This window comes from Treponema primitia, assembly GCF_046533075.1.
In the GTDB taxonomy this organism is placed as follows: domain Bacteria; phylum Spirochaetota; class Spirochaetia; order Treponematales; family Breznakiellaceae; genus Termitinema; species Termitinema primitia_B.
In genome coordinates this window covers 1-57671 of the sequence record NZ_JAJQRB010000024.1, presented here as the reverse complement: position 1 = coordinate 57671, position 57671 = coordinate 1, and the positions used below count along the sequence as shown (strand labels likewise).

The window sequence follows — 57671 nt, the reverse complement described above, 5'->3', positions numbered from 1 at the left end:
CTCACCGGCGCGGTAAAGACCATCATTGACCGGGCGGGGGGTACATCCACCAGAACCTATTTTGTCAGCGCCGAAATGACCAACATCGAAACCAATGCCCGGATATGGATGGATCAGAACAGCGAAATCAAGAAGGTGATCCAAACCCCGAAGTCAAAGTTATAAACCATGATCTACCACATGAAGAAACTGAAGCTTGGCGTACTGCTCACTGTTTTATGTCTCATGTTGTTTTCATGTGCCTCGGGGAATCCCTACGCAAAGGTTGATAACCGCGTTTCTAGAGGGAAGTACCGGGAAGGTTTAGAGCTTATCGAAAAGGACAAAAAGAAATTATACCGGGACAAGGATGCGATCCTCTATTACCTTGATACGGGAATGCTCAACCACTATGACTTGGAGTACCGCCGGTCCACAGAGCTGCTCCAGGCAGGGGAACGGGCTATTGAAGCCGCCTATACCAAAAGTATCACCATGGAAATAGGCACCTATCTTCTCAACGATACTACCCAGGAATATGCCGGGGAGGATTACGAGGATGTCTTTATCAACACCTTTAATGCCCTCAATTATTACCACGAGAATGAGCTTGAGGATGCAATGGTAGAAATCCGGCGGATGAATAATAAGCTGCAGTTTCTCTCTTCTAAGTACGGGATTATTGTGGACAACATGCAGAAAAAAGCCCTGGAAAATTCCGCTGAAATACCGCCCAACCAAGCGGCGGGGAAAACCACCTTTACTAATTCAGCCCTGGCCCGTTACCTGGGGATGCTTTTCTACCGGGGAAACGGAAACTACGACGATGCCAGGATTGACCGGGACCAAATAAAAGTTGCCTTTGCCAATGCCCCTTCGGTATATACCTATCCGCTGCCACATTCTCTTGATGGAGAACTCAATATTCCCGAAGGCAAGGCACGGTTCAATGTGATTGGCTTTAGCGGGTCGGCGCCGGTTAAGGAAGAGGAGACCCTCCGTATCTTTATTCCCAATGCCCGGTATATAAAGATCGCCCTGCCCGTCCTGGTCTTTCGCCCCTCGGCGGTGAACAGAATTACTGTTCGTTTTGATTCCGGAGAATCCTTTAGTCTGGAACTTCTGGAGGATATAGAGGCGATTGCCAAAGAAACCTTTAAGGGAAGAGCCAATCTGGCTTATCTGAAATCGGTTATCCGGGGGACAGTAAAGGGAGTTACATCCTCGGTTCTGGACGCCGGTTCCGAACGGACAGAGGGTGGAACCGCCCTTGTTCTGGGGATACTGAGCCTTGGCACCCAGATATTCGCGGAGGCCAGCGAAAAGGCGGATCTGCGAATATCCCGGTATTTCCCCGCCAAAGCTTATGTGGGGGGTATTACCCTTGATCCCGGGATTTATTCCTATACGATCACCTATTATTCCGACAACAGGGTGGTTGATTCGTTACGGCAGGAAAATGTGGAGATCCGCGCAGGGGGGCTTAATTTAGCGGAAGCGGTTTGTTTGAAATAAAACAAGCTTACGCCGGGGCCCTATCTTTACCGGTTAATACCAAAAAATAGTACTTTTTTTTATCGCACCTAAAGCAATTTTCGCCCCGGATCCCTCAATAGGGTATGGTGCGAAAATTTCATTTTTTTATACGGTTCCCCTTGGCAGCCCTATTACTGTTCTACCCAGTCCCCGGTATTCTTCCCATGGGCTTTGGCATACCGGGGCTTTTTTCTACGGATCTTCTCTGGTCCGGGTCCTGGGCTTATGACGGGAACATGATCAACCGGGGGGATATCCGCTTACGGGCTCATAAGCCGGCTCTAACCCTGCGGGCACAGGTGACGGACAAGCGGCCCAGTCCTCCCGGAGATGGGTTTGAGCAGGGCAATACCGCCTTTGCGGCGGGACTCTATCATGATACCACGGGGTCCCGGCTCCTTTGGGGGATCCTGGATGAGGGGGGACTTCCTGCACGGATCAAAAATGTCTGGAATCGGGGCATACCCTTTGCGGAGCAACACCAGGGCGCCATAAGCGACTTGCTTACCGAACCGTCCTCAACAAAAGAACCGGGGAGCTATCTCTGGTTAGGAAGTCCTGAGATTACAGTCCCCTGGATTGGCCCGGTACGGGGTTTTGGCTCGGTACTCTTGGACGCTGAAAACCAGGCTGCCTTTGACGGGGGCTTTGAGGCCCGGTTTACGAAAAAATCCGCCCTGATGTTTGAAGGATTTTATACCCGCAGCCATCTGCCGTCAAAATCACCCTCCGCCTGGTTTTCCGAAACCCCTCCCCTGCCTGAACGGGACTCGGATATTCTGGCGGGGACTATTTTCTTTAATAACCCCATCTTTGCCGCCGCCGCCGACATATCCTGGTCCCAAACCTTTGCCTACGGCGAAGACCTGTATGGAAACCTGGCGTTCCGTATCGGGGACCGGCCCTGGCGGCTTTCCCTGGCGGCGGATGCAGCGGGGAGCCGTTATGTGGGCAGGGATGGCGGCGCCACCGGGGCTGGGTTCAGGGCAGCCGCCCGGCTTGAGCGGCGGGGGAAAAGGAGCAGCCTGTTCAGGGTAAACGGTACGGTCCGGGCAGCCGGTATCGGGGACCGGTTTTATAAAGGCTCCGCCCTTTTCTATTACCACTTCCCCACGGCCCCCGTAAAATCCACACACCTGTTCTGGCCATCCCGGGCTTCCTTGACCTTAAACCGGGATGCTTCGGATCTGGAAAAAATAGCGGACAGTATCGATATCCTTGCGGGGTTTCGATTCTGGGAAATACCCCTTGTTTTCCAGGGCAGCCTCGACGGCATTTATACCGATCAATATACATTCGGCTCCGCCAAGATCAGCGGCGAGACTTCTTATACTTTAACGTTCCTTCAATTCGGAACAAAACTGGGGTATAAAATTAAAAAGAACGGAAAAACCCAGGCAGAAACAAGTGCATCGATCACCGCCCGTGGAAAATGGGGAAGGTTCAGCATAAAGGCAAGCAGCGCTGATTTTCCGGAGGACTGGGACTTGGGTGTTTCCTGGCGGGTACAGCTGTAATTATTTACAGTACCTCTGCCCGAGCAGCCCGCCGCTTTTCGACAAATGCCCGGAACCGTTCCAGGGAACTGTTGATAACCAATTCCGGGGGAAAAGCTACTGCTTTTAAAATGGTCCTGGCCTTAGTAAAGTTACCCACATCTGCCCAGTAGTGGGAGTCGCTGCCGACACTGAGGAAGCTTCCGTATTGTTTAGACAATTCCGCCACCGCACGGCAATTTTCTTCGCAGCCCGGCCTGATCCGGAAAGAGCTGTTGTTGATCTCCAGGGCCTTGCCGTATTTTGCCGCCGCCTTCACCACTTCCTCAATATCAATGGGAAACATAGTGTTCCCGGGGTGGGAAATTCCGTCCACCAGGGGGTTAGCCAGAGCGGCGATCAGGGTTTTAGTATTTGCTTCCCTGCCCTGGGAACCAAAACATATCTCATGGAAACCGGTCATGACAAAGTCAAGACGTTTACAGTACTTCGTAGCAAGGTCAATGCCGCCCTCAGCATTCATGATATTGGTTTCCACCCCTGTAAAGAAAAAAACCCCCTGGATCTTCTTGGGGATAATCCGCAGGTTAGCGAAGTGGTAAGACACCGGTCCCCCGGGCATGGCGGGGCCGTGATCGGTTAGGACAAAGCCCTTAAGCCGCCGTTTCCGTGCGCCCCGGGCAAGATCATCAATGGTGGAGTAGGCATGGCCGGAAGTCACCGAATGGGTATGGGTATCAATACATATATTCATAGATACTTTTATTATAGTATCCTTTCTATAAGTGTTACAATAAGGATAGGGAGTATGGCGGGAAATAGCAGCGGCACAATATTTAGGGTAACTACCTTTGGAGAATCCCATGGTCCCGGTTTGGGCTGCATTGTGGACGGTTGTCCGGCGGGACTTCCCCTGGATATTGAGGATATAGGCCGGGAACTCAATCGACGCCGCCCCGGCGGAGGGGGCCCTTCCACTACCCGTTCCGAAGCGGATGTCCCGGAAATCCTCTCCGGAATCTTTGAAGGGAAAACCCTGGGAACCCCTATCGCCATACTGGTGCGGAACACCAACCAGCGTTCAGGGGATTACGACAAGCTCAAAGACCTATACCGGCCCGGGCACGCCGACTGGACCTGGGAGGCCAAATACGGTTTTCGGGACCACCGGGGAGGCGGCCGCAGTTCCGCCCGGGAAACCCTGGGCCGTGTTGCAGCCGGAGCCATTGCCAAAGCCTTCCTGCGCGTACAGGGTGTTACCATCCGGGGCTGGACTTCCTCCGCCGCAGGAATTGACGCCCCCCTATTCGGGGAACCAAATTTTGATTTTGACGAAGTTGAAAAAAACCCCCTGCGTTTCCCCAGCCGGGAACTATCGGAACTGGTTCTACAAAAAGCTGAACGCCTCCGGAACGAAGGCGACAGCGCCGGTGGAACAGTCTCTTGCCGGGTCACGGGGCTTAAACCGGGCCTGGGGGAACCGGTCTTCGGAAAGCTGGATGCCCGCCTTGCCGCCGCCATGCTGTCCCTGGGAGCCGCCAAGGGCATTGAGTTCGGCTCCGGCTTCGACGCCGCCTATACGCAGGGCTCTGCCAACAATGACCGCCCCATACCGGGCCGCCGTACTGCGGGAAGTACCCATACCCTGCCGCCGGGGGTACCGGATCTGGAATACGCCGCCAATAACGCAGGGGGCGTACTTGGCGGCATATCCACGGGCATGCCCCTGGAATTCACCGTGGCCTTTAAACCGGTCCCATCAATTGCGAAAAAGCAGGAAACCGTGGATCGTCAGGGAAACATCCGGGAGCTGATCATAGAGGGCCGCCACGATGTATGCGTCTGCCCCCGGGCGGTACCGGTAGTAGAGGCAATGACAGCGCTGGTGCTGGCGGATCTTGTACTGCTTAGCAGGATGGATAGGGCCTAGGGTCTTATCATCCCCAGATTGATTTTTCTGCAATATCCTTTAGCTTGTTTATAAAAACAGTATCATTAACTAAGGTTCTGGTTCCTTTACCTTCGGGAATTGTCCCGGTTTTACAAGTCCTTAATTGACGTATACCCAAAACCACTCTATAGTTATAGGAGCAATGAGTGTACTTACTAAGCAGAAAATAGCGAGCTACTATGATCGGTATAAGGGTATAGACGTAACCTTTACAAAAGAAATCATCCAGGTTACCGGTCTGATTACCCAGCAAGTATTGATCAAGTGCGTGGGGGATTTCTGGCCCTGCGTGGTATATTCGTCCTCCTTTGGGGGGGCGAAGGTGGTGGCTAACATCAAATCGGGCATTACCGATAAGCTGCAGCAGGCAAACAACTCCATAAGTCTCCGGTTAAGCTTCAGGAGTCCCGACAAGGGCCAGCCGGTAACCTTCTTTGTGTCCGCCCGGGTAGCGGGTTATAACGCTTATGGGGGCTCTACGGATACCGCGCTGTTTAACCTCCAGTTTACCCAGAGGCCGCCGGACGATTTAATCGAAATTATGGGGCGGGTTCTGGACGCTAATATTAATTCCTCAAAACGGAAGGATGAGCGGGTCCTTCTAACCGCCGATTCCCTGCGAAAACTGAAGATCCTCTCTAAAGACACCGCTGCCTTTATCGAGGGGGTGCCCCGGCGCTGTATACTCCGGGATATTTCCTTTTCCGGGGCCAAGATCATCATGATGGGGGTGGCGAAGTTCCTGGTGGACCGGGATACCGCCCTTAGGCTGGATTTTGACGACCCCCGGGAGAGTTTCCTTGTCCGGGGGAAGTTTGTCCGGGCGGAAACGGTGGAGGGCCGGAAGGAACTGATAGCCCTGGCGATAATCTTCGACGAAGGGACGATCCCCATGGGCTATAAGGTACGGCTGAACGACTTTCTCAGCGTGGTGCGGGCGGATAACCGGCCGGATAATACTCTGGGCGAACAGACACCCCCGGCAGCCACGCCAACTCCGCCGGTGTCTGCTAAATAAGATGGAAACGACAAGAAATAATATCGTATTTTTATCGGTCCCCGAGTCCTTGAGGGGCCAGTTTGAGTCCATGGCCCATGGACATCACCACCATGATCACGAAGCTGAGCATGACGAACACGAAGAAGAAGAGGATTCGGGGTCCGGCTTTTCTATCGACCCGGCCATACCTATTCCGGTGGAATTGCCGCCCGGGGAAAGCAGCCTGGATTTGGAGCAGCTTTCCTGGGAGATGATCCTCTCCGGGATGATCCGGGTTGTTGCGCGGGAAACCGCGTTGCAAGGAGCGGACTCTGCCCAGGAAGGCGAAACGGTGAGCGCCGAGGATGCGGACTACTACCGTCATTTTGTCCTGGCGGTAAAACCGGATATCCTGGAAGAATTTACCGAGGCGGCGATCCTCAAGGCCCGGAATGGTGATTATGACATGGCCCTGGAAATTATCGGCGCCCTGAGGGGGCTTTTCCCCGCAGCGCCCTCGGTACTGCTCAATACAGCGCTTATCCTGGAAAACCGGGCAAGCGCTTTGGAACGATCCGGCCGGGAAGAAGAGGCGGAGGCGGAATTCGAGCCGGCCCATCAGGCATATAAGGATATCATTGCCCTGAACCCGCCCTTTCCGGATGGGCTTTTTAACGCGGGGTTTTTCTATATGAAACGCCAGAATTTCCTTAAGGCCCGGGACTGCTTGTCCGCCTACCTCGCCCTGGAAGAAGACCCGGAACCCGTACTGCTTCCCAGGGATAAGCGGGACAAGGCCCGGGAAATAGTCCGGGAAATTGAAAGCCGGAGCCTGGATGACGAAATATTCCGGACAGCCTACGATAATATTCGCCTGGGGGAAGAACAGAAGGGGCTGGAAAAGATCCGGGTCTTCCTGGAGCAGCATCCCCGGGTTTGGAATGGCTGGTTCATCCTGGGATGGGGGCTCCGTCGTCTTTCCCGCTGGAACGATGCCGCAGTAGCCTTTACCGAGGCGATTGAACTGGGCGGGGACAATAGCGATACCAGGAACGAGCTGGCCATCTGCCTTATGGAACAGGGTAAGTTCAAAGAGGCGCGGAAACAGCTGGAGACGGCCCTCCGGGAAGAACCGGAAAACGTAAAAATTATCTCAAACCTGGGGGTACTGGCCCTGCGGAATGGGGATGATGACGAAGCCGCGGCCTTCTTTCGTACGGTGCTGGAACTGGAACCGGAAGACCCGGTTGCCAAGAACTATTTACAAGGCGGGGTATAAGTTCCCGTTATCTAACGGAACCTGCAAAGCGGGAAGAGCGGGAAGAACTGGTATCCTGAACCCGGTATTGCGGAAGTGCGCCCCGGACATTGTTGATACGCTGGGCCGGCGAAGGATGGGTGCCGTTGTAACCACCGGCTCCTGCGGTTCTTTGCAGAAGCGTTAAAACTTCGACAAGGCTCGCGGGGGAATAGCCCGCCAAGGCCAGCAGGGTTAATGCGTAGCTATCCGCTTGGAATTCCGTATCCCGGGAATAGCCGTTTACAACCAGAGTGTTAACCATTTCCCTGACATAATTAGTAAAAAGAACTTCCCGCTCGCTCAGACCGGCTTCCCGAACGGCAATGTCGCTAGCCCTTTGAGCCACATCGGTAAGAGCCTGGGTCAGCCGCATATTTTTAATGATCTGATCACTGTGTTTAAGCTGGATGTGGGCAATTTCGTGAGCCAGAACCGCCGCCAGGGCATCTTCGGTGGTGACCGCTTCCAGCAAACCCCGGCACATAAAAATATGACCCCCGGTGGTGGCAAAAGCGTTCAGATCCGGGGAATCGAGGATGCTCACGTGATACCCGCCGTAAATTTCCGGCATAGGGGAATTGATCGTTATGGCGGTGCAGATTTGGTTCAGATATTGGGTTAGCGCGGGCTTCCCGGTGTATAGCCCGTACCGGGAAAGGATATTCGCCGCCACCGCCCTGCCAAGGAAATAGGCGTCCTGGGAAGATATATCTTCATCGCGCTGGGCAAGGGCATTCTCCATCTGGGAAAAAGCGCCGGAAACATCCGCCCCCAGGCTCTGGGAACCGGAGCCTGTACCCCAGCTTTGCGCCGCCGGGGCGAAGGATATGGCGAAGCCTAGGATTATTAAAAATACAAAAGATTTCATAAAATATTCCCTTGATTATTATACACTATACTTCACCTAAAGAAAAGTCCCCAATTATCTTAAACCGCTTCCCGTCCCGGACTACGTCAAGTTTACGATCCGGAAAATATTCAGGAAGTTTCTTTTGTATCAGTATAGCCGCCTCTTCCATGAGAAATTCAAACTGTTCCGGCGTTACCCTATCCAGGGTCGCGGCTTTGAGGGAGATGACGTAGCCCCTCCCCTTTTCGGAACCCAGACCGGGGGTAAAATCCGGGCCTACATTGTAAAGGCCGTCCATTTCCGGGTTGGCGGTTTGCCCCCGCCCGGGCCGGTTGGGGTGCAGGGAAAAACTATCACCCCACTCGTCCTCCAAAAACTCGTCCACGTCCAGGAACAGGGCTTCCAAGGTCTTGGTAAAAGCCGCCAGCTTTGGGTGGATATACATAGCTTAATTCGGCAAAGCCAGGGCAAGTACCTCGTCGAACCGTTCCACCGGGTGGAAGGTGATGCCCTTCTTTACGTGCTCGGGTATTTCGTCCAGATCCCGCAGGTTCTGCTTGGGGATAATGATATGCCGGGCCTTATTGCGTTGGGCGGCGATAGTCTTTTCCTTAAGCCCCCCAATGGGTAATACCTGGCCGGTAAGGCTTAGCTCCCCGGTCATCACCAGCCGGTCGGTGATGGTCTGGTTCCGTATCAGGGAAAGCAGGGCGGTAGCCATGGTAATCCCTGCGGAAGGCCCATCCTTTGGGGTGGCGCCTTCGGGAATATGGAGGTGGATGTGGTTTTTCTCGAACCACTCGTTGGGAATCCCATAACGTTCGGCCCCCATCTTGCGGGCCAGGTTCATGGCGATGGTGGCGGACTCCTTCATGGTGTCCCCCATTTTACCGGTGAGGGTAAGCCCCTCCTTGCCGGGCACGGAAATGGCCTCTATCACCAGGGTATCCCCTCCCATACTGGTCCAGGCAAGCCCCACGGACATACCCGGCCGGTCGGCCCGTTTCGTAACTTCCTCGGGGAAAATAGGCTTGCCCAAATGTACTTCGATAAGTTTTTTATCAAGGGTAAATTTAACGGGTCCCGGATTTTTATCCACTCCGTCAGCCCCCCCCTCTTCACGCTTTTCGACAATCTCCTTTGCCAGTTTCCGGTGTATCTTGTCCAGGTTTTTCTCGAAGTTCCGCACCCCTGCCTCCCGGGCATAGCCGTTGGCGATATAGAGCAGGGATTCCCGGTTGTAGGAAACCTGGTTTTTCTTAAGGCCGTTTTTCGTAAGGCTCTTGGGTACCAGGTACCGTTTGGCAATCTCCAGTTTTTCCGTATCAATGTACCCCGGCAGCTGGATGATCTCCATACGGTCCACCAGGGGCGGCGGAATAGTATCCAGGGTATTGGCGGTAACAATAAAAAATATCCGGGAAATATCAAAGGGAAGATCCAGATAATGATCCCGGAAACTGTTGTTCTGCTCCGGGTCCAGCACTTCCAAAAGCGCGCTGGCGGGGTCCCCCTGATAGCTGGCCCCCATCTTGTCGATCTCGTCGATCATGAACACCGGGTCCTTGGTCTTGACGATCTTAAGCCCCTGGATGATCTTCCCCGGCATGGCGCCTATATACGTACGGCGATGGCCCTTGATTTCCGCCTCGTCCCGCATACCCCCAACGGAGAAGCGGAAGAACTGCTTCCCCAGGGACCGGGCTATGGACCTGCCCACCGAGGTTTTCCCCACCCCCGGCGGTCCCACCAGGCATACAATGGAACCCGCGGGACCGCCCTTCCCCGAGTTAGCTCCGCGGAGTTTGCGAACCGCCAGGTATTCCACGATGCGGCTCTTTACATCCTTAAGGCCGTAATGGTCCTCCTCCAGGATATCCCTGGCCTTACTTAGTTCCAGATGTTCCTGTTCGGGATCCTTCCAGGGTAGATTTACGATCACGTCCAAATAGTTACGGGTTACGATAAATTCGCTGGAATTGGGATCCATGAGGCTGAATTTCTCCAGTTCCTGGTCCACGGTCTCCTTAATTTCGCCTTCAAACTTAAACTCGTCGGCCTTATCCTTAAAACGCTGGTATTCGGAACTCTTGGCGTCGGTGGTCATCCCCAATTCGGTCTTAATTGCCTTGAGTTCCTCCTTGAGGAAGTACTCCCGCTGGGATTTTTCGATTTTTTCGTTGATTTCCTTCTGAATTTTCTTCTGAATCCGCAGCAGTTCCTGCTCTTTTTTAATAAAAACCAGAACCTGCTCCATCCGCTTGCGGACATTGAGGATCTCCAGGATCTTTTGCTGCTCCGTTTTGTCGATATTGAGAATACTGGCGATAAAATCAGCGATCTTGCCGGGATGATCGATGTTGATCATATTAAGCCGCATTTCTTCGGAAAAGAGGGGGTTATTCTCGGAGATTTGCTTCATCTCACTGATCAAAGCCCGGGTCAGGGCCTTAACTTCGTTGGTATCGTCCTCTTCATCTTCCATATAAGTTACTGCGGCAACAATGGGGTTTGTCTCGTTCAGGGTTTTTCTGACCTTGAAACGTTTCAGGGTGGAGATGAAGATATTCACCCCGCCATCGGGAAGGTTGATCTTCTTAACGATCTTGGCGGCGGTCCCTACCTTGTAGAGATCCTTTATGGTAGGGGTATCGGTCTCGTTCATCAGCATCACCAGACCGATGAGGCCATCCCCGGCCACCGCGTCGTCAATTACCTTCACGTCCGCAGGATTGCCGATCATGATGGGGGTAAAGATCCCCGGAAAAATAGGACGCCCCATAAGCGCCACCAGGGAAAGTTTATTAGGGAGGAGTTGATCTATGGGCACCACACTTTGTTCAGACATATACCAAATATCGTAAAAAAAGCCGATAAAAGCAAGAAAATGAAGGGCCTTGAAGGAGGTATTAAGGGAAAAACGAAAGATCCGGGAGGCTTTTAGCTCAGGTACGGACCGCAGTTCCCCGCGCAGCAGCGGCCTGTGCGGACTTTTTCCTCATGTTCTGGATATATTCGCCGAGTTTCTTGTCGGATACGGCTATATGGGTCAAAACCCAGTCCCGCAGGTACATGGCAAATTTATTGGGAAGAAATTTCTTCCCGGAGTTGAATTCCGCGACCGTAAGGAGGACTTCCTTAACAAAGGATTCATGCTGTTTTTTATGGGTGGCATACTCCGGGTAATTGATTCGCTTCTGAATGGCCTCTTCGGTAGCAAAATGGAGCTGCACATACTGAACCGTTTCACGGATGGTTTTGAGGAACCGGGCGTTGGCAACATCACCCCCCTTGAGACAGCTCAAAAAAAGCTCATTGGTCAGCCTGATAAGCCCCTGGTGCTGCTCATCAACTAACTTGATACCAATAGAAAGGGAAGGACTCCATTTAACGATTTCTCTGTTTTCCATAAAACCGGATCTCCTTGTCGCGAAAAAACATCCACTGTTAGTTTAACCTTTTTTTTTCTGAATAAGCAAGTATTTTAGTTATTATCGGCAGTTTTTCCCCCTTTCAGGAATTTTACTTTTAGTATTAAATAAGATCATGGATAATACCGAATCGGCATGGTCCCAGGTGGACCTTATCAGGGAAGCATTTCATTATCAGAGCCGCTTTGAAAGTTCTACCATGGTTTTCAAGATCGACTATCCCGTTACGGAAGACCCGGGCTTCCCCTATTTGATGAAGGATCTGGCCCTATTGGCCCAGACAGGGTTCCGGGTGGTAATTGTTCCCGGAGCCAAGGAATGGATCGACTCGGTGCTCCTGGAATACGGAATCGTATCAAAATATTCAGGCAGTACACGGATTACCACGGCTGCGGCGATTCCCTTCGTGGAGATGGCGGCCTTCCATGTGGCCACCCAGGTTATGACCGGCCTTGCGGCGGGGAGTGCCGTGGCGCCCGGCGATAAGATCAGCCGGGTTGACGCGGTAATTGGCAACTTTGTTCGTGCCAGGGGGCTTGGGGTAGAAGGCGGCATTGATATGGAACAAACCGGCAGGGTGGACCGTATCCTCACCGACCCCATAAGCCGGGTCCTGAACCTGGGGATGGTCCCCATACTCCCCTGTATAGGCTGGAGCCCCGCAGGAAAGCCCTACAACGTGTCCAGCGACGAAATTGCTCTGGCTGCCTCCACCGCCCTGGGGGCGATAAAGCTCTTCATTGTCACCCTGGATCAGGGGATCCGGGCGCCGGTCTATGCCTTCCCGGAAAACATCCAGCTTGGGGAAAATGGCCGCATCGTCCGGCTCACCCCCCAGGAAGCGGAGACCGTTCTTGAGATGAACCTCTCCTTCGGCGCCGGGAATAAGCCCCTGGATGAACTACGGCTGGCCCTTCAGGCTTCAAAGGCCGGGGTTGAACGGGTCCATATCATCGACGTCCGGGAAGAGGGGGCCGTGCTCCGGGAACTTTTCTCTAACCTCGGAGCGGGGACTATGATCTACGCCGACGATTACGAATCTATTCGGCCCTTAAAGAACCGGGATATTCCGGACATACTCCGGCTCATGGAACCCCTGATGCAGAAGGGGGTTCTGGTGCGGCGGCGTCCCGAGGATATTCAGGAAAAGAAAGACGACTATGCGGTTTTTGAGATTGACGATTCGGTCCACGCCTGCGGCGCCCTCCACGACTGGGGCGAATTGCAGGGCGAAATTGCCGCCCTTACCACGGACCCCGCCTACGCCGACATGGGCTTGGGACGGCGCATTGTCCGCTATCTCATCGACAGGGCTAAAAAGCAGGGCCTTCGCCGGGTCTTTATCCTCACCACCCGTACCCAGGATTGGTTTGAACTCCTGGGCTTCAAGGAATGTCCTATTGACAGTCTTCCCGAAAAGAAACGGCGAAACTATGACAAAAACAGGAATAGCAAAGTCTTTGCACTTGAACTTAGCCGGTGATAACCCGCCATGCGGCCCCGCTTTTCAACCCTATTTCTGGTACCGATCTACGTTGTCCTTGGTAATAAGAACAAAGTCAACCATGGTCCTTTTCGGTATACTCTGGCCCTGGATAAGCTGTTTTAACAGATCAAGCGCCTTGGTAACCTGTCCAACACCGTCCTGGTAGATAGTGGCCTGAAGTTCGCCGTTCTTGACCATACTGAGAGGTCCGGGATTTCCGTCAACACCAACAGCCACAATATCCTTGCGTCCGGCGGCGTTCATAACATTCTGGGCAGCGGATGACATATCGTCATTGTCGCAAATGAGCGCATTGAGCTGGGCGCCGTACTTTGTCCGCCAATCTTCGGCAAACCGCGCCGCTTTTTCCCCTTGCCATTCACCGCTCTGTTCATCAAGCAGCTTCCAGTTAGAATCCTTGTCCAGGATATTATGCATACCGGTACCGCGGTCAAGCTGGGCGGAATTACCGATGGGGCCCTGAATGTGCCCGTATCCGCCGCCGTTGGGGAACCTGGACTGCACAAATTTGGCCATCATTTCACCGGCCTGTACATCGTCTGAACCCACATAGGCGGTAGCCAGGGCATCAGTATTGGTGGTGGTGGAATTGACCACTATAACAGGAACATTCCGCTCCTTGGCTTTATCAAGAACAGGAGCGCTTCCGGCCGCTTCTGCGGGCAGGAAAATAATAAAGTTACACCCTTGAGTCAGGGCTGTATCCATCAGGGAAACCTGGGTTACAGGGTCGGTTAACCCGTCATAGAAGTGCCAATCACTGATGATCCCTTCTTTTTTATAAGCGTCCAAAATGCTCTTGGCAGCGGTATTAATAGGATAATGGAAAGTGTCGGTGGAATTCTTAGCGATATACCCAACAACTATCTTCCCACTTGATTCCTGCGGTGTTTGCTTGCGGCAGCCGGTTGCAAAACCCAGTACCATAACCAATGTGGTTATTACCATCAAAGCTTTTCTCATTTCAATAATCCTCCAAAAAATATTTCTTAATCCACATACGTAGAATAAGTATCACTTTACCACTAAAAGAACCGGGGTATTTTAATGCTTTCTATTTAGTATCATATCCAGCAAAACCGCCCCGATGATCAAAAGTCCCTTCATAATAGTCTGCCAATAGGTACTGATACCGATCAGATTCATGCCGTTATAAATGAGTCCGATGATGATGATGCCAATCACCGTACCCGGTATGGTGGCGACCCCGCCGGCAAATGAGGTTCCCCCGATAACACAGGCGGCGATAGCATCGGTTTCATACCCAACGCCGATATTCGGCTGGGCTGCGTTGATACGGCTGGTCATAATAATGCCGGCGATCCCGCAGCAGAAGCCGGAAATGACATAGGTCTTTATCTGAGTCCATGGTACATTCACTCCGGACGCGGTGGCGGCGTTAATATTGCCCCCAACTGCGTAAATATACCGGCCCAGTTTTGTGTTGTGCAGGATGATATACGCCACGATGATTACCCCCAACAAAATGAGGACCGGGTATGGAATAAGGCCTAAAAAACGTTCCGTACCGATTTTTTTAAACTGGTCGTTCACCAAAGAGTGGGAATACCCTCCGCTTACAAGGTATGCCATACCGCGGATCACCAACTGAGTCGCCAGGGTAACCACAAAAGGGAACATCTTAAACTTGGCTACCAGAAAGCCGTTCATGAACCCGAAAAAAGTTGTCGCCGCCAGAGACGAAAGAACGGCAAGGAAGATGTTCCCGGTGCTCAATAATACCATACCCACAATAGAGCTGGTCAGCGCAAGCAGGGAGCCAATCGACAGATCGATTCCCCCGGCGGTCATCACAAAAACCATGCCCAGGGCAAGAATTCCATTGATAGAGACTTGCAGCAAAATACTCAACACGTTACCGCTGGTCCTGAAAGCGGGGGAAACTATGGACAACCCCACAATCATAATCAACATAACCATACCAATGCCGTATCTCCTGGTAAAGAGATTAAACTCTGTTTGATCCATCCCCAAAATTTTTTTACCCGCAGGCGCTGCCATTTTATTCTCCTATTGCCCGAATTCTTTTGCTAAAATTACTTCCTGAGTAACCGCTCCGCTCAGGATATCTTTCCGCGCTACTTCACCATTGGTACTGCCTTCATGGAATATGATGATACGATCGCTCATCCCCATAACCTCCGGCAATTCCGAGGAAATCATGATAATCGCCATGCCCTCCGCCGCGAATTGGCTCATCAGGGCATGGATTTCAGATTTTGCCCCCACATCAACCCCACGGGTCGGTTCGTCCAGGATCAGCACCTTGGGCTTGGCCATAATCCATTTGGCAAGAACCACCTTTTGCTGATTCCCCCCGCTGAGGGAGTAGGCTTCGGATTCCATGCTTGCCGCTTTAACGGTAAGGGATTTTGCGGCTTCCCGGGTTTCGTTGGTTTCACGTTTTTTGTTTATAAAAATCTTCCTCTGTTTGTTCTCTAAGTTGGGCAGCGAGATATTTTCCCGCAAGGAACGGCTCAGGCAGAGGCCGAAGAGCTTACGATCCTCGTTGACCATACAGATACCGCTTCTGATGGCGTCCGTAGGTTTCCTGATGATTATCTCTTTCCCATCCAGATATAGCTTACCCTTCGTCACGGGGTCGAGACCGAAGATTCCCCGCATGGTCTCGCTTCGTCCGGAACCGACCAGGCCGGAAAAACCCAATATCTCCCCCGCATGGACCGTAAAACTGATATCCCGGAATCCCTTCCCGGAAAGCCCTTCAACCTTAAATACCGCATCGCCAATGGGGCACTCTACCTTTGGGAAAACGTTTTTCAAGGTCCTGCCGACCATTTTTGAAATCAGCTCATCCTTTGTAACATCCTTCACAAAACTGGTATCAACATACTTCCCATCTCTAAAAACAGTAACCCTGTCACAGATTTCAAAAATCTCTTCCATACGGTGGGATATATATATAACTGAAACACCCTGGGCTTTTAAATTACGAATCGTTTGAAACAGCCGGTCGGTTTCCTCGCTGTCAAGCGAAGAAGTAGGTTCATCCATGATGATAAGCCGGGTATTACAGGAAACCGCCTTGATTATCTCGATCATCTGCATCTGCGCCAAGGTAAGATCTTCCATCAACATCCTGGGGTTTATGTTAAAGTTAAAACTTTCAAGAATCGATACGGCTTTTTTGTCCGTTTCCTTTTTGTTAAGGAACCCCGTCTTCCAGTACGTGTCTTCCCGGTTAAGAAAAATACTCTCCGCCACCGACAGATAGGGCTCCGGATTCAGTTCCTGATGGATCATCGAAATCCCGCAACTGATAGCTTCCGCAGGTCCCCGTGCGCTATAGGGCTTCCCCTCAAAGGTCATGACGCCCATATCGGCCTTATACAAGCCGATAATAATTTTCATCAGAGTCGATTTTCCTGCGCCGTTTTCCCCCAGAAGGGCGTGTACCTCTCCCTTATCAACCTTCAACCGGACATCTTCAAGGGCCTGTGTACCGCCGAAGGCTTTTGAAATGCTCTGACACTCAAATATGCAGTTACTTTGCTGGACTTCCATACGGCCTGTACCTCTCCGGTTCAGTAATTGATGTTTAAATTACATTCTACTGTGTATATACCAACGCTGTCAAGGATTTTTGCCTTATGTCCGGCGGCAAGCAGATCGTCCGCCGGATCCTTACCCTCACCACCCGTACCCGGTCAGATAAAATCCGTTGGATTAGCGCCGCCCAAGTTCAGTAAGACTTTGTATTGTCTTTTGGCTTCCGGTGTATGCATCTTTAAACAAGCGATAGTATTGCTGATATATGCCATGGTTTTCCGGGTTTGGAGTATAAATCCTGTCTTTATACCGGACAAAGGCAGCGCAGGCTTCTTCAATGGAACTAAAAACACCGGAACCAAGGCCGGCCATAGCCGCAGCGCCTATACAGGCCTGTTCTTCCGATACCGTTGTTTTTAACGGAATGTTATAGATATCCGCCTGCATTTGCAGCCAAACCGGGCTCCGCGCCCCTCCGCCTGAGGCGATCAACTCCCCTGCCTGTAAGCCCAGGTCACCGCAAACTTCGATACATTGCATCAGCGCATAGGTAACCCCCTCCATAACCGCCCGGGCCATGTGAGTTCCCGAGGTATTCAGGTTAAGTCCCATGAACATACCGCTTATATTGGGGTTTACATGGGGGGTTCTTTCGCCGTTTAGGTAGGGTAAAAAAAGGAGGCCGCCGCTGCCGGGATGTAGTTTTTCTATTTCCCCATCCAAGGCACGATAATCCCCCGGAGGGAGGATGTTCCTGAACCATTTGAAGGCCAGGCCGGCGCTCATGGTTGCCCCCATGGTTATCCAGGCTCCGCTCCGGTAGGCACAGAAGGTGTTGGTAGATAAGCCGGGATTCCGGATCGGCCGGTCACTTTGGAAGCAAACCTGGCCGCTGGTTCCGATGTTCACCGTAGCCTGGCCGGGCCGTATCGCTCCGTTTCCAACGGCCTGCATGACCTGATCCGCGCCGCCGTTAACAACCACCGTCCCTTCCCAAAGGCCCGTGGCTTCCGCAGCCTTTTTGCTTACCCTTCCGGCGACATGATCCGAAGCGGAACATTCGGGGAAAAATTCCGGGGGAATATCCAGGGCGTTCAGCACTTCCTTAGACCAGCAGTTATGCTGTATGTCATAGGCGAGGGTGCCCGATGCGTCTGAGTAATCGGTACTCAGTTCCCCGCAGAGCATCATTTTCAAAAAATCCTTCGGCAAAAAAGCATACCGTACCCGGCCGTACAGTTCGGGCTCATTGTCCCGTACCCATACCAGGGAAGTTAAAAGAAAGCCCGTATATACCGGATTCAGCTGGGAATCCCTGAGATGTTTTTCTGTAAAGATCCGGTTAATTTTCTGTACCTCTACGCCGGACCGGGCATCGCAATGCAGTATGGCAGGGCGGATTACATTCCTATCCTTATCAAGAAGCACGGCGCCGTGCATCTGCCCGGAAAAACTTATCCCCCGTATTTCAGAAGCGGGGGCGTTCAAACGGGAAAGGGCGTCCCGGATACATTCACAACAGGCGGACCACCAAACTTCTGTTTTCTGTTCCGCATATCCGTTAACCGGTGAATCAAATTGATACGCCTTGGAACTTTCCGCTTGTATAACACCCTTCGTGTCAATGATGATCACCTTCAGGCTTGAGGTGCCTAAATCAATACCCATTAAAAATGCCATGGATCTGCTCCTTAACGCCGGTTAATTTTCTGTATAGCCCCGGCCAATGCCCGCAGCCGTACCACCCGTCCTCCGCCAAAGGCCCGGTAACGCTCGCCGTCATCGGAGAAGGCGGAGGCCTGTTCGCCGGGGAATGGGGGGTACCGGGACTGGGTCCAAACCAGGGAAGGGTCGGAGAGACTTACTTCCGGGTGGGTGGGGTTAAAGTAGATAAGGGATTCGTGGACCCCCCGTTCCGCCAGGGGCGCCTCGTCGGTGCTTTGGAGGTAGCGGACTACCCCTTCGCGGAGATCCACCGATTGGATCACCGCAGAATGGACCATGCCTCCGTTGGAGCCCCGGAAAAGGAGGACATCCGCCGGCTGTATGTTCCGGATTTCATCATTGACGGAAATTATTTCCCGGCTCCGGGAATTGAAGAACCATGTTCCCACATAGTAGGAAACATCACTACCTCTGGCGCCTATGGCCCGGCGCAGGGTCCGGCCCAGGTCTACGCCGCCTTTTTTGGCCACCAGGGAAAGGGTATGCCAGACAAAGCCGGAACAGTCCATGCCTGTCCAGCCTATACAGTAGAGGTAATTGTATACATCGGTTTCGCTGATGCCCCCGCCGGACACAAGTACGTAGGGGCGATGGGGCAAGCCCCGATAGGCTCCGGCCTTCATCCGGGCTATGTCGAAGAGGTCCCGGGAATTGGTCCAGGTCCGGGTGGGGATATCGAGGATCATCACCTTTTCTCTGCCATCCCCCAGGGTTTCCATATAGCTCTGAAAATCATCGCTGTCCAGGGTTTCGGTAATGTTTTGCCAGAGATATGCGGGGTCCGCCTTACCGCCTCCCAGGAACTCCCATGACTGTTCCGACAGCTGATCCCGCTCGTTGTTCTGGGCAAAGGGCATACGGAGGTTCATCACCTTACCATCCAGGATGTAGGTCTTGAAACATTGGCGGTAGGCTTCCTCGATTACCCCCTCAACGCCGCTTCCCCAAATCCGGGCGGGATCGGAAAAAGCCGCCAGGTTCCGTTCGGTTTCCTCATCGGGATGTAAAGCGGGGATAATCAGGAGATATAGGGCATATAAAAAAACTATCCTTCTTCCCATTTCAGCCTTATCTTAACTATAATACTAAATATATCGACCGATTTATGTATGAATACAAGGGGGCTCTGGTTACCATGGGACAAAGCGCAACAAAAACTTTCGGGATTCTTACCGCCGGCGGGGATTGCCCGGGCTTAAACGCCGCTATCCGGGGGGTGTGCCGCGCCGCCCATGACCGGTATAACATGACCGCCGTGGGTATCGCCAACGGCTTCCGGGGACTTATCGACGAAGACTGGAGGATACTCCGACCGGTGGACTTTATGGGGATACTCACCAGGGGAGGGACCATCCTGGGGACCAGCCGGGAAAAGCCCTTCAAAGCCCGGTCCAGGGAATACAACAACGATATCGGGGAAGATAAGGTGGCGACGATTAAGGAAAACTACCGGTCGCTCAAGCTGGACTGCCTGGTGGTCCTTGGGGGAAACGGTACCAATACCACGGGGTACCTCCTCGCCCGGGAAGGGCTGAACGTTCTGGGGCTCCCCAAGACCATCGACAACGATATCATAGGGACCGACCGGACCTTCGGTTTCCACTCCGCCCTGTCCATCGCCACGGAAGCCATAGACCGGCTCCATTCCACCGCCCAGAGCCACAGCCGGGTGATGATCATCGAGCTGATGGGACATAAGGCGGGCTGGCTGTCCCTCTACGCGGGGGTGGCCGGCGGGGGTGACATCATCCTGATCCCGGAAATTCCCTACGATATTAAAGTTATTGCCCGGCATCTGGAAAAGCGGACAGCGAGCGGCAGGAGTTTTTCCATTGTGGTGGTAGCCGAAGGCGCCCTGTCGGTGGAGGAAGCGCGGATGGAAAAGAAGGAACGGAAGAAGTACCGGGAACAAACCGTTTCCCCCTCCATAGCCTACAGGCTGGCCCGGGAAATTGAGGCCGAAACGGGGCTGGAAACCCGGGCCACGGTCCTGGGCTATACCCAGCGGGGCGGCATACCCAGCGCATCGGACCGGGTTCTGGCTACCAGCCTGGGTACCGAGGCGGCGAATCTTCTGGCCCGGGGGGAATACGGCAAAATGGTCGCCCTGCAGGGAGATGCCATCGGCGCAGTGGATCTCAGCATCCCCGCGGGAAAGGTTAAGACCGTACCGGCGGATCATTATATGGTAGATACGGCTATGGCCGTGGGAACCTGTATGGGGGTATAAAATGCGGTTTGAACTTACCGAAGCATTGATCGATGATATTGTCTTCACCATGGAAAATCAGGAATGGATTTCTTACCTGGATACCCGGGAGGGAATGGTGGTTTCCGAAGAAGACACTGATCCGGAGGATGATGACGGCGACCGGTACATAGACCTTCCCGACTGGGATTCTTCTGATGGTTTCAACCTGATGGAACAGTTTGCCGCCGGGTTTAAAAACAAGGTGATCCGAACTAAACTCAGTGCCGCCCTGAACCGGGGAAGGGGGGTATTCCGGGCCTTTAAGGATACCCTCTCTGAACATCCGGAGGCGGAAAAGCTCTGGTATGCCTACAAAGACCGGGAGATGAAACGGGCGGTGATCCGCTGGTACAATATCCTGCGGGAAGAGTGGGGCTTGGAAAGTATTGGCGAAGAACCGGAGGAAACCGAAGATCTGGTTCAGGAAGATTTTCGGTTCCGGGAGCCTGTGCCGGAGGATGCGGAAAGAGCGGCGGAACTGCACAAACTTTGCCTTGATGAATGTCCTCCCCCCTCAGGCGCAATCCCCCGTTGGTCCTTCCCGGGGCAACTTGCCCTGGTTGCCGAAACCGGCGGCGGGGATTTCGCCGCCTATGTCGGCGGGGCGGTTACGGGAAAAAGCCTGGAAATTACCGCCCTGGAAGTCCTCCCCGAATACCGCGGCCTGGGTATTGGGGAAGCCCTGCTCGGTCGGCTCGTGGATATGGCGGAGACCAGCGGGGTATCGGAAATTCTCATCGATGTTCCCCAGGGCGCCGAAGGTTTTTCCCGGGTACTGCTCCGTGAATCCTTTACGCCCGTCCGGACCAAATACTGCAAAAAAATATTGCATATTGAGTAAATTTTATTTATATGTCATGCTGAGATAGATTTTAATAATAGGATGCATGAATGTCCGCAATAAATGATGAAAGAGTTAAAAACCGTCTTGATGAAATTTTAAAAAATATTCAGACCGAGGCGGACCCCCAATTACTCAATCAATACCGTTCTCTTATCCGGAAGAAGGTTTCCTTTTTCCAGCGTTCCTACTTGGCTGCCTATCTTCTGATGCTTCAGGATCAGACGGGCGGCGGCCGCTCCCGTGACACGCAACGAAGTTCCCCGCGCAGATCCGGCGGCGGCGAGTCGTCCCCCCGGGCCAAGCCGAACAATACCCGCAGTAATGAGCCAAGCGAGGTGACAGAGCAAAATCGCCAGCCCTTACCGTTGGCCCTGCCGGAGGATGAGTCCACCCGGCTGTTTATCAGCGTAGGCCGGAATCGCCGGGTTTTCCCCCGGGAGATCCTGGGGCTCATCGGTACAAAAACATCGGTCTCCAAGGATGATATCGGAATCATCAATATCCTGAACAACTATTCCTTTGTTCAGGTCCGCAGTTCTGCGGCGGAGGAGATAATTGAAGCCCTGAACGGCGTTAATTTCCGTGGCAGGACACTTGCGGTAAACTACGCCAGAAGCCGGAAAGAAGAAGACGGAGACAGCTCAGCAGACCCGACTGGGCCATTGGAAAGACTGCCCGGGGACGACGGCAGCGATACCGATTCCTACTCCGACTTCGATAATAGTTCCGCTGCGGATTCCGAGACTGGCGCTGATTCCGAAGAAGTCTGATCCGGGCAGCTTACTGCAACAGGTAGAAGATCATGGTGATAAAAAGAATATTCATCGCCATCCCTATTACAACGAATAAACCTCCGGCTATCTCCAGGATATAGGCGCTTTGGGTGTAGCGTTTGGCCAGAATCTCCGGTTCCCCCGGTATGGCGCCAAAGGCTGCACAGGGGTCCCGGGGTCTAACCGGAACCCCATCAGGAAGTGCGCCAAAAACATACCAGCCTTCACCTTTCCGGGGCCTCTGCTCCGGAATGAGCAGAGGAGGAGAACCCTCTCCGGCGGGAAGCTCCTCATACCAGACCGCTCCATAACTTTCGCCATTGGGAAGAATTCCCGTTGGAAAATATTTAAGGGGTAGTCTGGCTAAATCCCGGTAGGCCCGGAAAATACGAGCCCGCCACCAAAGCCGCCGGTACAGCACCGTGAGCAATACCCCTGGCGGCAACAGAGGCAGCAGGGGCGCAAAAAGGGCGATAACCGCGGTGATTACGGTTAAGCGGAAGGCCGGCCGGGGGAGAAAGGCTGCGGCAATGGAAATCTGGGAAAATGCATTAAGGATGAATCCGTAGGGGGTAATACGGTTCCAGTACTCATTCCGGTGCCGCCCCGCCCGGATTGCCCGGGTAGCAAGGGTATAATCCGGACCATCATAAAAAATAACCAGTAACGGATGCTCCTTGGTAGAAACAAAGGTCCACCGGTCTTCCAGGCGGGTAAGGAGCCCTCCCACAAAAACCTTTGCCCCCTCGGTGAGGGTGGAAATCCGGTCCCAGCGTATCCGTTCCGGAGACTCTTCCCCGGGATCAAATGGCCCCAGGGATTCACCCCCCTCGGGCATGGGAAGCATGTAGGTATGAGCCCCATCCAGGGCAATGGGAATAGTCAGAGTATCACTGCGTATCCAAAGGGTTTGGCTGTCCGGCGGGGAAGCCCGGCCTTTACGGGTCTCGGCGGTGGAGCCGGTGAGGGATTCAAAACCACCGGTAAACCGGTAAAGGCCCCCCTCCGGGGGGGTATTCTGGCAGGCGGCGTAATCCAGCACAGGCTGCAGGCACAGTTCGTCAAACCGGCTTCGGAAAATACGCCAGGAGCGGCGTATTAAAAAGGCCCCTGCCACCGGAACCAAACCGCACCAGAGAAAGACCATGGCAATGATTACTAGCAAATCGGTGATACGCAGGGTATTATACCTCCATGATCGATTCTATTGTGGTGGGCTCCATTGCAACCAACTGTTGGATCTACTCCCGAAACGCCGAATGCACGGTTATTGATCCCGGAGCGGACCCCAATGTCATCATTTCCCGGCTTAAGCGGCACAATCTGCAACCCCGGTATATTCTACTTACCCACGGCCATTTTGACCATATCGCCGCCCTACCCGACCTTGTAGCGGCCTTTAAGGACGCCCCCCCGGTCATTGCCATCCACCGGGAGGATAGCAAGTATCTAGGTCCCGATGCCTACGAAGTCCACCGGGAAAGTTTTTCCGCGGCTGCCGGGAACGCCGCCTATGTGGACGCCCTCTGGAAAGACATGCCGGCAGCGACAGAACTCCTTTCCGAAGGCAGCGTCATCGGCCCCTTTATAACCCTGCACCTCCCGGGCCATACCCAAGGTTCCGTAGGCTTCTACGACGAAAAAGCAAAGGTCCTTTTTAGCGGCGACACCCTGTTCCGGGGCAACTGCGGCCGCACGGATCTCCCCGGCGGCAGCTGGCCCGAGCTCCAACAAAGCCTCCGCCGCCTATCAACCATGGACAAAGCCATTACCGTCTACCCCGGCCACGGCCCAACCACAACCATTGGCGATGAAGCCGGAAACACGTACTAATCGCCTATACGGGCAGGGGGAGGGGAGTGCCGGGTCGAGCACGCTTGTAGAGTCTGCTTCCGCAGCCCCGCTACGCGGGTCTACTACAGCAGGGAATTCCAAATGTGCTCGTCCCGGCACTCCCCTCCCCCTGCCCGCCGGTGTTTATTATATGTTTCCTGCATCATCTAACATCGCCAAACGAAGTGGGGGGTGAAGCTCCTCCATTCCGTTCGGTATACCACGCTTTCCCGCTAACCAAAAGCACAGCAGTATTTGTGTGTTTCCCCACGCAATTTAGCAAACGGAATAAAACCCCAACGTTTCGTACAGCGCAATTGGGTAAACGAAGTGAAACCCCTCACGAACCGGCGCCGGTGGGGCGGGGAATCCACAGCGTGGGATATTTGGAATTCCCTGCTGTAGTAGACCCGCGCAGCGGGGCTGCGGAAGCAGACTCTACAAGCATCCCACGCTGGGGATTCCCCGCCCCACCGGCGTTTTTTCGAATAACTTGGTTTCTCTTCGTTCCTTAGCTCCGCATCAAAGACTCCGCGATATTATAACAATAATCCCCCACCTTTTCTATACGCCGTACCACATCGATAAACAGTAATTCTGTTTTAACATCCTCCCCGGCTTCTATCCGTTTACGGCCAAGCTTCCGGAGCTTATCCCGGGATTTATCAACGGCGTTTTCCAGCTGTTCCGCAAAGACCGCCTGTTCCTCAGTAATGCTGCGGCCCACATGGCCCTTAACAAAGCTGAGAAAATCTTCCACTTGGGCCACATAGGGGGCCAGGGCTTCCATTTCTTTATTTTTAAAACGCAGGTTCTTTTTTACGCTCCGGTCCAGGAGGAGGCTGACACTGTAACAATCGTCGGTCATATCCTCCAGATCGGAGATAATGCGCAGCAATTGGTAAACCTTTTCTTCCGACTGGTGGCTTAGCTGCTGGCGGGTACACTCCAGAAGGAACCGGGTCAACTCTACCCGCATCTCATCGGCATACTCTTCCTTGTCCTTCATCTCCGTAACCAGAGCATCCACGGCCGCCGTCTTATCACCCTCTTCCCGGAAACCGGACAGGACTTTGCTTACCCCGGCGAACATGGAGGAGGCAAGGCCCGTCATGTCCCGTATCTCCTTTTCCGCCCGTATGATGTTCAGATCCGGAGTACTGCGGACCGAGTGCTGGTACTCCAGCCGGTAGGGCTTCGGCATCCCCTGCTTTCCGTCCTTGTCTTTAATGAGGAAAGAAACCAGGGCAGCAAACTGATGTACAAAGGGAAGAAAAACCAGGGTACCTAAAATATTGAAGACCGTATGGAACATAGCCAGATGGGTGGCTATGCCTGCCCCCTCGGGAGAACCCGGAACCAGAAAGTTCACCAATAAAACAAGGGGCCTAAAGAAGATAAGGGCAATAATACTTCCCACCACATTGAAAAGCACATGAACCAGGGCGGTTTGTTTTGCCGCAGTCTTGGTCCCAATGGCAGCCATGATGGCGTCAATGGTGGTACCGATATTGGCGCCGAGAATCATGGCTGCGGAGATCTCAAAATTGATAACCTCTCTAAAGGCCAGGGTAATAACCAGGGTGATGGTAGCTGCGGAGGAGTGCATCAGCAGGGTAACCGCCGTACCAATAGCCATCCCAATGATCACCGAAAGGAAACCCAGGTCGGAGATTTTCCGGATAAACTCCATAGATTCGGGGTTCACCGCGGGCAGTGCATTGGTGAGGAACTGGAGCCCAAGAAAAAGAAATCCGAAGCCCAGGAAAGCTCCCCCCAGATCCTGGTACTTCCACTTGGCGGCCCCCATAAAAAAACCGATGCCAATCGCCGGCAGGGCAAGGGCGGAAATATCGATCTGAAAACCGATAAGGGACACAATCCAGGCGGTGGTGGTGGTACCGATATTGGCCCCCATGATCACCCCAATGGCCTGGGTAAGGGTAAGGAGACCGGCGTTCACGAAGGATACCAGCATAACTGAAACCGCCGAAGAGGACTGGACCAGGGCAGTTACCGCCATGCCGGTCAATACCCCGACAAACCGGTTTTTTGTCATAAAGTTCAGGACCCGCTGCATCCGGTCGCCGGCGGCTTGCTGAACCCCGTCGCTCATCACCTTCATCCCATAGAGGAAAAGACAGAGTCCGCCGATTATCCTGAATACAATCCTGATATAATCCATAACAGCGAGTATACAAAGCTTCGTTTTTTTTTGAAACCCCGGCCCAGGACCGGCATTTCCGGCCCCTATACGAAAAGGCCGTTTTCCGGTACATTACGGGTAATGAAAAAGATAGCCCTGACTGGTATTAAGCCTACAGGAATATTACACATAGGGAACTATTTCGGCGCCATCAAGCCGGCTCTGGAATTAGCCGACGACTACGATGCCCGGTACTTTATCGCCGATTACCACGCTTTAAATACCGTAAAAAACCCGGCGGAATTGTCCGCCCTTATCCGGCAGGTTGCCGCGGGCTGGCTTGCAGCCGGGCTGGACCCGGAAAAGGTTATCTTTTACCGCCAGAGTTCCGTCCCGGAAACCTTCGAACTTACCACCGCGCTCATGGCCTTTACCAGCAAGGGCCTTATGAACCGGGCTCACGCTTATAAAGCTGCGGTCCAGGACAATACCGAAAAAAACGACGACCCCGATGCGGGGATCAACATGGGGCTTTTTACCTACCCGGTGCTCATGGCGGCGGATATCATCCTTTTTGATTCCGATGTGGTTCCCGTGGGGAAAGATCAGGTCCAGCACGTAGAAATGGCCCAGGATATCGCCCAGGCGATAAACTTTAACTATAAAGCTGAGATCCTCAAAGTACCCCAGGCAGCGGTGCAGGAGTCGGTAGCGGTAGTACCCGGACTGGACGGCCGGAAGATGAGCAAAAGCTACGGCAATACCATTCCCCTATTTGCTCCGGAAAAGGAGCTCCGCAAACTTATCATGCGGATCGTTACTAATTCCCAGGCGGTGGAGGAACCTAAGGATCCGGAAGTCAGCCAGATATACCTGTTGTACAAGCTCTTCGCCTCGGCGGAGGAGCAGCAAAGTCTGGGAGCCCGCTATCGGGCGGGAGGCATGGGCTGGGGGGAGGCCAAGGAAGAGCTGTTCAGGGTGGTGAACCGGGAACTTACGCCAATTAGGAACCGGTTCAACGAAATTATGTCGAACCCCAAGGGCCTGGACGAAACCCTGGCGCAGGGCGCGGAAAAAGCCCGGGCTATTGCCTCAAACACCGTCACCCGACTCCGAAAAGCCATCGGTATTGATCTGTAAGCTATGTTGAAAAAATACGCCTTCATCCTGGTTCCGGTCATAGCAACGCTCCTTTGTTCCCTCATCTTCTTTACTTCCCTGGATAACAGGGTCTTCGACCTTTTCCTGGGTACAGTCCCCAGCCTGACCGAAGACGATTCAATCCTCATCATTACCGTGGATGACGACGCCATCGCCAATGTGGGGATTTTCCCCTGGACTCGGGATATTCTGGCGGATGCCATAGTGTTTCTCCGGGAAATGGGAGCCGACACAGTTGCATTCGACTTAAGCTACCTGGACCGGAGTCCCATGCGGATCGATCCGGAGTATGTGCAAAACACTCTGCCGGGTATTCTGGACAATGAATTCCTGAGCATCAACACTTCTGTGGCACAGGTCCTGGACGCCTTTTCCACAGGATCTCTGCGATCATCGGATCTGGAGGAATATAAGGAACAGCTTTTTGAGCATAACCAATCGGCCCGGAATACTATCGGCGAGGCCGTATCTTACGTAAGCCGGGATGTGGATGAATACTTCGCCCGGAGCCTTGCTTTTTTTGGGAAAGCCTATCTGACCCTGACCCTGACCCCCGATTCATCTCCCGTTGGCGGCACAGAAAATCTGCTCTACCTGAAAGACCGGATTGCCTTAAAAAACATCCGTGCCGCCGGGGATACCCTGACCCCTAATGAGGCGGGGATCATCCCCCCAATTGCGCCTCTTTTAAACAGCGCAGGGGGTGCAGGTTTTGTAAACGCCCTGCCCGACAAGGACGGTTACCGGAGGCGGATACATTTAGTACAGAAACATGGAGATACCTATTACGGCCATCTCGCCCTGGTTGCACTGAGGGGAATGATAGGCAATCCGGAAATCATAGTTACCAATACTGCGATAACCCTTAAAGACGCCGATATTCGGGGAACAATTCGGGATATCAGGATACCCCGATCCAGGGACGGTACGGTCCTGGTCAAGTGGCCTAAAAAACCCTTCGCAGACTACAAAATCCTGTCTTCCTGGCAGCTCATCCGGTATAAGCAGCTGGAAGAAGAGTTTGTTCAGAACCTCCGGGTGATGGAATCATCGGGGTTCTTTTACTATTTAGGGGACACCATCAACCCACTGGATGCCTATACCAAGGCCCTGCATATTCGGGAAGAATCCACCCCTGGGCAGGGCAGCTTTGAGATTTACCAGCAAGTCCGGCATGAATATATTGAAGCTGCGGAAACCTTTCTTAAGGGCCCCGCAGAAACACTCATCCTGGAGGATGTGGCAGGGAACGGAGACTTAGAAAATTTCGTCAGCGCCCTCTTTGTTGCAAGCCGGGAACAGTTTGATACCCTCTTGGATATACGAAGAACGGTAAGTAAAAAGGTTCAGCGGGGCCTTTCGATTATCGGGGTTAACGCCACCTCCATGACCGATAACGGGATAATTGCTTTTGAGGAACGTTTCCCCAATGTGGGGATCTATGCGGCGGTGGCTAACATGATCCTCGCCGGAGAATTCTTGGACGATATCCCCTACATTGTATCCCTGCTCATCGCCTTAACCTTGTCCCTGGGCTTAGGGATACTGATCCACCGGCTGGATGTAGGTAAATCCATTGCGGCGGGCATCCTCGCCATGGCCCTAAGCGCCGTTTTCTTTCTCCTGTTCTTTATTATCACTAAACGCTACTTAGGGGTGGCGGTTCCCTTCATCTCCGTAACCCTTACCTTTCTTAGTCTTTCGGCAATCAACTTCTTCTCCACCGTACGGGAAAAATCCTTCCTCCGTTCCGCCTTTTCCCGGTATCTTGCTCCGCAGGTGATTGAGGAGATCCTCCTGGACCCGTCTAAACTAAACCTGGGCGGGGAAGAACGGAAAATGACAGCCCTCTTTACGGATATCCAGGGCTTTTCCACCATTTCCGAATACCTCAGTCCGGTGGATCTGGTAAGCCTCCTCAATATCTACCTTACCAATATGAGCAATATCATCCTGGAAAACCGGGGAACGGTAGATAAATATGAGGGAGACGCCATCATCGCCTTCTTCGGCGCGCCGGTTCATATGGAAGAACACGCTGCCCTGGCCTGCCGTACGGCTATTCAGATAAAAAAAGCCGAAACCCGGTTGAACCAACAAATCCTGGACGAGGGTACAAGCCCCCTCCTGCCTTTTACCAGGCTTGTATTGGATAAAACCCTGAATTCCCCGCCCCTATTTACCCGCATTGGGATCAATACCGGGGATATGATTGTGGGAAATATGGGAACCCCCGACAAGATGAATTACACCATCATGGGCCACTCGGTAAACCTTGCGGCCCGGCTGGAGGGGGTAAACAAACAGTTCAATACGGGCGGCATTCTAATAAGCGAATATACCAAAAAGGAAATAGGGGATAAATTTGTTACCCGGCGCCTAGATCGGGTCCGGGTAGTGGGGATCAATAGCGCCGTACAGCTTTACGAACTCCTGGAAGAACAAGAGCAAGCTCCGACAAAGTTGATGGATTTTGTACAAAACTGGGAAAAAGCCCTGTTATTATACGAAAACCGGCAATTTTTCGAGGCAAAAAATTTATTCAAGACATTAACGGAGGAAGCGCCTGATGATCCGGTGGCGCAACTCTATCTGGATTGGTCTGAGCAGTACTTTAACAGCCCCCCTGGCCCGGATTGGGACAGGGTGTACACGCTAACCCAGAAGTAGCGCTATTCAGCCCAATCCAGGTCGCCGGCCGCATCGCTGGCCCGGGTAGACGAGGTGGAGATATTGGAAGTCCCCGAAGCCGCTACGGACACATTAGAATTAACCACGTTGCCCCCCACAGAAATTTTTGCCGTACCGCCGCCAAGGAAGCTTTCCAGAGTACCCTGCCGTGCGGCAGCGCGAATGATCTCTTCTTTATCCCCACTTTTAACAACCAGTACGGAATTAATCCCGATTTTTACCGTTGTAGAGGGACTCAGGGTGTCCCCAACCGAAACCGCTACCCATTGCCCGGAAGCCCCAAGCTTATCCACCTTTCCGGTGATATTCTGGACCGCATAGTTATCTGCGCCAAATACAAAACCCGCAAAAAGTGCGCCCAAGAGCACACTAAAGACCAGTACCTTTTTCATAAAAACCTCCTACCCTCCAAATGTCAGAGCGGTATATTGATTATAGTACCACAAATTAACTTAAAATCCAATGTTTTTCAAAAATTTAGCATGATTTATTTTTTTGCGTTGATACCTATTACCATCAGTTTTCAGGAAAATCAAGCGTAAACCTATTTTTCTGCCACTCCGGCAGAAAAATAGGTTTGCCGGTGTGAGGATTTTAGGCGATTGCGCCTTGACGTCTTAATAACTTAAAAGTATATTTGGGGTATGTTTGAGCTTATCTTTTACAAGGATAAGAACAGCAAAGAGCGAAAATGATGGGTGAACAAGATAAAATTAGTCCTATCGGCAGCAACTGGGAGGATGTCAGGGAAGAGCTTTTTCCCCCTGAAGAAATCGTGGAAAGCAATTTACGGGTAGCCATCACCGGCGAACTGATAAAAGCGCGGCAAGAGAAGGGCTTAACACAGAAACAGCTTGAGGAACTCAGCGGGGTAAGCCAACCGGTTATTGCCCGCATGGAAAGGGGAAACAATCCCCAACTGGATACGGTTCTTAAAGTTTTAGCTCCCTTGGGTAAAACCTTAAGCGTTGTTCCTTTACCGTAGTGAAATAAATGATGAGACAGCAGCCTATAACATTGTGGCAGATATATTTGAAGACCGGGCCGGAGACTCAGATGACATGTTGCATGAACGTAAGATTCACAATCCGGCAAGAGGTTAGCAGCAGATGATAACAGGCGTGATTAAAAACAAGGTTGATAAAATCTGGACCGATATTTGGGCCGGGGGCATAACCAACCCCATAACCGTCATCGAGCAGCTTACCTATCTCATGTTCATCCGTTCCCTGGACGAGAAGGAGCTGGAGAACGAGCAGTTTGAAAACACCGCCAAGCTAAAGATGGACAAAATCTTCCCCCAGACCAAAGAAGGCCAGTCCATGCGTTGGAGCAAGTTCAAGGAACAGGACCCCCGTGAAATCTTCGACATCATCTCCCAACGGGTCTTCCCCTTTATTAAAAAATTACAGGGTAAAGAGGAAACCGCCTTCTCCCGCTATATGGAAGATGCCATGTTTCTTATCCCCACCCCCCAGGTGCTGCAAAAAATCGTCACCGGCCTTGATGATCTTTATCAGAATGACCTCGCTGGTCTGGACATGCAGGGCGATCTCTATGAGTATATGCTGGGCAAACTTTCAACCGCCGGTCAGAATGGTCAGTTCCGTACCCCCAAGCATATCCGCGAAATGATGGTCCAATTAACCGCGCCCACCCCCGATGATTTAATATGCGATCCCGCCTGCGGAACCGCCGGTTTTTTGGTATCCGCTGCGGAATATATCCGTGGCCAGTATGAATCGAAGATGACCCCCGAGCAATGGGACTTGTTCGCCGGTGACATGTTTACCGGTTTTGATACCGATCATACCATGCTCCGCCTATCAGCCATGAACCTTATGCTCCACTCCATCACCCACCCGCAAGTGGAATATAAGGACTCAGTCTCAAAGCAAAATAAGATCGCCGGTATATACGATATCGTACTCGCTAATCCGCCATTTAAGGGAACCGTGGATGAGGAAAGTATCAATGATAATCTAAAGGCGGTGACCAACACCAAGAAAACAGAGCTTCTGTTTATCGCCCTGTTCCTTAGGCTGCTGAAAAAAGGCGGACGCTGCGCCTGCATCGTACCCGATGGCGTTTTGTTTGGCTCCTCCAACGCCCACGCCGCGCTCCGCAAGGAACTTGTGGAAAACCATCAGCTTTGGGGGGTAATCTCCATGCCCTCCGGCGTGTTCAAACCCTATGCCGGGGTTTCGACCGCCGTACTAGTGTTTACCAAAACAGGCGCAGGCGGCACCGATAAAGTTTGGTTCTACGATATGCAGGCCGATGGTTTCTCCCTGGACGATAAGCGCAGCAGCATAAACGATAACGACATACCGGACATAGTCAACCGTTTCCGCGCACTTGATAAAGAAAGCAAGCGGAAACGCACTGACAAGTCCTTCCTGGTGCCTAAGCAGGAAATTGTGGTTAACGGATACGATCTGAGCATCAACAAATACAAAAAGACGATTACAAAAGCGGTTGAATACCCGCCTACAAGCGAAATTATGGCAGGTTTGTTTGACTTGGAAAAAAACATAACCAAGGGACTAAAAGAGTTGGAGGCGATGCTGAAATGACTCATTGCGCAGAAAAAGAAATGGATTTTTGTATTTTTCTAATCCACAAACTTGCAGAATTCTGGGGTAAATCCACACCGGAGACCTACAAAATAATTTCGGACTCAAATATTCTGGATGGGTATATTATCCCCTGTTTCGATGCGTTACACACCCTCGGCGCTGAATATTTGGTCGAAGATGTGACTGAATTCGTCCGTGAAAAGGGTATAGCACTATGAAAGTGTATCACGGGTCATCAGCCGTGGTAAAAAATCCTGACGTACAGTTTTCTAGGGAAAATCTTGATTTTGGAAAAGGTTTCTATGTAACTTCATACCAGGAACAAGCAGAAAATTGGGCGAAACGAAAGGCACTGCGGAAAGGAACATCGCCTATTGTAAGTGCGTATACCTTAAAAGAAGATTTTGACGGGTTTCAGGTTCTGCGATTTACGCAGGATAATAAGGCTTGGATTGACTTTGTCTGTGCATGTAGAAGCGGTAAAGATATATACCGGAACTATGATATTATCATTGGAAGTGTGGCAAATGACAAAGTGTATACCGCAGTCGATATGTATTATCGGGGAATATGGGATATTGATCGAACGCTTGCTGAAATAAAATATTATAAAATGAATGATCAATACTGCCTCATTACGCAGCAATTCATTGATGCAAAATTGTTGTTTATTGATTCTTATGAGGTTCCCCTATGAACGATACCCATCCCCAGCAGGCCGATTTGGAGAGCCTTCGTAAAGAGTTCCTTGAAAAAGACATTATTGCAATTATTGCCAACAAAGTAGGGATTGATGTCAGGAAAGCGATGGATATTTATTTTCACAGTAGCCTTTCTGTCCAGATTGACAATGGTGTATATGGCATTCAGTATCTTGATGCGCAGCATCTCGCGGATGATCTGATGGAAAACGAGAGCGAATTGTTTGCGAAATCGGTAGGCTGAAATGAGTAAATGGAGGATGGCACAAATCCCTGACATTGCTTTCTTTCAGGAAGGCCCGGGTGTTCGAAATACACAGTACACCAATACTGGTGTTAAATTGCTTAATGTTGCGAATCTACAAGATGGTGTGGTCGATTTATCTACATCCGAACGGTACATATCTTCAGAAGAAGCCTATGGGAAATATAAACACTTTTTGGTAGATGCGGGAGATTTAATTATTGCAAGTTCGGGCATTAAGGTAGAGTATTTTGAAAAAAAGATGGGTTTCGTCAACCAGTCTCAGTTACCTCTCTGTATGAATACCAGTACAATTCGTTTCAAAACACTCGATCCCGCAATCTTGAATATGAAATATTTTATGTATTACTTAAAGACGGACCTTTTCAAACGGCAATTGGAATCGCAAATTACAGGTTCAGCGCAGTTGAATTTTGGACCAAGCCACTTAAAAAAAATGTGCATTCCTCTTCCACCGATTTCCATTCAACTCGAAATCGCCGCCGTGCTCGACAAAGTAACTTCTCTTATTGCCCAGCGTAAACAACAGCTTGCACAGCTAGATCTACTGGTCAAATCCCGGTTTGTCGCCAAGGGTCAAAGCAGATGGATGGTGGCGGTATGAAAGACGATGTAGGGTTTAACGAAGTATTCTTTGATTGTACAAAATATGGTAAAAAAATACCTAAGGAAAATTATCTAGTAACTGGTAAATATCCTATAGTTGATCAAGGACAAACCATAATTGCCGGTTATACGGATGATCCGGAGGGAATATTTAACGACATACCTGCAATAGTATTCGGAGATCATACCCGAGTGATCAAGTACGTTGACAAACCATTTTTCTTAGGTGCAGATGGTGTGAAATTGTTGAAAAGTAATCGAAGTGATGTATGGTATAAATACTTATTCTATGCCCTTACCGCTGCACATATTCCAAACACTGGCTATAATAGGCATTTTAAATGGCTTAAAGAATTAATAATTCCAATCCCTTCTCTTGAAAAACAGCAGGAAATAACAACAATTCTTGATAAAGTCACAGAGCTGATAGCTATGAGAACGCAACAGCTTAGTGAATTGAATTTGATGGTCAAGTCCCGGTTTATTGAGATGTTTGGCAACCCGGCAAGTAACCCGATGGGGTGGGATAAACGACCGCTTGCTGAGTATATTACATATGCAAATAATGGGATAGCAAGGCGCGGAAATGACAAAAATGGTAGTATTGTTTTGCGCTTGGTTGAGTTACAAAGTGGTTTTATAGATTACAGTCAACCTAATAGAATTATCTTAACAGTTGCTGAGCAATCGCGTTACTTATTGAAACATAATGATTTCCTATTTGCTAGGGTAAATGGGAATCCATCATATGTTGGGAGAAGCTCTGTTTTTCACGATATCGGCGTACCCGTCTATCACAATGACCATATTATCAGAGTTCATTTATCAGAAGCTGATTTGAATGGTGTTTTTGTTAGCAACCTTTTGAACAGTGATTATGGTATACAAGAGATGAAAAGCAAAATAAAAACATCCGCTGGACAATATACAATCAGCCAAGATGGCATATCTGCTATTCTTGTTATTAGCCCCCCTCTCCCCCTCCAAAACGAATTCGCCGCCTTCGTCCAGCAAGTCGACAAATCGAAATTTGAAATACAAAAGGGGTTAAAACAGATGGAAATTCAGTATAATGCCCTCATGCAGCAATATTTCGGTTAACAATCATTTTCCTTCAATGGCGGTATGCCAAGTATAATCACGTAAAGGAGAATGAAAATGAAAGAAGCTCTTATCATCGAAATCGAACAAGGTATGATCGCGGCATTGGACAATGCCCAAATGGAACACTTGCATAAAGTCCTAATCCATTGTTTGTACAACGTCACCGTAACAAAAAACACCGATAATCCGGTGCAAGAGGACCAGCCGAATGAGGTTATGCTTGAATCATTTCTCGCTTCCAAGCGTGTGGAAGGATGTTCCGAGAAATCCCTAAAGTATTACCGTTCTACCATACAAAATATGCTGAATTCTGCCAATAAAACAGTCAAACACATGACTACCGATGATTTACGGCAGTATCTTGCGGACTACCAGAGCAAAAACCGTGCCGGAAAAGTAACCCTTGATAATATCCGGCGTATTCTGTCCAGTTTCTTTTCTTGGCTGGAGGATGAAAACCATATTCTCAAAAGCCCGGTACGGCGTATCCATAAGATCAAGGCGGGACAGACCGTCAAAGAAACGTACTCAGATGAAGCATTGGAATCAATGCGCGATAACTGTGCTTCAATTCGAGATTTAGCGATTATTGACCTGTTGGCTTCTACCGGGATGCGTGTTGGCGAAATGGTGAAACTAAACCGGGATGATATTGATTTTGCAAACCGTGAGTGCGTTGTCCTTGGTAAAGGCGAAAAAGAGCGGCCGGTGTATTTTGATGCAAGAGCGAAAATACATTTACAAAACTATCTTAACAGCCGACCTGATGATAATTCAGCCCTATTCGTTTCATTGATAAAACCATATAACCGGCTCGAAATTAGCGGTGTGGAGATAAGGCTTCGAAAGCTGGGAAAGCAATTAAATATCCCAAAAGTACACCCACACAAATTCCGGCGTACCTTGGCCACAAGGGCAATTGATAAAGGAATGCCAATTGAACAGGTTCAGCAGCTTTTAGGACATCAGAAAATTGATACCACCCTGCAATATGCGATGGTAAGCCAAAATAATGTAAAGCTGTCGCACCGAAAGTATATCGGTTGATCTCAAATCCCGGTTTGTCGAGATGTTTGGGGAAGGGATAGGTTCGAATACTCACAAAACACCGCTTTCTTCTTTGGGGGATATTGTTTCAGGAGTCACAAAAGGGCGTAAAATTAACGAACTCGATATTCTAGAAATCCCTTATATGAGAGTAGCAAACGTGAAAGACGGGTATATGGATTTATCCGAGATTAAGACTATTCCTGCAACAAACAATGAAATCCAATTATATCACTTGGAATATGGAGATGTATTATTAACAGAAGGTGGCGATCCGGATAAATTAGGCAGGGGGGCAATATGGTTCGGGGAAATTAATCTTTGCATACATCAGAACCACATTTTTCGTGTAAGATTAAATAAAGATCAAATCAATTATCAGTATTTTTCATTGTATTTACAAGAGGCTTTTACAAAGCAATATTTTTTAAAAGCCGCTAAACAGACGACAGGCATTGCCAGTATAAACATGACTCAATTGAAGGCTTTGCCGGTATTTGTCCCCCCTCTCCCCCTTCAAAACGCCTTCGCCGCCTTCGTCCAGCAAGTCGACAAATCGAAATTTTCTGATCGGAAATGGATGGAAATCCTCGTTTCTTATACAACTGCTGGCCAATTTTACCGCAAATGTATAAAAGCTATACATTTGACTGGGTAAAAATGACTCATTTTTTGGAATATTTGGGCGATTTTCAGTAGTTGGTTCTTTAACCAAGGCAAAAAATATGGTATACCTTAATGGTATTTGGGCTACCGATTGATAAAGGATGGATGGCTATGTCGAACTTTGAGTTCCTTCGGCAACAAAACGAATACGCCCTGTTTGCGCCTGCTGCAATAGAGGCCGAGAAGGTTTATGCTACATCCTCAGCCATGTGCGCCGTTGGCTGCCGGAAAGCCCTCGAATTGGCGGTAAAGTGGGTATATTCCGCCGACAACACTATTGAAATGCCCTATAAGGATAATATCCAGTCCCTCATCCATGAGTCGTCCTTTCGCTTTGCTATGGATAGTAAAACATGGGGCAAACTTTCTTACATTATTAAGCTGGGTAACCTCGCAGTACATACCGAACGAGCAGTGGATTCAGGCGATGCGCTAAACTCGCTGAAGGGTCTTTTTGAGTTTATCGGTTGGATTGATTATTCCTACGGTCCAAAGTATGCAGAACGCCGTTTTGATGAGGCCCTCATTCCCAAGGGCAAAGTGGTTATTGTCACTAAGAAAATCAAGGAAACCCAGAGTCTTCTGGACGAGAAAGATTCTGAAATTAAGCGTCTGCAAAAGATCATTGAGGACATGGCCCCCCAATACACCGCCGGGAAGGAACAGCGCCAGCAGGATCGAACTTTCAAGGCCGATGATATTTCCGAGTTCAAGACCCGTAAAATTTACATTGATGTGGATTTAAAGCTAATGGGCTGGCGTTTTTCCGGCGCCGATGCCGATGTCATTGAAGAATACGAGGTTAACGGTATGGCGGGCGTATTGGGGCAAAAAGGCTATGCCGACTATGTCCTGCTGGGTAAAGACGGGCTTCCTCTTGCGGTAATCGAAGCCAAACGATCCAGTAAGGATGCTAATACAGGACGCAAACAAGCCTCATTATATGCCGACTGCCTGGAGCGGCAGTTTAAGCGCCGCCCAATGATTTTCACTACCAACGGTTTTGAGACCTACTTCTGGGACGATCAATCATCTCCCCAGCGGAAGGTGAGCGGCATTTTTAGCAAGGACAACCTGCAAAAGCTGATGAACCGCCGGATTGATCGTAAAAACCTTGATGAGATTCCTATTAACAACTGTATAGCAGGGCGGCCGTATCAAATAGCCGCCATTCGAGCCGTAGGCGATAGTATCAAAGCAGGCTTCAGAAAACAATTGTTGGTTATGGCCACCGGATCGGGAAAGACGAGAACTGCGGCGGGGCTGGTAGATGTCTTGAGCCGTGGGGGTCACGTTACAAACACCCTGTTTCTGGCTGACCGCAGGGCCTTGGTCAAACAGGCAAAAGATGCATTTAAAAACTACTTGCCCGATATGTCCCTATGCAACCTGCTTTCCAATAAGGATGACAGAACAGCGCGGGTTGTTTTCTCCACCTATCCAACCATACTCAATGCAATCGACACCGCGAAGAACGCCGATGGCTTGAAACTTTTCACCCCCGCCCATTTTGACCTTATCATCGTGGATGAAAGCCACCGAAGCATTTTTAAGAAATACCGCGCCATCTTCGAATATTTTGATGCTCTCACCCTTGGTTTGACAGCCACCCCAAAAACCGATGTGGACAGGAACACCTATGAATTCTTCGAAATGGAACATGGTGTGCCAACCTATGCCTACGACTATGAGACGGCCGTGTATACCGACCATGTTTTGGTACCCTACTATAATATCGAAGTGAAAACGAAGTTTTTGGAAGAAGGCATTGTATATGATGAACTTTCCGATGAAGACAAAAAACAATATGAAGATGATTTCACGGAAGATGATACCTTGCCCGATTTCATTCCCGCGCCTGCGCTCAATAAATTCGTGTTCAATCAACAAACCGTGGACACCGTGTTGCAAGACTTGATGGAGCGGGGCATCAAGATTGAGGGAGGGGATTGCGTTGGCAAATCTATCATCTTCGCCCAAAGCAAGCTCCATGCCGAATACGTTCTGGAGCGTTTCAATAAATTGTATCCGAATCTTAAAGGCTCCTTCGCCCAGCGGGTAATTTGTGATGATAGCTATTCGCAGGAAATTATCGAAAATTTCAAAGTTCCCGAAAAAGAGCCGTGTATTGTGGTATCAGTTGATATGATGGACACTGGCATTGATGTGCCGGAATGCGTTAACCTGGTCTTTTTCAAAAAAGTACGTTCAAAAACAAAGTTCTGGCAGATGATCGGTCGCGGTACCCGAATTTGCATCGGCTTGGAATGTCTGGACAATAAAGATGGCGCTTACACCGACAAGCGATGCTTCTTCATTTTTGACTATTGCGGCAACTTTGAATATTTCCGTGAACATACCGAAGGCTTTGAAAGCAAGGATACAAAATCACTTTCAGAATCCATATTCAGCAAAAAGATTCGCCTTGCCGTGTGTTTGCAGGATAGCATTTATGCAGGAGATGACTATCAGTCTTTTAGAAACAACCTGACCACTGGCTGCCAATCCCAGGTAGCCGCGCTCAACCCGGAACTGGTGTCCGTTAAACTCAAACGGCAATATGTGGAGAAATACAAACTCCCCTCGGCGTATGTGTTTATAAGTGAAGGCGATAAAGGCAACATCATAAAACACCTTGCACCCCTGGTACTTTCGGATGACGCGAACGCAGCAGGTCCGTCCGACGAAGCCGCCAAGCGGTTCGATAATTTCATGTACGGCATGATGCTGGCGGATATAGAGCACATGCCCAGCTTCACCTACGCCCGAAAACAACTTTCCGATATTGCATTCCTGCTGGAGAAAAAAGCGAGCATACCGCAGGTAAAAGCAAACCTTGTTCTCATCAAAACTATCAACACCAATGATTTTTGGGATAGCAACAATATTCTGGTCCTTGATGAAGTGCGCCAAACATTGCGCGGCTTAATGAAATTTCTCGTGGAAACGAGTGGCCCTAAAACGATCATCACCAACTTAACTGATCCGGTGATTTCCTGGGATGTAGGTGAGCCCATGCCCCCAGCATACGATTTTGAGGATTACCGGAAGAAGGTCAATCGCTACATCGAGGAACACGCCACCGCGATGTCCATACACAAGCTAACCCATAATATTCCCCTCGGCCCAAAAGATTATCAGGAATTAGAGAGAGTTCTAACCGTCGAACTCGGCAGCCGCGAGGACTACCAGCGTGAATATGGCGACACCCCCTTCGGCCTGCTCATCAGAAAAATAGCAAAACTCAATCACGAGGCTGCCATGCACGCCTTCTCTCAATTCATCAATGATCAATCACTCAATCATAACCAGATTGAGTTTATCCAAAAGGTCATTAACCATGTTGAGCAAAACGGCTATATGGAAGATTTGAAGGATTTAACCAAGCCGCCTTTTGACAAACCGATAACCTTCGTGAAACTTTTTGACCCAAAGCGACAGTCACAGTTGATGGATATTATACGGACAATTAAGGAAAATGCCGTAACAATTGCAGCATAGGGTATTAATGTATGCGGAGGCATTAACTCAATGGATTGGCTATTTGACCGATGGGAAAAATGGATGGATGACCAGGTCGTAAAATCAGGGCTGAGCTTATCACGGGTTTTACAGGATGCGCTTAACGAGAGGCTTGCTTAGATTCCGCTTGAATAGGTGGTATTTCCCAGAGCGGTATGCCACCCTGCGGGGCCTCCTGGTGGAGGCATTAGCAGCGTCTTTTCCGCCTGGAAAAGACGCTGTCCCTTGCGGGCTAAAGCCGGAGTAGGAACCGTGGTTTAAACCCGCTAAAGCAAAAAAAGGGCTGTCCTTATGGACAGCCTAAACGCTCCCCCGCGCGGGTTTGAACCACGGACCCAGTGGTTAACAGCCACTTGCTCTGCCAACTGAGCTACAGGGGAATGATAGAACCAATATACCAGGATCGTCAAAAATATGTCAAGAGGAATTCACCGCAGGAGTCGGAAGATATCTATTTTCGCCCTCCCCTATATTCAAAATCATACTATTCATATCGTATTAGTATGATATTGAATATACCCCTGTATAAGTTAGTTTGCCTTCTTCCGTGTAATATTTGACAGAGCCACCGCCAGGATTATAATAACCCCCCGGACTATGGTTTGTTGGCTGACGCTGAGGCCGCCGAGGATCAGTCCGTTATTGATCATTCCCATAAGCAGGGAGCCAATCAGGGTTCCAACCACAAAACCCGTGCCCCCGGCCATGCTGGTACCCCCTAGGATGACCGCGGCAATGGTGTTCATTTCGTCGCTGTCGCCGAAGGTGTAACGGCCCGCCTGCATTCTTCCCGCATAGAGGATACCCGCAAAGGCCGCAAAGGTACCGCTCATCATAAAGGTAATTATCTTAACCCGGTCGGTATTAATGCCGGTAAATCGGGCGGCAATTTCATTCCCGCCGGTGGCGAGGGTCTTTTTCCCAAAACTTGTTTTATTGAGCAGGATCACCCCGCATACCACAAAAACCAGGGTCCATAACAGCAAGACGGGAATCCTCCCCGCAATATTTCCTACGCCGAATATAAAATTAAAGGTAGTATTGGAAATAGAAATGGCCGCCGTATTGGTAAGCCACATGGCGCTGCCCCTAACTATCCCCATCATTCCAAGGGTTACCAGGAATGCAGGTATCCTGACCTTGGTTACCAGAAGACCGTTAATCGCACCGATGATAAATCCTGCCAAAAGTGAGAGAAAGAGGGCTAAAAAAATACTATGGGTGGAACGCAGCGTAAGGGCAGCAATCAGTGATGACAGGGCTACGATTGACCCTATGGAAAGGTCTATCTGGGCTGCGCCGATTACAAAGGTCATGGCCACCGCCATAATGGTAATCATCGCCGTTTGCCTGGTGATATTCAAAATATTATTTGCAGACAGAAAGCTCCTGTTTCCAAGCCAGACTGAAAGAAACAAAAATACCACGATAAAGGCGATATAAACAATGTACTTACTCCAGTCAATCTTTTTCAAAATACTAACCTTGGATTGCATGCTGAATAATCTCCTCGTTTTTCATTTCACTCCTGGTAAGTTCCCTGCTTTTCTTTCCGTTGACTAACACAATAATTCTGTCACACATCGCCAGAAGCTCGGATATTTCCGAAGACACAACGATCACACTGTTCCCCTGGTTGGCGTAGTTTTCAATTATTTTAATAATCTCACCCTTGGCGCCTATATCAATACCCGCCGTAGGTTCATCCAGCAAAAACAGTTTTGGATCGTTCTTCAGCCACTTGGCAATAACTACCTTCTGCTGATTCCCACCGGAAAGACTGCTGATCGTGGTTTCTATATTTTCTGCCTTAATATTAAGTTGTTTGATACTTTCTTCGGAAATTTTTCTGAGCTTGCGCTCGTCTATCAACAGCTTCGTTTTAACCCTTTGAAAGAGGCCTATCAGTAAATTGTCCTTCAGGGAATGGGACAGCACCAGTCCTTCCCGCCGCCGGTCTTCCGGAACCAGGGCAATTCCCGATGCAATAGCCTTTTTTGTGTTTTTTAAGTCCACAGACTTCCCTTGGATCTTAACAGTACCGTTTTGAATTTTTCTGATACCGAACAGAGCTTCAAGAATCTCTGTCCTGCCGCTTCCCATCAACCCGGCTAAACCTACAATTTCTCCCCGGTGAACCTGAAACGAAACATCCTTGACTAAATTGTCAACACACAATCCTTCTATTTCAATCATAGCGCTTTGGTCATGGTACTTTTCTCTTTCGTGGTATTCAAAAGCGTTTTTTTCCGCATCCCCGAGCATGTAATTGATAATACCGGAGATTGTTAGTTTTTTTGCATCCTCCGTAATAATACGCTTCCCATCCCGGAGGACGGTAACCTCATCGGCAATCGTCAGGATTTCATTCATCCGGTGGGAAATATACACGATAGAAACCCCTTCGGATTTTAAGGTTCTGACGATCTTAAACAGCTGCGTTACTTCCATATCCGATAGGGATGCGGTAGGTTCATCCATCACAAGGACTTTAACATCTTCCGACAGTGCCTTGGCAATCTCAATCATCTGACAATAACCAACACTCAGGTTGGATACTTTTTCGGTAACGGGAACATCAATACCAAGCTTGGCAAGCAGCTTTTCTGCATGATCCTGCATAGCTTTATCGTCATTAAAACCCCATTTTTTTTCTTCATGGTTAAGGAAAATATTTTCAACCACCGTTAAGGTTTGAATAACACTGAGTTCCTGGAATATCATGCGTATCCCCGCAGCATTGGCATCGGAATAGTTGTGAAAATCTACGCCCTTGCCGGCAACGGTGATCTCCCCCGAATCTTTGGTGTATATACCGGTCAGAATTTTCATCAGAGTTGATTTTCCGGCCCCGTTCCCGCCGACTATGGCATGTACATGGCCCTTCTGAAGGTCAAAGTCAATATTTGCCAGTACCTTATTGCCGTAAAAGGATTTAGTAATATTCCGCATTTGTAAAACAGACTCGCCCATTTTAAATCCTAATCAAAAGACATACCCGCCTCTCTTTACGAGAGGACGGGTATATATAGGGTATGAATTTTATTCAACCTTTCCGACTTTCTCCCATAATCCGGAGGCAGCGGATTTAAATGCAGCTTCACCGATTAATTCGATGTTGTAACCGTCCTCAAAGGATGGGGAAACCTGCTTGCCTTCCGTAATTGCCTTGATGAATTTATACATCTCCACGATCTTTGTTTCCGTATAACCGATGCCAAGGGCCGGAATAGGCCAGAGCGCTTCACCAAATGGATGAGCCGGTCCGGTATATACCGTTCTGAATCCCCGCCGGTCACCGGGATCGCTGGCAAAGCATACCTGCAATTCGTCCCGTCTTTCATAGTTGAAGTAGATGGAACCCTTCGTTCCGTGAATCTCAAAGGTGATATAGTTATTTCTGCCCCAGGCGTTTCTGGTCGCTTCTATAGAACCGAAGGCGCCGTTTTTACACTTCAGGGCCAGGAAACATTGATCATCCACATCGACTTTTTTCTTTGGGGCATCCGAACCGCCCTTTACGTTTCCCAGGCTGTCGGCAACCCCGGTCTGTATGGGGCGCTCGTTAATATAGGTGGCCATACGGGCATTTACTTCCGTAAAGTCGCCCAGAAGGAAACGCAGCATATCTACCACATGGGTCGCTATGTCGCCAAAAGCGCCGCTGCCGCAAATTTCCTTCTGGAATCTCCATGAAAGGGGCGAATTGGGATCAGCCGACCAATCCTGCAGATAGGTACCCCGGAAATCCAGGATATCACCGATTGCACCCTCGTCAATGTATTTTTTCGCAAGCTGCACCGCCGGAGTCATCCGGTAGTTAAAGGCCAGCATATTTACTGTTCCGGCCTTTTTTACCGCGTGGTACATTTTATGGGCCTCTTCTATGGTCCTGGAAATCGGCTTTTCACAGAGAATGTGTTTGCCCGCTTCCGCTGCGGCAATCGCAATTTCCGCATGGGCGTTATTCGGAGTACAAATATCGATAATATCAATATTCGGGTCCTCAATAACTGACCGCCAATTGTCGGTTCCCCTTTCAAATCCGAACTGTGCGGCAGCCGCATCGGCCCGTTCCTGAGTCAAATCGGCGATTACCTTCTTAGTGACCAGCGCCGGCGCGGGCCAGAAAAAAATGGGCATACCGGAATAGGCGATGGAATGCGCTTTTGCCATAAAACCGGCGCCAATTAATCCAACATTATAGGTTTTCATGTTATGCTTCCTCCTAAACCTTATTATTTGTATGCGTTCTTTATATCCGCCGGAGCGTCCTTGTGATAGATGTCCTTATAGGCTTCCAACACATTCGAGTGGGTAACCTTGAGCGCCGGGAGAGCGACATAGGCCGGCGCTACTTTGCCGATCAGTGCATAGCCTATCAGCGTGGCCTCCGCAACACCCTGATCGTAGGGCCGCTGGGCGCCGAGCCCCTTAATGATACCGCCTTCGGCGATAATCTTAGCTACGTTATCGCCGAGGTCAATGGTGGAGACAATAACGTTGTTCCGGCCCGCAGCCCTGATGGCGGATACTACCCCTTCAGCGGGAATATCCCAAGTAGCGTAGATACCGTTCAGATCCGGATGTTTAACCAGCAGGGCATCGCCGAGCTCGGCGCCCTTGTTTTCATCGTCAAATCCAATTTCCTCTACAATCTGAATATTAGGGTATTTTTCCTTGATGGTCCGACGGAATGCATTATCACGTTGATTGGTAACAAAAAAATTGGCGTCATGGAATACCATGGCGATTTTTCCTTTGCCTCCCAGGGCATCACCCATAACTTCCGCCGCCGCAACGCCATTACCGTAATTATCCGCAGAAACAACAGAGGTATAATCAACACCGGCGGTCATATTGTCCGGGCAGTTGTCCATGAACACGATCTTTATACCCTGCCGGGAGGCTTGCTTAAATGCCGCTTCGGAAGAAACCACGTCCACCGGGATGGACACGATGGCATCCGGCTTTAGGGTCAAGGCATTTTCAATATCGGAAATTTGTTTTTCCGGCCTGAACCCCGCATCGGTGGTGGAAATAACGTTAATCCCCATCTTTGCAAACTGATCCTTCAAGCCCTGCAGCTGCGCTGTGGACCAGTCGTTCCCCGCATAGTGGAAACTGATGGCAACCTTATAATTACCGGCTTTGATCTTCGCCAGTTCATCCGCAGAAAGAGAAAGATCCGATGCCGCGCTTGCTTGCTCACCGTGAGGGCCGGTACTCATAATCGAACCAGCCGCGGGTCCTGCCGTTGCTGCCGCCGAAGGAGTATTTTTCTGGGCTTGACTTGAATCATTACCCCCCCCTGCCATAACCAAAGATGTTACAATTGCCAAACATATTGACACCAACAAAAACCTTTTCATGCTAGAACTCCTTTTCTTTAATATTTTCTGTTATGGAAAACTTCCACCGTATCAGCTGAAATTTAGTTTTGATTTAAGATATTCCCGGGTAATCCGCGCACCTTCTGCGGGATCACCGTTCCATCCATCACACTCAATGGCATATAAAACATCAGTGGGTTTTTTTCGTAAAATATCCAGGATAGATGGAAAATCAATTCCGCCCTTCCCCAGGGGGCAAAACATACCGTCCCCGGTAACATCCTTGAGGTGGATATACTTGATCCGGTCGGCATATTTTCGAACCACCGCCACGGGATCTCCGCCGCCTAATACCACATGGCCCGTATCGGGACAGAGGGGAATACCGGTATGGGGCATTACCTTGTCTAACTGTTCAGGGGACTGTACCAAGGACCCCATGTGGGGATGATAGCTGGCGGTCATCCCCAGCTCTTCGGCGATAACACATACTTTGTCCAGGGCTGCGGCAAGTTTTTTGTAATCCCCTTCTTTAATGCCATCGAATCTTGTGGCGCCTCCGCCCAGGGCAATCTGGGTAGCGCCAAATTTTTTAGCGAATGCGGCGGCCTTCTTAATCCTGAAAAGTTCTTCCGGAAGGATATCATCGTAGATAAAATTGGCCGCGCTGTAGACGGCCAAAAGGGAAACCTTGTTACCGGATAATAGTTTTTGAAATACATCTTCCCGGCCTTCGTAGGCCAGTAGATTACCGTCAAATATTTCTATCTGCTCGTACCCCGCGGATGCAATACCGGCAATTGCATCCGCATCTGCGCCGGTAGAAAGGTAATACGCACCATTTGCATTATTTGCCGCTCCGCAGTGGGCCACCACGGCCCCCCATGCGTTTGTCATATACGCAACTTTCATAAACCCTCCTACTGAAAAAGGAATTTACTAAACAGAATAAAAACTAGGCTCTCTTTTTTTTAAGGGGAACGTATAACATCGCTCCCATTGCGGTTGTGATAGGAGCCACAAGAACGAGCCCGAAGCTGCCAACAACTGTATGCAATATTTCCGCCGCCACATAGCTTATGTTAAGCAGATTGCCGTTTGGTATTCCCTGCCCCATAAATAACATCACCATGGCAAGGTAACTGCCGCTATAGGCAAACAAGAGGGTAGTCGTCATGGTACCAATAACGGATCGGCCAATAGTATTTCCGGAAACAAGCAGATCCTTCCGCGATATATCCGGTTTATTCCGGACTATTTCACTCATAGCCGCCGAGATGTCCATGGCAAGATCCATTACTGCCCCGGATGCGGAAAGCACCACCCCGGCAATAAATAGACGGGTAAGGTCAAGATGAGTATTTCCGGCATACAGCAGGGTCTCCGAAAAGGGCCGCACCGCACCATTGACTTTAAATGGGCCGGAAAAAATAAGCGTAATAATTGCGGTTACCCCAAGGCCAAGGGACGCGCCAAGCAAGGCTACTATACCTTTCCTGTTTACCCCGGCAACCAAAAATAGGATAACTGCGGATAGAATAACAACAGCCACAAAGCTGAGCAAGATCGGATCATAGCCCTTGAGCATCATGGGTATCATCAACTTCCACATGGCGAAGGTTGAGAAAATAAAGGACAACATGGCCTGAAAACCAAAAAAACCGCCATAAAGAAGCAAAAAGAGGGCAAAAACTCCCATGAGTACCGCTTCTATGCGCAGCCGGTAAAAATCCGACGTATTAACGTTGGTAATGGTTTCGTCCCCATTGGTGGAAATAGTCACAAACGCATGGTCCCCAGGTTCAAATTCCCGATCGAGTTCCATCTTGCCCATGTAAACATTCCCCGTATGGAAAACGGTACCCTTCAAACGGCCTTTGAGTATCTGAATGTCCAAACTCTGGGACCCGGATCGAATAAGACCATGCAGTTCCGCACGGCTATTATCCACGCTGAGTACCAGCCCTTCGGTGTACTCAGCATTTTTTGGTAAACGATCTTCAAATCCCGTAGGGATTTGGTACATCACAACACAAAGAAGCAGGACAAACATCGAAAAGACGATGTCCTGCTTCTTCGCGTTATGGAAAAAAAAAGATAACTTATCCAGTTTCATATAATGACTTTTTCTCCCATAACGACATTCAATCTACTGAAGCTGTCCAATCTGAACAACTTTCTTGAAGATGTCCGTGTTGTCATAGTAGCCGTTAAACAGCTCATATCCAACACCAATCACAGAAACAGGAGTGGGCAATCCGGTATGGGAGAAGGTCGTCCAACCGACACCGGCTTTGTTGTTCAAAATATGGGTAAGGGTAACCGTAATAGGTTCATAGGAACCATAAGAAAGATAATACTCATCGGTCGAAGTGGGACGATTCGTATTATAGCTCATGGCTAAGGCCTTGGTAAGATCGGCAATTTCATAATCCCTGAGCGCCAGGCCCAATTTTTCAAACGCCGCCTGATCCCCGGTCTTGGCAGTAGCCTCCAAAGCCGTAAATTCACTCTGGCTGTAGCGCTTAAGTCCAAAATAGGATTCTACCAAGGGCAGGAAAGCTTCGATGTTGGCAGTGGGGTTAGCCGCTTTGAATTCAGCAAATTTTGTGTTGAAATCAATGTAGGAACCCTTCTGACCACTAAGTCTCTTCAGGAATGCATCATACTTGGTTCCCGCAAAACCCATGGTCATACCACCGGTCTCATGGTCCCCGGTTACAACAATGAGGGTCTCGGTGGGATGCTTCTGATAGAACTCATAGGCAACCTTAACACCCTTATCCAGGGTAAGTACTTCATTCACCGTTGCAACGGCGTCGTTAGCATGGGCGGACCAGTCAACTTTGCCGCATTCGGCCATCAGGAAAAATCCCTTGTCATTATCAAGAACTTCGATAGCCTTAGCCACAAAGTCTTCGTACCGGATCTCGCCGGGCTTCTGATCAATTGCATAGGGCAGAGCATTATCGCCATCCAATACAAAGTTGCTGGTTATGACCTTGTCATCACCGGCTTTAATCTTGTCGAAATCCGCACGGGTGTTGTAGACCTTATATCCGCCTTCTTCCAGGACTTCCTTAATGGGTTTAGTCGCCTTCTTATCCTGTGCAGCAAGGAATCCGCCGCCGCCGAAGAAGTTAAATCCACTGGCAGGAATCTGCGAGGTGATATCATAGAAGGAATTCCGGTTGGGGACAGATGCATAGAAAGATGCGGGTGTCGCATGATCCAGGGAAACCGAACTAACGATCCCGACTTTCAATCCCTTAGCCTTGGCCAATTTTGCCATGGAAACGTACTTTTCAGTTCCCGTGGGGTCCATACCGACCACGCCGTCCCGTGTTTTCTTACCGGTGGCAATCGCCGTTCCGGAAGAAGAAGAGTCGGTAATCAGGGAGTTAGAGGAATAGGTGCTGCTGAAGCCCTGCCCGGGGAAGGTGCTCATCAACATACGCTGAACAGTGGGCGCAAAGTCCGCAACCCCGTTTCCAGAGGGGAATTTGCCCGCGGCACGATTAGTCGCGTTTCCCAAATCCACCGAAGCATTAATACTGGCCAGATACAGTTCCGCAGCGTTCCGTTGGGGGATTGATGTTCCGTCCCCAATAAACACGAAAATGTACTTAGCCGGCCCGGCGGCGACCGCCGCTGCACCACCGGTGCTGGCGCCGGCGGGAGCCTTTTCACCGCCTCCACTAGCGAACGTCAATGTAGAGATCGCCAATAAGACAGCCACAAACGATACAAGTTTTTTCATAAAAGCTTGCCTCCTAAATATATTTTAATAGGGATTATACCCTATTAATCACGATAATAATGTCAGCTTTTTTATAATTTTATTTATCACAAGGGGTCCCTGCTATACCTTTCTAATTATACCTATACATATTTACGTAAAAAACCAAAATATTTACGTAAATAAAAGAAATAAATTTACCTTTCACTAGATGTATTATACCATTAATACTTTTCCCCTGTCAATGATTTTATTATTATTCGCAAATTATTTTTTACGTAAAATTATGCGCCATGGCGTTTTTCAGTTCCTCAGGAGCCGGAGCATGAAAAATATCCTCCCAGGCTTTCAGCAATTTATTTTTCTGAACCACATAGGGGGAAATACCGATGTACTTATAGCCCCCCTGTTCCAGGAGAGCCTTCAGGGTTGCCAGGGCAACCGCCGTCCCCTGGGCGTAGGGCTGCTGGATAACCAGGCCCTGTACAATATCTCCCTGGGCAAAATGCAGGGCAATTTCCCGGTCCAGGTCAAAGGTGATGATCGCGATATCCTCCCTGCCCAGTTCCTTCAGAGCCCTTATGGCCTGAAGCGCCGGCCGGTCCCATGAAATATACAGCCCCTTGATATTCGGATGTTCGGCAATCATTTTTTTGCATACATCATAGGTCCGCTCAATCTGATAGAAATCCTCAACCGCAGCTATCTCTATGGAAGGATAATCCTCCCGGATAACCTGCTCTGCGACGCTATCCCGCAGATGGGTACCCCGAAAGTCCGCCCCATGGTTGATAAAACCAACCTGTATGCCCGTGCGGTTTTTGAAGTATTCACCCAGAAGGACCCCCGCATTATACCCATATTCCCGCTCGTTAACGGAAATACAGGACGCGTATTCATCTGCCGTCATACCCGCAGGAATACTGCTGATAAAAATGAGCTTGGTCTCCTTTGCCAGTTCCTTGAATTTTGCCGCAGTTTTTATATCGTCCGCAGGGATCGCTATAATCGCATCGGGTTTCTGCATCCTGAGCCCTTCCAACTGGGTTATCTGCAAATCGGGATTGAAATGAGCATCGGTTACTGCGAGGATACGTATCCCGTATTTTTCCAGGGTATCCCGAATACCGTTTTCGTGTAACCGTGTCCATGCACTGTTGTCATAATGAAAAGAGATGCACACCTTAAAATGGCCCTTCCGAAGTGCATCCTGCTCTTTTTCCGACAAAGTTAGTGCGTCCATGGAAATCGCTTCTCCCCCGAAGGGTCCTTTCCCAATCAACCGGGTCGATTTTCGCAGCAGGAAGTTCGCTTGTATTTTCCGGGAATTTGCCTGGGCCGAACCGCCGCGTATCTTATCAAGTATTTGTGACGAAATGGCAGCTCCCATGGCCTCATAATTTTCTTCCATAGTGGTAATGGGCGGATCGATAAGTTCGGTCCAGCCCTTATTCCCTGCGCCGATAAACGAAAGTTGTTTTGGATACTCTAATCCCAGATCGTCCAGAAGCTGTAATATCCTGGGGGTAATCCAGTTCGCGCCGGAAACGATGGCGGAGGGTTTTTCCTGTTTACAGAACCGGAATATCTGCTGTTTAGTGAGATCCCCCTGGTTACTGTTAACCGTCATAACCATTTCCTGCCGGTAGTCGATGCCATAGGCGATTAAAGCGCGGTGGTATCCCAGTATTTGTTCCACCGATGTGCTGAATTCTTTTTTTTCCGTTACAAGACCGATCCTTTCATGGCCGCACTGGAGCAGGTAGGTGGTTATTTTGTAAAGCGCCGCTTCATAATCCGTGGTAACCGAGTCGATCCGGTTATCCGGGAAATGACGGCCCGCCAGGACAAAGGGGATAGATCGGTTAAGGATCGTGTTGTAATACTCACTGTTATTTGCCGCAGGAACCAGAATAATGCCGCCCACAGATTTATTGCTTAGCAGGGTTGTGAGGAGAAACTTTTCTGTATTTATATCGTCATTGGTAACGGATATAGACAGGGTGAATCCTGCCTGTGAAAAATAACGGGAAAGGACATCGGCCAATAAAATATAATCCTCAAGACCGGGAACAAGAAGGGCAATGGCCGACATCTTGCCCACGCGGATTTTATAATACGTATCCTTTTTGTAAGCGCTTTTCTTAATGATTGTATTGATCTTCTCAACCAGTTCGGGGCTCACATAACGGGTTGAGTTAATTACATGGGATACGGTAGCAATCGAGACGCCTGCCTGTTTCGCAATATCCTTAATTGTTACTTTCATTGATCGGTTGTTTGGTTAATCAGATTCGCCTGATACCCCGCGCCAAAGCCGTTGTCGATGTTTACCACCGAGATGCCCGGGGCGCAGGAGGTGAGCATACCCAGCAGGGCGGAAAGGCCGCCGAAGGCCGCGCCATAGCCCACGCTGGTGGGGACCGCGATGACCGGTACGGCAACCTGACCGGCGAGGACCCCCGCCAGGGCGCCCTCCATACCCGCTACGGCCACCACCACCCGGGCCTTCCTGATGTCCGGCAGACGGTTGAAAAGACGGTGTATCCCCGCAATTCCCACGTCGTTAATCAGCTCCACATTGCTGCCCAGGAATTCGGCGGAAAGGGCCGCTTCCTTGGCGATGGGGATATCCGAGGTGCCGGCGGCCACCACCGCCACCAGCCCTTTCCGATCATTTTTGGGGCGGACGCTTCCCAGGGTAAGTATCCGGGAAATTTCGTCGTACTCGGCATCACTGAAACGGCGGAGTATCCGTTCCGCCAGGACACCGTCGGCTTTGGTACCCAGTACCGGCAGCCCCTGTTCCCGCATCCGCACGATGATGGCCTCCGCCTGATCCGTCGTTTTTCCCGAACAGAACACTACCTCGGGGTAACCGGTACGCTTGTCCCGGTGGCTGTCTATAACCGCAAAATCCAAGTCTTTATTTTCCGGCGAATCCATCGTTGATGATCCTTTCCGCTTCTTCCAGGGTTATGCCCCGTTCCCGGGCCAGCCGGGCGCGGTCTTCAAATTCGACTTTCGAACGCAGTTTTTCTGCGCCAAAGTACACGGTTTTCCGCCGGGCCTCACCATACTCAGCGCCCAGCTTTTCTACTTCCCGCCGCAGGGAAAGCCGCCGTACCGTGGTCTCCCGGAAACCAATGGTAGTAGATCCGCGGAACAGGATTTCCCGGAGCATATTGAGCTTTTCCTGCCCGGTCAAAACCGAGACAATAGTTCCCGGCCGGGACTTCTTCATCACGCAGGGGGTAAGGGTGACATCCAGGGCTCCCGCGGCAAAGAGATTCTCCATGAGAAAGCCCAGGGCCTCGCCGGTCATGTCATCGATGTTGGCTTCCATTAGAACCAGCTCTTCGGTTTTCCAAGGAGCCACAGTGCCGGAAACTGCGGTTCCAAGATCGGCGGATTCTTCCCGCAAAGAAACTCGAAGCAAATTAGGCTTATCCATCTTCCGGGTCCCGATACCGTACCCGGTTTTCAGTTCCCGGTAGTTCGCGGCTCCGGTAAATTCGTCCACGCAGGAGGCGAGGATCGCCGCTCCGGTGGGGGTGGTCATCTCTTTCGGGAAGCCCCCGGTTTTAACCGGCATACCCCGGGTTAGGATCACCGTGGCCGGCGCCGGTACGGGCAGCAGGCCATGGGCACAGCGGACCATACCGCCCCCGAGCTCGACTTCCGAGCAGGTAATACGATCCGGTTTGAGCAAATCCAGGCAGACCGCGGCGCCCACAATATCAATAATCGAATCCAGGGCGCCCACTTCGTGGAAAGCCACATCCTCCACCGCCGTCCCATGCACATGGGCTTCCGCTTCGGCGATGCGGGTAAAGATATCCAGGGCCCGGTTTTTCACCCCTTCACTCAGGCTTGAGCCCCGTATCAGGGAACGGATATCCTTCCAGGTAGTTCTACTGTGGTCATGTGTATGGCCGTGCTCGCAGCTATCGTGCGAATGGCCGTGATCATGACCATCGTGTGTATGCCCATGATCGCCGCTGTCGTGGGAATGACCGTGGTCATGTGTGTGATCCTGGCCGCCGGAAGCGCCCTCCCCATCGTCCATGGCGAGGTGATCCGTCCGGCCTTCAAGGTCTACCACCGCGTGGGTACCGGTGATGCCGCCGCGCCGGTCCTGTTCAAAGCGGAGTTTCCAGCCCTCAAGGCCAAGCTTGGACAGTTCCGCGCAGAGGGTATCGGGGTTAACCCCCAGATCTACCATGGCCCCCAGAGCCATGTCACCGGAAATGCCGGCGAAGCAGTCAAAGTGCAGAGTTTTCAAGCTAAGGCTCCGGCTTTTGGTATGGCCCGGTTCAGGTTCCCCATGACATAGCCTTCAAGCTCCAGGGAAACGTATAAAAAACCGTAGGACTTTAGGGATTTAGAAATACTGTCCAGAAGATTTTCATCAAAGAAGCGGCGCCGTTCCTCCGGAGATACCTCGATCCGGGCAATGTCGCCGTGGGAGCGGACCCGGAACTGCCGGAACCCCGCTTCCCGCAGATAGTCTTCGGCCTTTTCCACCCGGGATAGTTTTTCCCGGTCGATCCGTTCACCATAGGGAATCCGGGAAGCCAGGCAGGCAAAGGCGGGTTTATCCCAAGTGGGAAGATCAAAACGTTTGGACAGGTCCCGGATATCCTGCTTGGTCAGCCCCGCCGCCCGGAGGGGGCTGAAGATTTGAAGCTCCTCCAGGGCCTTAAGCCCGGGCCGGTAATCCCCAAGATCATCCATGTTCGAACCGTCCAGAACCGTGTTGATCCCCCGCTTCTTGGCTTCATCAAGGATATTGCTAAATTCAATTTTCTTGCAGAAATAGCACCGTTCCTTGGAATTTTCCGCGACCTCAGCATCGATCTCAGATTCTTCTATTAAGATGTGCTCAATCTCAACTTTCCGGGCAACCATGGCGGCGCAATCAATTTCACTCTTAGGAAGCATGGGACTGACCACGGTTATGGCGATAGCCTTAGAGCCCAAAGCGGCGGCGGCAGCATGGCAGAGAAAGGAACTGTCCACCCCGCCGGAAAAGGCCACCGCCACGGACGCTTTTTCGGCAATCATGGCTAACAGATCCCGGTATTTTTTATCTAATGTTTGTTCAGGTGTCGGCATAAAGATACTCCTGTGTCCGTAATACCATTTTAGGGTTTCTCCGTCAATGAAGGTTTCTTAATGGTCGCCGCATAGACGCTGTTGAGGATGCCCAAGATGGCGGAGAGGGAAAAGAGTACCTCGATGCCCGTAACCTTCCATATCCAGCCCCCCATAAGGGCGATGAAGATGCTGATCACATGGTTCACCGATATGCCTGTGGAAATGGTGGCGGTAACCTCCTCCTGGCTTGAGGCAATATCCCGAACATAAACGCTGCTGGCCATGCTGGCCAGGGAAATAATGGCATCCAGGATGTAGTTTACATAGACCACTTTATAAGCGATGTGCGGAGGAAAAATCCGGTGGGCAAAACCGTAGAAGAAACAGACCACCACCAGAATGAGGGTATCGGTAACCATGATAAACTTATACCCCACCTTATCGATGAGCTTTCCTATCAGGGGATTAAAGACGATACCGAAGGCGGCGCTGATCGCCATAAGCATGGCGATGACCGATGCATTGGCGCCGTACTGGAGGATCAATACGTAGGGTGCAAAGGTGAGGAAGACCTGTTTCCGGGCGCCGTAAAAAACTTCCAGCATATAGAACTTGGTAAATTTTTTCGCAAAGTAAAAACGCCGGCGCGGGGCTTTGTTCTGTGTCTCCTCCAGGGGCAATACGAAGATTACTGCGGCGAACATAAAAGCTACGGATACGCCGAATATCACCTTAAAGGGGAGCAGATCATTCCGTTTGTACCCAAACCGGGCAAAGATGAGGAACAGCACCGATACCAGGATAAACCCGGTGATCCTCCCCACATGATCAAGGGCGCCGGCTACACCCAGAGCTGCACCGCCGGTTTCTTTTTTTGCCAGGTGCATAGATATGGTACTCCGCAGGGGTAATACGATATGTTCACCCAGGCTGTAGAGCACCATGAAAAGTACCACGATGAACTTCCCGGTTCCCGCAAAAAGGAGACAAATGAGCCCCAGGGTCATGAAGCACAAACCGATCTTGAATATCCGGTTTTCCGAAAGGCGGTACAGTACCGCGAATATCACCACCACAAGAAGGCCGGGAATCTCCCGAAAGAATTCCACCACCCCCCGTTCAAAATTGGTGATATGGACCAGCTCCGCCAGGTAATTATCCTGTATGCCCCGGTACAGGCCGTAGGAGATACCGGTAAAGAGAAGGACCGCGAGGAAACGCAAATATTTAATATCCGGACGGTAAATGTCCTTTAGAGAAATCCGCTTAATAGTAAGCTTCATGAATTACTGCTCCTTAGAAAAACTAATCATCCGATCTTTGAGAATCTCCACCGCCCGTTCAATCATTTTCCCCAAGGGAAGGGAATCAATCCCGGAAAGGGTAAAATGTTCCTGCTGTATGGGGATAAGAATCCTATCTCCCGGTGCGGTAAGGATTGCCTCCGCCATGGAAGCGCTTATCTCCCCCATGAGGCTGTTGGCCAATACAATGCCGATGGGGCCGAGGATAAAATCGCCAAGACCAACCGATACTTTTACTGCGTTTTCTCCCGTAGCTCCCCGGTGAGCGCCGGCTTTAACCATCCGTTCCGTGGCGGCGGAATTGGCCCCCAGAGCAATAATATCCCACGCCCCGGGCCATTCCTTTTCGATAAGCTCCCGTATTTTGACTATCAGCTGGACCCCTATGCCGCCGCCCATACCGTCAACAATTACAATGGTTCTTTTCATGTTACTACTTCTGTTTGCCATATGTACCATAATGGACCCGGCGCGGATCGAAGCGATCCTTTTTTTCCGGACACCCTACGGTGTCAGGATACCCCAGGGCGATTACCGCGAAGGGAACAATATTACCCGGCAGGCCGAAACGCTGAGAAAAGGCCTCGACCCGGCTTTTATCGGGATACCAGCCGAGCCACACTCCGCCCAGCCCCTCCTCCACAATCTGCAGCAGGATATTTTCCGTAGCCGCCGCCAGATCCTGGACCCACCAGGTATCCTCAAGGTCCCCGCCCCCGCCAAGGTCGAGGTTGACGCAGACCGCAATGGCCGCCGCAGCGGAGGGCATCATTTTGGCGTAGGGGCTCATATCGGCAATAGCCTGCCGATCCGCCGCATCGGTAATCACCAAAAACTCCCATGGCCGCCGGTTATGAGCCGATGGGGCCTCCATTCCGGCCCGAAGGAGCCGTTCTATCTTATCGCTTTCCACCGGTTTGGGTAGATAACTCCGCACTGAGCGGCGTTGAAAAATTGTGGACATGGGCGCCTCCGTTAATATGTATTTACTTAATCATATTGGCAGGAATTTTTCCAGTCCCAATATCGGATGGATACCCCTTTTTTCGGACTTATCGGCAAAAACGGGCGTGGGGAGGGGTACACCTGGCTTCATGTGCGTGTAGAGTCTGCTTGCGGAGCCCAGTAGGTCTCCTCCAGCAGGGAATTCCACATACATGAAGCCAGGTGTACCCCTCCCCACGCCCGCCTTTATCGGCTAGATAATGGTCAATCCCCTACGAAGCGCGCGCACGGATGTATGGCGTTCTTTTTGGTTTTTTCTGGATTCAAATTCTTTTATTTTATGTCTATTATAAAGGTTAACCGCTTTAAACAGACTTTCTTGTCCCGCCGGTAGAATAAAAGCCCCAATTAATTCGGTAACTAAACCACCCAACATTACTCCAAGTGATATTTGTACATTTTGTAGATATGTATCAGAATCAGAATCACTATTTAATGCGAATAATGGATAATAGGCGCCGCCTAAGACAACCGCTAAACCGCCCCACATTAAAATATTACCCGCTAAATTTTTCCGATGATACGAATCATAATATTCCTTAGTATCTGAGTATTGGTTAAATGCCAAAATCATATTTTTATTTATTCCAAATGATGTTGATGAATTAATATTTTGCAAAGTAAGATTCAATCCGCCAAGCACATTTCCCCTAGCGGGCGCCAGGGCAAAAGCATTTACTAAAATCTCAAGAAGAAGGAGAAGGGAGCCGATAAAA

51 protein-coding genes and 1 tRNA gene (1 of these 52 running past the window's edge) are annotated in these 57671 nt (G+C 50.4%); 23 read left to right on the top strand and 29 right to left on the bottom strand.

The features are described from left to right. The 3 genes from LQZ19_RS04895 to LQZ19_RS04885 all read left to right on the top strand — a co-directional run. Positions 1 to 165: the 3' end of a penicillin-binding protein activator LpoB gene (locus tag LQZ19_RS04895; protein ID WP_411046539.1), read on the top strand. The gene continues 444 nt to the left of window position 1, outside the view; 165 of the gene's 609 nt are visible here — the last part of the coding sequence; its start codon lies off the left edge, out of view; the stop codon is at positions 163 to 165. A gap of 15 nt (positions 166 to 180) precedes the next feature. Then, complete coding sequence (locus LQZ19_RS04890; protein WP_411046538.1) at positions 181 to 1494, top strand: COG3014 family protein; 1314 nt, start codon at positions 181 to 183, stop codon at positions 1492 to 1494. 140 nt (positions 1495 to 1634) lie between these two features. Continuing rightward, the gene (locus LQZ19_RS04885) at positions 1635 to 3032 is read left to right on the top strand and encodes a hypothetical protein (protein ID WP_411046537.1); all 1398 of its coding nucleotides are present in this window, start codon (positions 1635 to 1637) and stop codon (positions 3030 to 3032) included. 4 nt (positions 3033 to 3036) lie between these two features. On the opposite strand, the gene LQZ19_RS04880 is transcribed toward LQZ19_RS04885, so the two are convergent. Next, the gene (locus LQZ19_RS04880) at positions 3037 to 3765 is read right to left on the bottom strand and encodes a phosphatase (RefSeq protein WP_411046536.1); all 729 of its coding nucleotides are present in this window, start codon (positions 3763 to 3765) and stop codon (positions 3037 to 3039) included. A gap of 54 nt (positions 3766 to 3819) precedes the next feature. On the opposite strand from LQZ19_RS04880, the gene aroC reads away from it, so the two are divergent. The 3 genes from aroC (at position 3820) to LQZ19_RS04865 (ending at position 7220) form a co-directional block, all read left to right on the top strand. Next, positions 3820 to 4941, top strand: a complete 1122-nt coding sequence (gene aroC, locus LQZ19_RS04875) for a chorismate synthase (protein ID WP_411046535.1) — start codon at positions 3820 to 3822, stop codon at positions 4939 to 4941. Between the two features lie 163 nt (positions 4942 to 5104). Then, complete coding sequence (locus tag LQZ19_RS04870) at positions 5105 to 5980, top strand: PilZN3 domain-containing protein (RefSeq protein WP_411046534.1); 876 nt, start codon at positions 5105 to 5107, stop codon at positions 5978 to 5980. Between the two features lies 1 nt (position 5981). Then, positions 5982 to 7220, top strand: a complete 1239-nt coding sequence (locus LQZ19_RS04865; protein ID WP_411046533.1) for a tetratricopeptide repeat protein — start codon at positions 5982 to 5984, stop codon at positions 7218 to 7220. A gap of 7 nt (positions 7221 to 7227) precedes the next feature. Here the strand turns inward: LQZ19_RS04865 and LQZ19_RS04860 are convergent, their stop codons facing one another. The 4 genes from LQZ19_RS04860 to LQZ19_RS04845 form a co-directional block, all read right to left on the bottom strand. Beyond that, the gene (locus tag LQZ19_RS04860; protein ID WP_411046532.1) at positions 7228 to 8109 is read right to left on the bottom strand and encodes a M48 family metalloprotease; all 882 of its coding nucleotides are present in this window, start codon (positions 8107 to 8109) and stop codon (positions 7228 to 7230) included. Between the two features lie 25 nt (positions 8110 to 8134). Then, the gene (locus LQZ19_RS04855) at positions 8135 to 8536 is read right to left on the bottom strand and encodes a hypothetical protein (RefSeq protein WP_411046531.1); all 402 of its coding nucleotides are present in this window, start codon (positions 8534 to 8536) and stop codon (positions 8135 to 8137) included. A 3-nt stretch (positions 8537 to 8539) separates the two neighbouring features. Further along, positions 8540 to 10939 carry an endopeptidase La gene (lon, locus tag LQZ19_RS04850; protein WP_411046530.1) on the bottom strand — a complete coding sequence of 800 codons (2400 nt, stop codon included), beginning with the start codon at positions 10937 to 10939 and terminating at the stop codon, positions 8540 to 8542. A 97-nt stretch (positions 10940 to 11036) separates the two neighbouring features. Beyond that, complete coding sequence (locus LQZ19_RS04845) at positions 11037 to 11501, bottom strand: bacteriohemerythrin (RefSeq protein ID WP_411046529.1); 465 nt, start codon at positions 11499 to 11501, stop codon at positions 11037 to 11039. A gap of 136 nt (positions 11502 to 11637) precedes the next feature. On the opposite strand from LQZ19_RS04845, the gene argA reads away from it, so the two are divergent. Next, positions 11638 to 13005 carry an amino-acid N-acetyltransferase gene (gene argA, locus LQZ19_RS04840; protein ID WP_411046528.1) on the top strand — a complete coding sequence of 456 codons (1368 nt, stop codon included), beginning with the start codon at positions 11638 to 11640 and terminating at the stop codon, positions 13003 to 13005. Positions 13006 to 13035: 30 nt separating this feature from the next. On the opposite strand, the gene LQZ19_RS04835 is transcribed toward argA, so the two are convergent. From LQZ19_RS04835 to LQZ19_RS04815, 5 genes are all read right to left on the bottom strand, one after another. Next, positions 13036 to 13992, bottom strand: a complete 957-nt coding sequence (locus tag LQZ19_RS04835; protein WP_411046527.1) for a substrate-binding domain-containing protein — start codon at positions 13990 to 13992, stop codon at positions 13036 to 13038. Positions 13993 to 14073: 81 nt separating this feature from the next. Then, complete coding sequence (locus LQZ19_RS04830; protein ID WP_411046526.1) at positions 14074 to 15051, bottom strand: ABC transporter permease; 978 nt, start codon at positions 15049 to 15051, stop codon at positions 14074 to 14076. 9 nt (positions 15052 to 15060) lie between these two features. Next, on the bottom strand, positions 15061 to 16575 hold the full coding sequence (locus tag LQZ19_RS04825; RefSeq protein ID WP_411046525.1) for a sugar ABC transporter ATP-binding protein: 1515 nt from the start codon (positions 16573 to 16575) through the stop codon (positions 15061 to 15063). Positions 16576 to 16737: 162 nt separating this feature from the next. Then, a complete protein-coding gene (xylB, locus tag LQZ19_RS04820; protein WP_411046524.1) occupies positions 16738 to 18240 on the bottom strand; it encodes a xylulokinase in 1503 nt (500 codons plus the stop codon). Between the two features lie 11 nt (positions 18241 to 18251). Then, positions 18252 to 19346: an NlpC/P60 family protein gene (locus LQZ19_RS04815; RefSeq protein WP_411046523.1), complete on the bottom strand. Its 1095-nt coding sequence runs from the start codon at positions 19344 to 19346 to the stop codon at positions 18252 to 18254. Positions 19347 to 19420: 74 nt separating this feature from the next. Here LQZ19_RS04815 and LQZ19_RS04810 point away from each other — a divergent pair, with 74 nt between their 5' ends. The 3 genes from LQZ19_RS04810 to LQZ19_RS04800 are packed head-to-tail and all read left to right on the top strand — an operon-like array spanning position 19421 to position 22150. Continuing rightward, a complete protein-coding gene (locus LQZ19_RS04810) occupies positions 19421 to 20515 on the top strand; it encodes a 6-phosphofructokinase (protein WP_411046548.1) in 1095 nt (364 codons plus the stop codon). 1 nt (position 20516) lies between these two features. Further along, positions 20517 to 21377 (top strand): GNAT family N-acetyltransferase, encoded by an 861-nt coding sequence (locus tag LQZ19_RS04805; RefSeq protein ID WP_411046522.1) that lies wholly within the window; start codon positions 20517 to 20519, stop codon positions 21375 to 21377. Positions 21378 to 21427: 50 nt separating this feature from the next. After that, a complete protein-coding gene (locus tag LQZ19_RS04800) occupies positions 21428 to 22150 on the top strand; it encodes a DbpA RNA binding domain-containing protein (protein WP_411046521.1) in 723 nt (240 codons plus the stop codon). A 10-nt stretch (positions 22151 to 22160) separates the two neighbouring features. On the opposite strand, the gene LQZ19_RS04795 is transcribed toward LQZ19_RS04800, so the two are convergent. Further along, a complete protein-coding gene (locus LQZ19_RS04795; protein WP_411046520.1) occupies positions 22161 to 23318 on the bottom strand; it encodes a hypothetical protein in 1158 nt (385 codons plus the stop codon). Positions 23319 to 23347: 29 nt separating this feature from the next. Between LQZ19_RS04795 and LQZ19_RS04790 the strand changes: the two genes are divergently transcribed. Next, positions 23348 to 23986: an MBL fold metallo-hydrolase gene (locus LQZ19_RS04790; RefSeq protein ID WP_411046519.1), complete on the top strand. Its 639-nt coding sequence runs from the start codon at positions 23348 to 23350 to the stop codon at positions 23984 to 23986. 511 nt (positions 23987 to 24497) lie between these two features. Here the strand turns inward: LQZ19_RS04790 and LQZ19_RS04785 are convergent. Beyond that, positions 24498 to 26171: a Na/Pi cotransporter family protein gene (locus LQZ19_RS04785; protein ID WP_411046518.1), complete on the bottom strand. Its 1674-nt coding sequence runs from the start codon at positions 26169 to 26171 to the stop codon at positions 24498 to 24500. A 102-nt stretch (positions 26172 to 26273) separates the two neighbouring features. On the opposite strand from LQZ19_RS04785, the gene LQZ19_RS04780 reads away from it, so the two are divergent. Both LQZ19_RS04780 and LQZ19_RS04775 read left to right on the top strand, forming a co-directional pair. Next, on the top strand, positions 26274 to 27272 hold the full coding sequence (locus LQZ19_RS04780) for a tryptophan--tRNA ligase (RefSeq protein WP_411046517.1): 999 nt from the start codon (positions 26274 to 26276) through the stop codon (positions 27270 to 27272). 3 nt (positions 27273 to 27275) lie between these two features. After that, complete coding sequence (locus LQZ19_RS04775) at positions 27276 to 29963, top strand: CHASE2 domain-containing protein (RefSeq protein WP_411046516.1); 2688 nt, start codon at positions 27276 to 27278, stop codon at positions 29961 to 29963. Between the two features lie 2 nt (positions 29964 to 29965). On the opposite strand, the gene LQZ19_RS04770 is transcribed toward LQZ19_RS04775, so the two are convergent. Continuing rightward, positions 29966 to 30376: a hypothetical protein gene (locus LQZ19_RS04770; protein WP_411046515.1), complete on the bottom strand. Its 411-nt coding sequence runs from the start codon at positions 30374 to 30376 to the stop codon at positions 29966 to 29968. A 299-nt stretch (positions 30377 to 30675) separates the two neighbouring features. Between LQZ19_RS04770 and LQZ19_RS04765 the strand changes: the two genes are divergently transcribed. The 10 genes from LQZ19_RS04765 (at position 30676) to LQZ19_RS04720 (ending at position 40453) form a co-directional block, all read left to right on the top strand. Beyond that, positions 30676 to 30969, top strand: a complete 294-nt coding sequence (locus LQZ19_RS04765) for a helix-turn-helix domain-containing protein (RefSeq protein WP_411046514.1) — start codon at positions 30676 to 30678, stop codon at positions 30967 to 30969. Positions 30970 to 31093: 124 nt separating this feature from the next. Beyond that, entirely contained in the window at positions 31094 to 32560 is a 1467-nt protein-coding gene (locus tag LQZ19_RS04760; RefSeq protein ID WP_411046513.1) for a type I restriction-modification system subunit M, read from the top strand. Further along, positions 32557 to 32781: a DUF3791 domain-containing protein gene (locus LQZ19_RS04755; protein ID WP_411046512.1), complete on the top strand. Its 225-nt coding sequence runs from the start codon at positions 32557 to 32559 to the stop codon at positions 32779 to 32781. Before LQZ19_RS04760 ends, LQZ19_RS04755 begins: the two co-directional genes overlap by 4 nt. After that, entirely contained in the window at positions 32778 to 33260 is a 483-nt protein-coding gene (locus tag LQZ19_RS04750) for a DUF3990 domain-containing protein (protein ID WP_411046511.1), read from the top strand. Before LQZ19_RS04755 ends, LQZ19_RS04750 begins: the two co-directional genes overlap by 4 nt. Beyond that, a complete protein-coding gene (locus LQZ19_RS04745; protein WP_411046510.1) occupies positions 33257 to 33508 on the top strand; it encodes a hypothetical protein in 252 nt (83 codons plus the stop codon). Before LQZ19_RS04750 ends, LQZ19_RS04745 begins: the two co-directional genes overlap by 4 nt. Before the next feature lie 16 nt (positions 33509 to 33524). Then, positions 33525 to 34133: a restriction endonuclease subunit S gene (locus tag LQZ19_RS04740; protein WP_411046509.1), complete on the top strand. Its 609-nt coding sequence runs from the start codon at positions 33525 to 33527 to the stop codon at positions 34131 to 34133. Then, positions 34115 to 35236 carry a restriction endonuclease subunit S gene (locus LQZ19_RS04735; protein WP_411046508.1) on the top strand — a complete coding sequence of 374 codons (1122 nt, stop codon included), beginning with the start codon at positions 34115 to 34117 and terminating at the stop codon, positions 35234 to 35236. The genes LQZ19_RS04740 and LQZ19_RS04735 overlap by 19 nt, the downstream gene beginning before the upstream one ends. A 57-nt stretch (positions 35237 to 35293) precedes the next feature. Continuing rightward, positions 35294 to 36286: a site-specific tyrosine recombinase/integron integrase gene (gene xerA / locus LQZ19_RS04730; protein WP_411046507.1), complete on the top strand. Its 993-nt coding sequence runs from the start codon at positions 35294 to 35296 to the stop codon at positions 36284 to 36286. A gap of 22 nt (positions 36287 to 36308) precedes the next feature. Beyond that, entirely contained in the window at positions 36309 to 36944 is a 636-nt protein-coding gene (locus tag LQZ19_RS04725) for a restriction endonuclease subunit S (protein WP_411046506.1), read from the top strand. A gap of 119 nt (positions 36945 to 37063) precedes the next feature. Further along, complete coding sequence (locus tag LQZ19_RS04720; RefSeq protein ID WP_411046505.1) at positions 37064 to 40453, top strand: DEAD/DEAH box helicase family protein; 3390 nt, start codon at positions 37064 to 37066, stop codon at positions 40451 to 40453. Positions 40454 to 40781: 328 nt separating this feature from the next. Here the strand turns inward: LQZ19_RS04720 and LQZ19_RS04715 are convergent. The 16 genes from LQZ19_RS04715 to LQZ19_RS04640 all read right to left on the bottom strand — a co-directional run. Then, positions 40782 to 40854, bottom strand: a tRNA-Asn gene (locus LQZ19_RS04715). Between the two features lie 150 nt (positions 40855 to 41004). After that, positions 41005 to 41970, bottom strand: a complete 966-nt coding sequence (locus LQZ19_RS04710) for an ABC transporter permease (RefSeq protein WP_411046504.1) — start codon at positions 41968 to 41970, stop codon at positions 41005 to 41007. Continuing rightward, positions 41954 to 43447, bottom strand: a complete 1494-nt coding sequence (locus tag LQZ19_RS04705; RefSeq protein ID WP_411046503.1) for a sugar ABC transporter ATP-binding protein — start codon at positions 43445 to 43447, stop codon at positions 41954 to 41956. The genes LQZ19_RS04710 and LQZ19_RS04705 overlap by 17 nt, the downstream gene beginning before the upstream one ends. A 69-nt stretch (positions 43448 to 43516) precedes the next feature. Then, positions 43517 to 44689 (bottom strand): levoglucosan dehydrogenase, encoded by a 1173-nt coding sequence (locus LQZ19_RS04700; protein ID WP_411046502.1) that lies wholly within the window; start codon positions 44687 to 44689, stop codon positions 43517 to 43519. Positions 44690 to 44712: 23 nt separating this feature from the next. Further along, the gene (locus LQZ19_RS04695) at positions 44713 to 45846 is read right to left on the bottom strand and encodes a substrate-binding domain-containing protein (RefSeq protein ID WP_411046501.1); all 1134 of its coding nucleotides are present in this window, start codon (positions 45844 to 45846) and stop codon (positions 44713 to 44715) included. A gap of 51 nt (positions 45847 to 45897) precedes the next feature. After that, positions 45898 to 46719 carry a sugar phosphate isomerase/epimerase family protein gene (locus LQZ19_RS04690; RefSeq protein ID WP_411046500.1) on the bottom strand — a complete coding sequence of 274 codons (822 nt, stop codon included), beginning with the start codon at positions 46717 to 46719 and terminating at the stop codon, positions 45898 to 45900. Between the two features lie 43 nt (positions 46720 to 46762). After that, positions 46763 to 47923, bottom strand: a complete 1161-nt coding sequence (locus LQZ19_RS04685; RefSeq protein WP_411046499.1) for a YibE/F family protein — start codon at positions 47921 to 47923, stop codon at positions 46763 to 46765. 33 nt (positions 47924 to 47956) lie between these two features. After that, a complete protein-coding gene (locus LQZ19_RS04680) occupies positions 47957 to 49567 on the bottom strand; it encodes an alkaline phosphatase (protein WP_411046498.1) in 1611 nt (536 codons plus the stop codon). A gap of 253 nt (positions 49568 to 49820) precedes the next feature. Next, on the bottom strand, positions 49821 to 51815 hold the full coding sequence (locus tag LQZ19_RS04675) for a LacI family DNA-binding transcriptional regulator (RefSeq protein WP_411046497.1): 1995 nt from the start codon (positions 51813 to 51815) through the stop codon (positions 49821 to 49823). Next, positions 51812 to 52492: a nickel pincer cofactor biosynthesis protein LarB gene (larB, locus tag LQZ19_RS04670; protein ID WP_411046496.1), complete on the bottom strand. Its 681-nt coding sequence runs from the start codon at positions 52490 to 52492 to the stop codon at positions 51812 to 51814. Before larB ends, LQZ19_RS04675 begins: the two co-directional genes overlap by 4 nt. Beyond that, complete coding sequence (larC, locus tag LQZ19_RS04665; RefSeq protein WP_411046495.1) at positions 52473 to 53831, bottom strand: nickel pincer cofactor biosynthesis protein LarC; 1359 nt, start codon at positions 53829 to 53831, stop codon at positions 52473 to 52475. Before larC ends, larB begins: the two co-directional genes overlap by 20 nt. Beyond that, positions 53828 to 54664 carry an ATP-dependent sacrificial sulfur transferase LarE gene (gene larE / locus LQZ19_RS04660; RefSeq protein ID WP_411046494.1) on the bottom strand — a complete coding sequence of 279 codons (837 nt, stop codon included), beginning with the start codon at positions 54662 to 54664 and terminating at the stop codon, positions 53828 to 53830. The genes larC and larE overlap by 4 nt, the downstream gene beginning before the upstream one ends. Before the next feature lie 29 nt (positions 54665 to 54693). Continuing rightward, a complete protein-coding gene (locus tag LQZ19_RS04655) occupies positions 54694 to 55929 on the bottom strand; it encodes an MFS transporter (RefSeq protein ID WP_411046493.1) in 1236 nt (411 codons plus the stop codon). A 3-nt stretch (positions 55930 to 55932) separates the two neighbouring features. Then, entirely contained in the window at positions 55933 to 56379 is a 447-nt protein-coding gene (locus LQZ19_RS04650) for a DUF3842 family protein (protein WP_411046491.1), read from the bottom strand. Positions 56380 to 56383: 4 nt separating this feature from the next. After that, positions 56384 to 56914 (bottom strand): nitroreductase family protein, encoded by a 531-nt coding sequence (locus LQZ19_RS04645; protein ID WP_411046490.1) that lies wholly within the window; start codon positions 56912 to 56914, stop codon positions 56384 to 56386. 234 nt (positions 56915 to 57148) lie between these two features. Next, positions 57149 to 57671, bottom strand: a 523-nt coding sequence (locus tag LQZ19_RS04640; RefSeq protein WP_411046489.1) for a hypothetical protein, incomplete at its 5' end; no start/stop codon positions are given.

Bases quoted from the DNA above. Each gene is read 5' to 3' on its own strand.
- LQZ19_RS04890 (WP_411046538.1), top strand. From the start codon at position 181: ATGAAGAAACTGAAGCTTGGCGTACTGCTCACTGTTTTATGTCTCATG.
- LQZ19_RS04880 (WP_411046536.1), bottom strand. From the start codon at position 3,765: ATGAATATATGTATTGATACCCATACCCATTCGGTGACTTCCGGCCAT.
- aroC (WP_411046535.1), top strand. From the start codon at position 3,820: ATGGCGGGAAATAGCAGCGGCACAATATTTAGGGTAACTACCTTTGGA.
- LQZ19_RS04870 (WP_411046534.1), top strand. From the start codon at position 5,105: ATGAGTGTACTTACTAAGCAGAAAATAGCGAGCTACTATGATCGGTAT.
- LQZ19_RS04865 (WP_411046533.1), top strand. From the start codon at position 5,982: ATGGAAACGACAAGAAATAATATCGTATTTTTATCGGTCCCCGAGTCC.
- LQZ19_RS04860 (WP_411046532.1), bottom strand. From the start codon at position 8,109: ATGAAATCTTTTGTATTTTTAATAATCCTAGGCTTCGCCATATCCTTC.
- LQZ19_RS04855 (WP_411046531.1), bottom strand. From the start codon at position 8,536: ATGTATATCCACCCAAAGCTGGCGGCTTTTACCAAGACCTTGGAAGCC.
- lon (WP_411046530.1), bottom strand. From the start codon at position 10,939: ATGTCTGAACAAAGTGTGGTGCCCATAGATCAACTCCTCCCTAATAAA.
- LQZ19_RS04845 (WP_411046529.1), bottom strand. From the start codon at position 11,501: ATGGAAAACAGAGAAATCGTTAAATGGAGTCCTTCCCTTTCTATTGGT.
- argA (WP_411046528.1), top strand. From the start codon at position 11,638: ATGGATAATACCGAATCGGCATGGTCCCAGGTGGACCTTATCAGGGAA.
- LQZ19_RS04835 (WP_411046527.1), bottom strand. From the start codon at position 13,992: ATGAGAAAAGCTTTGATGGTAATAACCACATTGGTTATGGTACTGGGT.
- LQZ19_RS04830 (WP_411046526.1), bottom strand. From the start codon at position 15,051: ATGGCAGCGCCTGCGGGTAAAAAAATTTTGGGGATGGATCAAACAGAG.
- LQZ19_RS04825 (WP_411046525.1), bottom strand. From the start codon at position 16,575: ATGGAAGTCCAGCAAAGTAACTGCATATTTGAGTGTCAGAGCATTTCA.
- xylB (WP_411046524.1), bottom strand. From the start codon at position 18,240: ATGGCATTTTTAATGGGTATTGATTTAGGCACCTCAAGCCTGAAGGTG.
- LQZ19_RS04815 (WP_411046523.1), bottom strand. From the start codon at position 19,346: ATGGGAAGAAGGATAGTTTTTTTATATGCCCTATATCTCCTGATTATC.
- LQZ19_RS04810 (WP_411046548.1), top strand. From the start codon at position 19,421: ATGGGACAAAGCGCAACAAAAACTTTCGGGATTCTTACCGCCGGCGGG.
- LQZ19_RS04805 (WP_411046522.1), top strand. From the start codon at position 20,517: ATGCGGTTTGAACTTACCGAAGCATTGATCGATGATATTGTCTTCACC.
- LQZ19_RS04800 (WP_411046521.1), top strand. From the start codon at position 21,428: ATGTCCGCAATAAATGATGAAAGAGTTAAAAACCGTCTTGATGAAATT.
- LQZ19_RS04790 (WP_411046519.1), top strand. From the start codon at position 23,348: ATGATCGATTCTATTGTGGTGGGCTCCATTGCAACCAACTGTTGGATC.
- LQZ19_RS04785 (WP_411046518.1), bottom strand. From the start codon at position 26,171: ATGGATTATATCAGGATTGTATTCAGGATAATCGGCGGACTCTGTCTT.
- LQZ19_RS04780 (WP_411046517.1), top strand. From the start codon at position 26,274: ATGAAAAAGATAGCCCTGACTGGTATTAAGCCTACAGGAATATTACAC.
- LQZ19_RS04775 (WP_411046516.1), top strand. From the start codon at position 27,276: ATGTTGAAAAAATACGCCTTCATCCTGGTTCCGGTCATAGCAACGCTC.
- LQZ19_RS04770 (WP_411046515.1), bottom strand. From the start codon at position 30,376: ATGAAAAAGGTACTGGTCTTTAGTGTGCTCTTGGGCGCACTTTTTGCG.
- LQZ19_RS04765 (WP_411046514.1), top strand. From the start codon at position 30,676: ATGATGGGTGAACAAGATAAAATTAGTCCTATCGGCAGCAACTGGGAG.
- LQZ19_RS04760 (WP_411046513.1), top strand. From the start codon at position 31,094: ATGATAACAGGCGTGATTAAAAACAAGGTTGATAAAATCTGGACCGAT.
- LQZ19_RS04755 (WP_411046512.1), top strand. From the start codon at position 32,557: ATGACTCATTGCGCAGAAAAAGAAATGGATTTTTGTATTTTTCTAATC.
- LQZ19_RS04750 (WP_411046511.1), top strand. From the start codon at position 32,778: ATGAAAGTGTATCACGGGTCATCAGCCGTGGTAAAAAATCCTGACGTA.
- LQZ19_RS04745 (WP_411046510.1), top strand. From the start codon at position 33,257: ATGAACGATACCCATCCCCAGCAGGCCGATTTGGAGAGCCTTCGTAAA.
- LQZ19_RS04740 (WP_411046509.1), top strand. From the start codon at position 33,525: ATGGCACAAATCCCTGACATTGCTTTCTTTCAGGAAGGCCCGGGTGTT.
- LQZ19_RS04735 (WP_411046508.1), top strand. From the start codon at position 34,115: ATGGATGGTGGCGGTATGAAAGACGATGTAGGGTTTAACGAAGTATTC.
- xerA (WP_411046507.1), top strand. From the start codon at position 35,294: ATGAAAGAAGCTCTTATCATCGAAATCGAACAAGGTATGATCGCGGCA.
- LQZ19_RS04725 (WP_411046506.1), top strand. From the start codon at position 36,309: ATGTTTGGGGAAGGGATAGGTTCGAATACTCACAAAACACCGCTTTCT.
- LQZ19_RS04720 (WP_411046505.1), top strand. From the start codon at position 37,064: ATGTCGAACTTTGAGTTCCTTCGGCAACAAAACGAATACGCCCTGTTT.
- LQZ19_RS04710 (WP_411046504.1), bottom strand. From the start codon at position 41,970: ATGCAATCCAAGGTTAGTATTTTGAAAAAGATTGACTGGAGTAAGTAC.
- LQZ19_RS04705 (WP_411046503.1), bottom strand. From the start codon at position 43,447: ATGGGCGAGTCTGTTTTACAAATGCGGAATATTACTAAATCCTTTTAC.
- LQZ19_RS04700 (WP_411046502.1), bottom strand. From the start codon at position 44,689: ATGAAAACCTATAATGTTGGATTAATTGGCGCCGGTTTTATGGCAAAA.
- LQZ19_RS04695 (WP_411046501.1), bottom strand. From the start codon at position 45,846: ATGAAAAGGTTTTTGTTGGTGTCAATATGTTTGGCAATTGTAACATCT.
- LQZ19_RS04690 (WP_411046500.1), bottom strand. From the start codon at position 46,719: ATGAAAGTTGCGTATATGACAAACGCATGGGGGGCCGTGGTGGCCCAC.
- LQZ19_RS04685 (WP_411046499.1), bottom strand. From the start codon at position 47,923: ATGAAACTGGATAAGTTATCTTTTTTTTTCCATAACGCGAAGAAGCAG.
- LQZ19_RS04680 (WP_411046498.1), bottom strand. From the start codon at position 49,567: ATGAAAAAACTTGTATCGTTTGTGGCTGTCTTATTGGCGATCTCTACA.
- LQZ19_RS04675 (WP_411046497.1), bottom strand. From the start codon at position 51,815: ATGAAAGTAACAATTAAGGATATTGCGAAACAGGCAGGCGTCTCGATT.
- larB (WP_411046496.1), bottom strand. From the start codon at position 52,492: ATGGATTCGCCGGAAAATAAAGACTTGGATTTTGCGGTTATAGACAGC.
- larE (WP_411046494.1), bottom strand. From the start codon at position 54,664: ATGCCGACACCTGAACAAACATTAGATAAAAAATACCGGGATCTGTTA.
- LQZ19_RS04655 (WP_411046493.1), bottom strand. From the start codon at position 55,929: ATGAAGCTTACTATTAAGCGGATTTCTCTAAAGGACATTTACCGTCCG.
- LQZ19_RS04650 (WP_411046491.1), bottom strand. From the start codon at position 56,379: ATGAAAAGAACCATTGTAATTGTTGACGGTATGGGCGGCGGCATAGGG.
- LQZ19_RS04645 (WP_411046490.1), bottom strand. From the start codon at position 56,914: ATGTCCACAATTTTTCAACGCCGCTCAGTGCGGAGTTATCTACCCAAA.